This is a genomic window from Pseudoalteromonas sp. SWXJZ94C, assembly GCF_015864385.1.
Classification (GTDB): domain Bacteria; phylum Pseudomonadota; class Gammaproteobacteria; order Enterobacterales; family Alteromonadaceae; genus Pseudoalteromonas.
Genome location: NZ_JADYXF010000005.1, coordinates 1 through 57,671, shown reverse-complemented (window position 1 = coordinate 57,671; position 57,671 = coordinate 1). Strand labels below are relative to the sequence as shown.

Sequence of the window (57,671 nt, the reverse complement as noted above, 5' to 3'; positions counted from 1 at the left end):
ACCCGCAGCCCAAATGCGAGGACCCACAATGTCACCTGCATTTATACCATCACGTACTGCAATCACACTATAACCTTCAGCACCCACATTGCGTACTGTTGTAAATCCGGCTTCCAAGGTTTTTTTAGCAAAATGAGCCGCTTTAATTGCCATTCTAGGTACCGATTGTCCTAAGCGTTCACTGCGCGGCACCGTTGGATCACTTGTTAAATGTACGTGCATATCCATTAAACCAGGCATTAATGTTAACTGTGGTAAGTCAATCAATTCATCTTCTTTGGTGAGTGTCGGTTTTTTATTTTGTTCAATAGAAGTGATTATGCCGTTATCTATAGTAATTAATGGTGACTGGATCAACTTTCCATTTTCTACATCAAGCATTGCTTTGGCAGAAATATACGTTAATGCCTGCGCATTTAAACTGTTTAAGCACAACAATGCGATAGAAGCTGAGAGCAATTGTTTTTTCATTTTGTTTTTCTTATAGAAGTAGTTAAGACTTAATTAACTCTATCAAGCTAAAAATAAAGTGCAAATAAATAGCGATGAACGTAATTTCTTTCTTTAATGGGCGCTAATGCTCATAATAAGGGCGTAAATTTTAAAAGGATTACCATGAAATTAATTAAATTAGCCGTTGTTACCAGCGGTGTTATGTTTGCTTTAAGTGGTTGCGTTAATACAGACTCTAAAACTAATACACATTCGCAATCAAACATAGATAGTACTTCAGCAAATGTTGTATCAGAACTTTCCGCTGAGCAGCAGCTCGATGTACTAGTATCACAATATTACGATGAATCTCTTACCTTTAGCCCAATCAGTGCAACTTACAATGGTCGAAGCGAGTTTAACAGTCAATTCACGCCTGAAATTTCACAAGCTAACCGTGCAAAAAAAGCTGCTTTTTATAAAAAATATCAACAACGTTTATCATTTATTGATAAAGCGCAGTTAGTAGGGCAGGCTCTTTTAAGTTATGAAATATTAGACCGCGATTTAGCTTTAAAGCTCGAAGGGATGCAATTTCCTAGTTATTTGTTACCCATAAATCAAATGTCGGGTGCGCATAATACATTTGCAGGTTTTGGTACGGGGCAAAGTGCGCAACCGTTTAAATCAGTTGACGACTACAGTAATTTTTTAAAGCGAAGTGAAGGCTTTATTAAATGGCTAGCCAGCGTACAAAATTCGATGGCTGAAGGTATTAAATTAGGTGTGGTTTTACCTAAACCATTAGCACAAAAGCTTGCACCACAGTTTAAAGCACATGTTGTAACCAAAGCTGAAGATTCATTATTTTGGGGACCGATAAAAAACCTTCCTGATTCATTTACTGCTCAACAAAAACAAACAATTACAGCGCAATACCGTGAATTAATTATGCAGCATTTAGTACCTGCTTATAATAGTATGAGCGAGTTTTTAGTTAAGCAATATATACCTAATAGCCGAGAAACAGTCGGGTACAGCGACTTACCAAACGGTAAAGCATGGTACGAATACCAAATTAAAAAAAATACCACTCTTAGCTTATCGGCTGACGAAATTCACGACATTGGTTTAAGTGAAGTATCGCGTATTTTAAGCGAAATGAAAAAAGTAAAAGAAACGGTTGGCTTTAAAGGTGAGTTACCTGAATTTTTTGACCACTTACGTGATTCAGACGAGTTTTATTACGACACTCCAGAAGAGTTAATTGCGGCATATGAAAACGTTAAGAAAAAAATTGATGCTCGCGTGCCTTTATTGTTTGATGTAGCACCAAAAGCGCCATACATAGTAAAACCTGTTGAAGCTTATCGTGCACAATCTGCTGCTGGGGCTTCTTATGCATCTCCGGCACCTGATGGTTCGCGCCCTGGTATTTTTTATATCAATACTTATAACTTGAAAGCGCAACCTAAGTTTTTACTCGAAACCTTATCGATACACGAAGCCGCCCCTGGTCATCACTTTCAAATTGCATTACAGCAAGAAATTGATGGCTTACCGGATTTTCGCAAATTTGGTGGTTACACCGTATTTGCTGAAGGCTGGGCACTGTATGCAGAAAGCTTAGGTAAAGAATTGGGCTTATTTACCGACCCATATATGTGGTACGGGCGTTTATCAGACGAGCAATTACGTGCAATGCGTTTGGTACTTGATACCGGTTTTCATGCCAAAGGGTGGACGCGTCAACAAGGTATAGACTATATGCTTGCAAATTCGTCTATGGCCAAAAGTGACGTAATTGCTGAAGTAGAGCGCTATATAGCATGGCCTGGTCAAGCGCTGTCTTATAAGTTAGGGCAATTTAAAATTCAAGAGTTACGTGATTATTCTAAAAAAGAATTGGGTAATAAATTTGATATTAAAGCGTTTCATACGCAAATATTAATTGATGGCGCATTACCAATGCCAATCCTAGAGGAAAAAATTAAGCGTTGGGTTAAATCTCAAAGCTAATTTGTAGCGTAAAGTCAGTACTTTTAAAGGGTATTGGCTTTGCGCCATTTGCAGCAATACGGTAGAATGCGCGCTCTTTAGGGGGCACGAGTAAATTATGTTTGATCAACAATTAGCAAATACACAATTTTGGCTTAAGAAAAGCTTAAGCGACATGAGTCAAAACGAATGGGAAGCTATTTGTGATGGATGCGGAAAATGTTGTTTAAATACGTTTATTGATAGCGAAGATGAAGACGAATTTACTGCAACCGATCAGTTACGAGAAGGCGAGCAGTTAATTTTTACTAATATTGTGTGTCAGTATCTCGATAACAACACCTGTGGTTGTAGCGAATACGAAAACCGCCAAACACTTGTTCCTTCTTGCGTAAAACTTACAAAAGAAAACCTTAAAGACATCTTTTTTATGCCACAAAGCTGCAGTTACCGTCGTTTACACGAAGGTCGTGGTTTGGCTTCTTGGCATCCGCTATTAAATAATGGCGATAAAACTAATATGCATGAGCTAGGTATTTCTGTAAAAGATAAAACAGTAAAAGACTGTGATGTGAAGCTAGATGATTTTGATTTATACATTGCAGAGTGGCCAACAAAGGACGCTGATTAATGAATAAGTTAAAAGCGAGTATTGGTTTAATTAACCCTAAAAGCCCGACAAATGTTGGCGGCGTATTACGTGCCGCTGGATGTTACGACGCTAAGCAGGTTTTTTTTACAGGTAATCGTTACTTAAACGCTAAAAAATTTCATACCGATACTAAAAATGTTGTTGAACGTATACCGTTAACTGAAACAAATAGTTTAGAGTTGGTAAAGCCTGAAGGTTCAACTGTTGTGGTTATTGAACTAATTGAAGGCGCAACTCCGCTTCCTGAATTTAACCATCCTGAAAATGCATTTTATGTATTTGGTCCAGAAGATGGGTCAATCCCTAAAGATGTTTTGAAATGGTGCGATGAAGTTGTATACATCCCGACTATAGGCTGTATGAATTTAGCAGCCACTTGTAACGTTGTTTTATACGATCGCTTATCTAAGTTAGGTGGAGTTGAAAGCAGTGATTCAACTATCATAAGCTCCCGAGATACAAATAATAAAATGAAATGGGTTAAAAGCTAACCCTTTTCTGTTTTTTAACGCTCTCTTTTTACTCCTATTATCATAATCTGCGGTTATAACCTCTCCAAATCATTAATTTTCTATTCAAGTTAAAAATTCGTTCTACACTCAATATACTTAATTTATTTTGTAAACGAGGAACTCAATGCGCACACTGATAATTTTCTTTTTATTTGCATCTTCGATGAGCTTAGCTGATATGTCAGTGAGTTATTATAGTGAAGGTGAACAAACAACAGTTAAGGGGCAACGTTATAAATCGGGTATGTTATTTAAATCTGATACGAATATGCCCACGCTGAATATAGCCACTGTTGAATGGCCTCCTTACATTGGTGATGAGCTATGTAATAAAGGTTGGGTATATCATTTTGCAGTTTCATTATTAAACAGTAAGGGCTATAGCGTGTATATTGAATTTTTACCATGGGCACGCGCTGTACGAAATGTAGAACTCGGTAAAGCTGATATTTTAATGCCCGAATATTTTATTGAAGATACGGCACCATCAGATTATGTTGCTAAAAAAACACGCAGAGAATTACTTGGCTTATCAAATTCTTTTAAAGGTGGTGAAATTGCTTTTTTAAAAAGAAAAGGTGACGAAGACCGTTTTTCAGGAAATTTAAAATCACTTAAAGGGCAAAAAATTGGTGTTGTACGAGGTTATCAAAACACCCCAGAGTTTGATGCGATGATGGATAATAATGAGTTTAAAATTATAAGCTCAGTAGATGACCTACAATTAGTGCAGTTACTTGTAGCTAAGCGAGTTGATTTAATTATTGGTGATCCACAAGTATTAAAGCTTTCCGTAAAACTATCTTTGTTAAGTAGCTCAGAAAAAAAATCATTATTAGACTCTCTCGCTCATGAAACAATTCCTTTGCAGTATAACCCTCTGTATTTTGCAATAAGCAAACTTACGCCTAATTGGCTAAATACGTTAGAAGATATTAACGAAGGATTGTATAAATTTCATAACAGTGGTGAGACTCAAAGGTTGATTGATACTCTAGGCTCAGAGTGTACTTTCTGAGGGGCTGTTTTGAATGATTTAGAGTGCTTTTATTTTAATGCTTATTTATGGTTTGATATTTAAGAGGATTACAATTAATGAATTAATTGTTTTCGATCACTTTTTCTAGCTCTTTCATCTTATTTTTAATTAAACATTAATGTATAAGTATGGTTAGTAAAGACATTCAGTTAAATTTTTGATAAAACTACACAATAAGTAATATAGATAGAAAGTATGTTTATGATTTATTGTTTAAACAAAGTAATCATTGTAATTATTTCTATTTTTAGCATTCATTAGTACAGAACAAATTGAGTATTAATTAAAAATGTAATTCATTTATTGCTCAAATAAAGCGTAAAATTAATTGTTATCATGGCTTTTATTTATAAAAGTAAAGCTGATTATAGGTTGAATTCAAACTTCAATTTAATAACTAAATTATCTGGTTCAAAAGTACCTACCTAAATGCATAATAAAAAGTTAAACAAGCAAAATTGGCTTAATTTAATAAATATCGACAGTGTGTATAGCTCTGATAAACGCCGTAAAGCGTTTTCTTTATTTACCATGATAGGTATATCTATTGTGGTGATAACGCTATTAGTGTTTTTTAATTATGAGCTTTATTCCCCAATACTGACTATTTCGTTAATCATTGTTAACATTACAATTATTGGTTGCTCTGTCTACTTTATAAAAACGGGTAAGCTTGAAATAGTCGCATTAATTAGTATGAGTATTGTGTGCATGATGTTTGTAGCACTTGTTTACACAGGTGGTAAAGAAAACACCGCATTGTATTGGTTAATGTTTTATCCCGTCGTTACATTTGCATCTTTAGGTGTAAGGTTTGGTGCTTGGTTAGGTTTTGCTTTATTATTTTGCTGCATTATTATTTTATATGGTCCTGATTTTGGTCAAGTAAGTTATGGGGATATTGAAAAAACACGGTTTATCGCGTCTTTTTCAATGGTGTTTTTATTCTCATTTATTGGTGAGTATTTTCGAAATAAAAGTCATATGGCAATTGCCGATATTACCCTTGAGCAAAAACAAGATGCTTACACCGACCCCCTTACAGGCATTGCAAATAGGCGTTTTATTACTTCACACTTTTTACATATTGCGCAAACTAGACCCGACCAATACTTACCTTTTTCGTTACTATTAATTGATTTAGATAACTTTAAATCTTTAAACGATACTCATGGTCACGATTTTGGTGATACGGTGTTGATTGAGTTTACCAAACTCCTTGAATCTCAATTTATTGCTACTGCTTTAAAAGCACGTTACGGAGGGGAAGAGTTTGTTGTTATTTTACCTCAAATCACTGTATCTGCAGCTACTGTAATGGCAAATAAATTTAGAGAGGCTGTAGCTGGTCATGTTATGTTTACTGATGATAATAAGCATGTATCAATAACTTGTAGTATTGGTATTGCCCAAGTAAATAAAGTATCTGATTATGATGATTCATTAAAACAAGCTGATGAAGCTCTTTATAGTGCTAAGGCTGCTGGTCGTAATAGAGTCATTTTGAACCCAGTCTATAATTGAAGGATTAATATGTCTCAAAGTAAATTAATATATGTTCATGACCCAATGTGCAGCTGGTGCTGGGGTTACTCGCCAACGTGGCTTAAGTTAAAGGCACAGCTTGAGGCTAAAGTGAATATTGAATATAAGGTAGGTGGTTTGGCACCCGATAGCCAAGACCCAATGCCACAAAATATGAAAGAGATGCTTGAGGGGACTTGGCATAAAATTTCAGCTCAATTAGGTACGCAATTTAATTATAACTTTTGGCGCGATTGCCAGCCAAGGCGCTCAACGTATCCCGCATGTAGAGCTGCACTTATTGCACGTAAATCAAATAAAGAAACTGAAATGGTTGCCGCAATTCAAAATGCTTATTACCTAAATGCGCAAAACCCGTCAGATGAAAGTACGCTAATTACTTTAGCTGAACAAATTGGTTTAGATAAAGCCCAGTTTACTGCGCAGCTAACATCAAGCGAGCTTAATAATGAATTTAATGATGAGCTGTCTTTTGTTCGCACATTACCTATTCAGGGGTTTCCTTCTTTAGTGCTTATTAAAGATAATAAAGCGTACCCAATAGAAATTAATTACACTGATTGGCAGCATTCTTTTGATCAAATTAATTCAATTTTAGACTAACCACCTCTCAATAAAGGGTATTTGATTAACAAGTACCCTCATTATCGTTAAAACTCCCTTGTAAGTCTTAAATGTTACCACTGTAATAAAAGCGACTTTTTTGCGCAACATCCTTGTCATGATCTACCTATAAACTTCTGCTCATTGAAATTCTAAAGTCATAAATTATTTATATTACAAAGTTTATGACCTTAAAAAACAAACTAGCAAATCTGCTAATTAACGAGTAAAGGTGTATGCGATGAAAGGCGTTAAACCATTAATCTTAGCTGGTATTGTAGCCGCAAGTGCAGCAGTACACGCAAACGATTTAGATAAGGTTATTGATAAAAGCAGTGAAATTAATAAATCAGCTGCGCAATCACAAACAAAAATAGACAAGATTGCAGGCTCAATGCAAGGACGTTTACAGCAATTTAAAACCCTTAATAAAGAAATTGACGGTTTAGCTGTTTACAACGCTCAGCTAAGTAAACAGTTAAATAATCAAATAGAAGAAATGGAATCGTTGAATCTGTCAATGGATCAGGTTTCTATAATCGAACGTCAAATAACCCCACTAATGATGCGCATGATTACAGGTCTTGAGCAATTTGTATCACTCGATGTGCCATTTTTACAAGACGAGCGTGCAAAACGTTTAGCCTCTTTAAAAACGATGATGGATCGCGCTGATATTACTTCCAGTGAAAAATTTCGTCGTGTGTTAGAAGCCTATCAAGTAGAGGTTGATTACGGACGCACAATTGAAGCGTACACCGCTTTATTAGAAGTAAGTGGTAAAGAGCGTGAAGTAGACTTTTTACGCATTGGTCGTTTAGAGCTTATTTATTTAACACGAGATGGTAAGCAAGCAGGCAGCTGGGATACAAACACTAAAACGTTTGCGGCACTTCCTGATTCAACTATAAGCCAAATTAATAAAGGGCTACGCATTGCGCGTAAGCAACTTGCCCCAGATATGTTAACTCTGCCAGTACACGCAGCAGAATAAGAGGTTAAAAATGAAATTGTTTACTCAAATTACTAAAACGGCTTTATTTGCTGCAAGCCTGACAATAGCTCTTAGTTTTACAGGTATGAGTGTTGCTGCAGCACCAATGGATCTTGATTCATTACTTAAAACAATTGAGGACGGTAAATCTGTTCAAAGTGCGCAAAATAAGCAACGAGAGCAAGAATTTGCTTCGCGTCAAAACGAGCAGGTACAAATGCTAAAAGATACACAAGCAAAGCGTAATCAAATGCTTAGTGAGTCTGAGCGCTTAGAAACACAGTTTGAAGAAAATGAAGTTAGGCTTGCTAATTTAACCGACACTTTATCTAAGCGTATGGGATCACTTAAAGAATTATTTGGTGTACTTCAGCAGGTTGCTGGTGATTCGAGTAATAAATTTGCGACTTCTGTTGTATCGGCGCAAATTCCAGGGCGAAGCGTGTTTATGGATGACCTTGCTCAAAAAATGGGTTCAACATCAAAACTTGCCTCAATCGAAGATATCGAAAAAGTATGGTACGAGTTGCAACGCGAAATGACTGAGCAGGGTAAAGTTAGCCGCTTTAATACAACGGTAATAGTGGAAGGTGGTAATAAAGCCGAGCAAGAAGTATTACGTGTAGGTGCGTTTAACTTAATATCAGAGGGTAAATACTTAGAGTATAACCCTGGTACAAACACGCTAAGCGAGCTTACTCGTCAACCTGTTTCTCGCTATACAGCTACAGCCGAAGATTTACAAAGCGCTAAAAATGGCGTTATTCAGTTTGCACTAGACCCAACAGGCGGCTCAATTTTAGGCTTATTAGTTCAAGCCCCAGATACTGCTGAGCAAGTTCATCAAGGGGGTGCCGTTGGTTACGTTATTTTGGGTGTTGGTTTATTGGCACTACTAATTGCTATTGAGCGTTTTGTATCGTTATTACTTGTTGGTGGCAAAATTCGCCGCCAGTTAAAAGATAGCGTAGCGCGAGATGACAACCCACTGGGTCGTGTTATGAAAGTAAAAGACGACTACCCAAATGTAGCTTACGACACACTCGAACTTAAATTAAGCGAAGCAATTTTACGCGAAATGCCAAAAATTACGCGTAACTTAACACTTATCAAAATTATATCGGTAGTCGCGCCGTTATTAGGTTTACTCGGTACGGTAACCGGTATGATCAACACATTCCAAGCTATTACACTGTTTGGTACCGGAGATCCTAAGTTAATGGCTGGTGGTATTTCTCAAGCACTAGTGACTACGGTGCTGGGTTTAGTTGTGGCGATTCCTACCGTATTTATATACACGTTACTCAATACTCGCTCAAAAAGATTACTGCTTATATTACAAGAACAAAGCGCGGGAATTATTGCACAGCGAAGTGAGAAAGGAGCATAAACCATGGTGCTATTGATTGACTCAATCAATGCTATCCGTGATTTTCTCGACACTGGTGGCCAAGTTCTCTTGGTCATTGGGGTGTTAATCTTCGCGATGTGGTTATTGATACTTGAGCGATTTATTTATTTTTTTAATGGTTATCGTGGTTATAAAAAAAATGTTAAGGGCACATGGACTGCGCGAAGTGAACGTAATAGTTGGAATGCTGAGCAAATACGCCAAGCAATGATTTCGCGAGCAAGTATGCGCCTCAACGCTAACTTACCGCTAATTAATGTGATGGTGGCGTTATGTCCGTTGCTTGGTTTATTAGGCACAGTAACGGGCATGATAGAAGTATTTGATGTAATGGCAATTACAGGTACAGGGAGTGCTCGCTCAATGGCATCGGGTGTATCTAAAGCCACTATTCCAACTATGGCAGGTATGGTAGGCGCGTTATCCGGGGTGTTTGCCTCAACGTACTTACAACGCAAAGCCAAGCGCGAAGTCGAATTACTACAAGATAGCATGGTATTAGATCACTAAATAATTTTTATAAGCGGTAACTATATAAAACCGCTTATTTTAGGAGAATAAAAATGAGAGCCCCTTTAGGTAATTTAATGCAAGAAGATGAAGCAGAAGAAATAAACATGACACCTATGTTAGATGTTGTTTTTATTATGCTTATTTTCTTTATTGTTACAGCGTCGTTTGTAAAAGAAGCGGGTATTGATGTAAATCGCCCAGAAGCAGCAACCGCTGTTAAAAAAGAACGTGCAAACATTTTAGTAGCGATTTCAGATAAAGGTGAAATTTGGATTAATAAACGTCAAATAGACATACGTGCAGTGCAAGCCAATATTGAGCGTTTAAAAGCAGAAAACCCGCAAGGTAGTGTTGTTATTCAAGCTGATAAAAAATCAACAACCGATACTTTAATAAAAGTAATGGATGCAGCACGCGCAGCAGGTGTGTTTGACGTGTCGATTGCAGCTCAAGAAGCATAAGGGTAGGCAATGCGTTATTTAGTAGCATTAGTTATAGCCGGTGTAGTGACCTTTATGCTGTTTTTAGGCATGCAGGCACTCATAACTGGTGGCGATGGAGCGATGAGTGAGCCCGCTAAGGGAAATGTACTTGATTTTGTAAGGCTTAAAAAAGAAGAAAGCGTGCAAAAAAAAGAACGTAAACCACAAAAACCACCAACGCCTAAAGAGCCGCCACCGCCAATGGAATCGCCACAAATGCAAAGTAGTGATGCAAACGCAAACGCTAATAACTTTGACTTTGGCGCAAACGTTGACGCAGATGTAAATTTGTCGGCTGGATTGGCGCTTGAAACAAGTGATGGGGAATATTTGCCTATTGTTAAAGTGGCACCTGTTTATCCGCGCCGTGCATTATCGCGAGGTATAGAAGGCTACGTTATTGTTGAATTTATAGTAACTAAGCAAGGTACAGTACGCGATCCGCAAGTGGTTAAAGCAGAGCCTGAGTCTTTGTTTGATAGAGCCGCTATGGATGCAGCGCTTAAATTTAAATATAAACCACGCGTAGTTAACGGTGAAGCCGTTGAAGTAGCGGGTGTTCAGAACAAAATATCGTTCCAAATAAGTGGTTAACTTGAGCGATTAATTAATCCGATGATTAAATGGACACAAAAGTGAGACTATTATGAAACTAGTTATCAAACCAATTATAAAACGACTGCCAGCAACATTTTTAAAAGTGACTTTATTTTGTACGGCTTCTATTAGTGCAAGCATAGTTGCGCCCAGTGCGCTGAGTGCTTTATCTGGTGTTGCTATTGCAGACGTACATGCAGCGCAAGTGCAAAAAACTAAACGAGTACCAGCGCTGCGTGAAAAAGTATACAGCCAGTTAGCACGGGCACAAAAACTGGCTGATGATGGCGATGTTAAAGCCGGACTTGAGGCGCTTGATAGTATTAATGAACGTTCATCGAGCATGAACTCGTACGAAATTGCGATGATGCACAATTTTTACGGTTTTATTTACTACAACGAAAACGACTTACCAAAAGCCATAGCCTCGTTTGAAAAGGTCGTTGCTGAAGAAGCCATTCCTGAGTCACTTCGTTTAAGTACTACGTTTAGTTTGGCGCAGCTTGCAATGGCTAATAGTGATTACAAAAAGGTAATTGCATTTTTAGATGACTGGGACAGTATTAACACTAAGCCTAAAACAGAAGGCTATTACTTGTTAAGGGCTCAAACATACTATCAGTTAAAGGATTATAAAAAAGGGCTTGAGTACATATCTCAAGTTATTACTTTAAGCGACAGCGAAGGCAAAATACCTAAAGAAAACTGGTTAGTGCTGCAGCGTGCAATGTATTACTCGCTTAATCAAACTGACAAAGTAGTTGATGTACTTGAGCGCATGGTAAAGCTTTATAACAAACCTGAGTACTGGGTACAGTTATCGGGTATGTATGGCGAAACTGGGCAAGAAAAAAAGCAGCTAGCTGTTATTGAAGCGGCTTACCAGCAAGGTTTTTTAACCACTAAATCTGATTTACGCCAATTAGCTCAAGTGTATTTATATAACGGTTTGGCATTTAAAGCCGCACAGGTTATGAGCGATACGGTTAAAAAAGGCATCGCAGAGCAAAACGCTAAAAACTATGCCTTTATAGCTGAGGCGATGATCCAGGCAAAAGAAGACGAAAAATCAATAGAATACTTTGTAAAAGCAGCCGATTTATCACCCAGTGGTAAGTATGACCAACGCTTAGCCGAGGTGTATGTTAATACTGAGCAGTATGAAGAAGCGGCCGATGCAGCACGTAAAGCACTTAATAAAGGCTCACTTGATTTTGAATCAAATGCATTTGTTGCTTTGGGTATGGCGCAGTACAACTTACAAAATTTTGATGCCTCAATTTTAGCGTTTGAACAAGCTGAAAAACATAAAAAATCACAGCGTTTAGCGCAGCAATGGATCAAATATGTAAAGCGTGAAAAAGTACATGCAGAAACATTAAAAACGGCACTGCTTTAATCGTTAATTAGCACGGTTACTTTTAATAAAAACGATACGTGTAAACCTATTTTATAATTGCACTACACAAACCGCCTTAAATTTATTTTTGGCGGTTTTTTTGTTGCTATAAAAAGTAACCAATTGATTTAATGAAAGTTAACATTGTCATCTTAAGGTTATTAAACTGTAACTACTTTGTCATATCACTACAGTATCTTACCTGCATTCGATAACTTAAGTCACCTTAATGCATGAGTATCGTGCTTTAAAGTGACTTAAGTTTTTACTTAATACGCTAACAAAATAATTAAATACTTTAACGGAGTGAACAATGAAATTATCTGATTTATTCAAGATCAGCCTTGTAGCAACTGCAATGACTCTAGCTGGCTGTGGCGGCGATATCGAAATTACACCAACTGTAAACGATAACAGCTCTACAACAGATAACAGTGTTAATAATTCAAATAATACAGCGGGTTCAACAACTGATGAAGACGCTGAATGTGCAAGCTATGAATCAGATGCGGGTACGGTAACGGGTATCGTTAGCGGAATTGACTGTTTATATAACGACTCATTTGCTAGCAAAACAATTTCTATTACAAATAACATTACGTTTAAAGAATTGCCAGGTGGCGGTGTTCACGTTTTTGATGACGCCCTGCAAATTGGCGAAGACGGCAGCACGGTTGATGGTTTTGAAATTCCAGCAAATGGTCCAACGATGACCGTTGAGCCCGGTGCGGTGTTAGCTTTTGGCTCAGGTGAAGCTATCTTACGCGTTGCACGCGGTGCAAAAATTCAAGCAGTGGGTACGCAAGACAAGCCCGTTGTATTTACATCAGCGAATGCATTTGACCGCTTTGATACCGCTGGTGAAGGTGCACGTTACGCTGACTGGGGCGGTATTATTATTAATGGTAACGGCATTACTGACCAATGTACCGATGCCGAACGTGAAGGCGCTACATGTAACGTCGCTTCAGAAGGTATTACAAGTTACTTTGGTGGTAACGATAATGCAGATTCTAGTGGCAATATTAAATGGGCTAAAATTTGGTATGCGGGTTCGGGTCCACGTGTTGGTGGTGAAGGCGATGATTTAAACTCTTTAACACTCAATGCTGTAGGTTCTGGTTCTGAGTTTGATTATTTACATATTCACCAAGGTTTTGATGATGGTATCGAAATTTTTGGTGGTGCTACAACGCTTAAACATGTTGCAGTAACAGATACGCAAGATGATTCATTTGACTTTGATGCAGGTTGGCAGGGTAAAGCTCAATACTTATTTATCCAGCACGGTACTGTAACGTTAAACGACGGCACAGTTGTAAACATGGGTAACAATGGCTTTGAATCTGATGGCGTTAAAGGTGCATCTTCTGAGCAAGTTTCTCCCTCTAACCCAACTGTTGCAAACGTCACTGTAATTACGACTGATGGCAACTCTGTACGCGATGATGACCCTTCACAAGCATACAAGTTTGATGATCAGTTCAATTCAAGTATTTACAACGCCGTTATTATTAAGAAAAACGCGACAAATACACAGTGTATTCAATTCTCTGGTGACGGCGAAAAGCAAGCAGACAAAATTTCATTTACAAGCTCTATCATGGCGTGCTCTGCAAATTTTACTGATACAGATACTTTTGCAAGTGGACCATTAGAAGGTCAAACTAAAACAGCATGGTTTGAAAATGGCGGTGCTAATCAAATTCTAACTGATGACGTGGTGCTTCTTGCTGATAATGGTTTTGCAACTAACACTTCAGCTAGCGAAGTAACGGTTACAGCCACTGATTTAAGTGCAACAGATTCATTCTTTGAAAACGTTAACTACATTGGTGCAGTATCGGATCAGGATACAGATTCTAGCTGGTATAAATGGGTTCAAGCGGCTGTTACAGCAGCCAATGCTGACTAACTAAGTACTGCATTTATAACCTCTAATTAAAGGCGCCTTGTGGCTTGTATATTAAGCGTCAGGCGCCTCTTTTGTATAACCTGATTAGGATTATCTCATGTCTAAAAAACATAGACTCAATCAAATTACTTGGGCAATTGGCTTAGGTTTAGTTGCACAGTCTACAAGCCTTATTGCCGCCCAATCGGATGAACAGTTTACTAATTCACAAGAAATAGAAGAAGTTGTTGCTGTAGGTACGCGCTTACAAGGCAGCGCAGCCGCTGTTGTTGAAGAGCGTAAAAACCAAGCGTTTGTTACCGATATTTTAGGTTCTGAACAATTAGCACGTACAGGCGATAGCGATGCTGCATCTGCACTACGACGAGTAACAGGCTTGACGTTAGTAGATGGCAAGTTTATTTACGTACGTGGCTTAGGTGAGCGTTATTCAAGTGCTCGATTAAATGGTGCTTATATTCCAAGCCCTGATTTAACACGTAATGTAATCCCACTAGATATATTTCCTGCCAGTATTATTGAGAGTATGGCTGTTCAAAAAGCGTATTCGCCAGATATGCCCGCTGCGTTTGGTGGCGGTAATATTGATATAAGAACTAAAACAGCGCCCAGTGAATTTACTGCAGGATTTGAAGTAGGCGTAGGATACGATACGGCATCAGGCGATGGATTTACGTATAATCGTAATGAAGAGGGCATTCCAGAGGCTTTAAACAATGCGATTTCTCAATACCGAGGTAACTTTGGTATTGGTAATATAGTAAGTCGTGAAGGCTTTGTTGATGGTGAGCAAACCCGCGCTGAGCAAGCGACAGCGATTAACAATGCATTGTTAAAGACACTACCACGTGGGTATGAGCTAAAAGATGAGTCGTTAGACCCTCGTTATAATGTTAAAGCGCATTATGGCGATAGCTTTGAAGAGTCTTACTTTGGCGGAAAATTTGGCTTTTTACTGGCTGGCGCATATAAAAATGAGTGGGATTTTGAAGAGCGTTTTAGCTCTGTAATTACTCAAGATCTTGAAAACCAGGATGGTTCAATTGATTGTACAACTTCGCTTGCCACAGCAGATGATGTATCTAACTCGTGCTACAACACAGTCAAAAATTCACAGGTAACTACTGAAACGCAAAGTTATAACGGATCGCTTAGCCTTTCTTATTCGCTTGGTACACATAGTATTTCAGCTCAACAGCTTTATATTATCGATAATGAAGACGAATCAGAAATTGCTATTTCGCAAAGCCCTGCAGGTAGCTCTACGTTTAGTATTGCAGGCGATGGCGTTGCAAATCGTAACCATGCGTTTAATTACGAAGAGCGCCAATTAAACATTACACAATTTATTGGTCAACACACCTTTTTAGATTACATGGGAATAGGTGCCGACTGGCAATACACTGAAGCTAAAGCAACGACAGATATCCCTACTAGTGCAGATTTTGAATTTCGTGATAGTTATAATAACGATGGCAGCTATGCGGGTTCTACTATTACCGGCGATGATAACCGCGTAATTATGTCGTACACAAATATGCAAGAGCGCGTTAAGTCCTACGGCGGTAATCTTACCTTGCCACTGTCTTTTCACGCGATGGAAATTGAGTTTAAGGTTGGTTACGATTTTTCTGATAGGGCGCGACTATTTAATACCTCAAGCTTTGCTATTAACAATAGTGCAGGCTCTGGTATTTCAATTAATGATGGAAGCACTGATCCACTTAATAACAGTGGTTTTTTAACAGACGAATTTATTAATAATAACGCTATTTTAGTTGATTTTAATGAGCCAACAGCGCCTGATGCCGACGATTATATTGCCGCTCAAAAGGTTGATGCCGGTTATGTGTCATTTGATGTTTTTTACGATCAATGGATAAGAGTTAGTGGTGGTATTCGTTATGAAGAGTTTAAGCAAACATCAATTGGTACATCGAGTCTTATTTTTGATCAGCAAGACTTAAATACTTTTTACGATCCTGAAAAAATTGAAGCAGGTTCTATCGTCACAGATGATTGGTATCCTGCATTGTCAGTTACTTACGTAGGCAGTGACAATTATCAAATTCGTTTAGGTTATGGCGAGACGGTTGTTCGACCTGACTTTCGTGAAGTTGTACCGGTAACTTATTACGATCCGTTAACTGATATCAGAACATTTGGTCGTACAGGCATAAAAAGTAGCCCAATTAAAAACTATGACCTGCGTTATGAATATTACGGGCAAGCGGGTAATTCATTTAGTGTAGCTGCCTTTTATAAAGATATAACTGCGCCTATCGAAACTGTGCTAAATATTGGTGATGAGGATTACTCTGCGTCATTTATTAATGGTGAAACTGCTGAGGTTTATGGTATTGAGGCTGAATGGCTTCAGGACCTAACGTTTGCTGCAGAAGGCTTATTTACCAGTGGTAACATTACGATAAGTGATTCTGAGGCGTCTATCGATCCTGCACTTGCTGGTACGTTAACTAATCCTAAAAAGCGTATGACAGGTCACTCTCAATACGTAGTTAACTTACAACTTAATTACGATTCACTTGATGGTATGCACAGTAGCTCACTAGTTTATAACGTATTTGGTGAGCGCATATTAGCCGCTGGAGTGGCTAATCGTGATGATGCCTATGAGCAGCCATTTCATTCACTTGATTTAGTTTATACTTTTTATCCTGACTTTAATTCTAAGGTTAAATTTAAAGTTAAAAACTTATTAGATGAAGATCAAAAAGTCACGCAATCAGATATTATTGTTCGCTCTAAAGAGCAGGGTATTACCTTTGACTTAAGTTACAGTTATGAGTTTTAAGCGTTTACTTTAATGTAATACCCCTCGTAAGGGATGAATAAACCCACCGTTAACCCTGTATTTAATACAGGGTTTTTTATGACTATGAAAAAAATTTGAGTTCTACTTTATTCACTAGTTTTAGCGCGCTGGTGGTGTTATTTTGACGTTAATGAAAATTAAATCTCACGCAATGAATTTAATTTTTAATGTATTAAGGCATCTTTTATGAATCAAACAGTGGAAAAAACAATGAAAAAAGTAGGATTAGTCGGTTGGCGTGGCATGGTTGGCTCTGTGTTATTAGAACGTATGCAGCAACAAAATGATTTTGCCCATATCGACACCACCTTTTTCACCACCTCACAAGCGGGTCAATTAGGTCCAGATATAGCAGGCGATGCAAAACCATTACTTGATGCAAGCGACATTAGCGAACTTGCTAAAATGGATATTATTGTTACTTGCCAAGGCGGTGACTACACCAATGCGGTATACCCAAAACTTAGAGAGTCGGGTTGGGATGGTTACTGGATTGATGCAGCTTCTGCACTGCGTATGGTTCAGGACAGCATTATAGTACTGGATCCCGTAAACAAAGATGTTATTGAACAAGGTTTAGCGCAAGGCGTTAAAACATTTGTGGGCGGTAACTGTACTGTATCGCTAATGTTACTTGCATTAGGCGGCTTGTTTGAGCAAGACCTAATTGAGTGGGTAAGCCCAATGACTTACCAAGCGGCATCGGGCGCAGGTGCGCGTAATATGAAAGAGCTTATTGCACAAATGGGCGCTATTCATGCAAGTGTTGCCGACAAAATTGATAATCCAAGTTCAGCTATTTTAGAAATTGATAAAATAGTGAGCGAAACAATGGCGTCAAGCGATTTACCACAAGATCAGTTTGGTGTGCCACTTGCCGGTAGTTTAATTCCGTGGATTGACGTGCCTATGCCAAGTGGTCAGTCTAAAGAAGAATGGAAAGCGCAAGTAGAAGCTAATAAAATTTTAGGCTCTTCAAAGCAACCCGTGCCTATTGACGGTTTATGTGTACGTATTGGAGCAATGCGTTGTCATTCACAAGCGATGACCATTAAATTACGTGAAGATATTAGCGTAGAAAAAATTGAAGAAATTTTAGCGTCTCATAATGAATGGGTAAAAGTAATTCCAAATGAGCGCGAAATTAGCGCAACAGATTTAACGCCAGTTAAAGTAACAGGTACTTTAAGCATTCCTGTTGGTCGTATCCGTAAACTTGCGATGGGACCAAAATACATTAGCGCATTTACAGTAGGCGATCAGCTTTTATGGGGAGCGGCAGAGCCACTTCGTCGTATGCTCCGCATAATTGTTGATGATAAATAAACAAGTTTAGTTATTATTTAAAAAAGGGTTGGCAATTTGTCAGCCCTTTTTTGTTTTACTTGTTTATGTTATTCATTTTATAAAAGGGTTATTTTACTTTTAAATAAAGTACGTTAGTTCCATTATTAGAATTGCATATAAGGATTTCTTCATTATCGTTCTCGCCCTTTTATTGATTTGTTTTTTAGCTTTATGGGTATTTATTTCTATAATAGTTATAGGTTTATTTCAAAGTCGTAATTTTTAAATAAACTTGCTTTAAAAGCATACAGTTTAATATGTTAATTGATACATACGAAGAAATACTAGATGAATATTTAGTGTTAAACCTTCGTAGAGCTATTTTTAATAATTTAATTTAAGTAAACTATCGTCCTTAAAATCGCTATTTAAGTAAAACTAATGACAATAAACACAAATAACTTTATTAACAAGCGTTTAGCTTTTGTTGGCTCATATTTTAATTCTGCAATTATTATAAATACTATCGTGTCTTGTTTTGTTGTTTTTAGTGGTATAAACCACAGTTTTTCTCAAGGAAAGCTTAATTGGTTTTTTACGTTAACGTTCATATCGTTACTGCGTATCGCAAACCATGTTTATGTTAGTAATAACAATAATATAAAATATAACCTCTACTTTTTTGGCGTATTGCTCACCGGTATTACGTGGGCTGCTTTTCCTATTTTATTTTTTGAACAAATGCCGATGCAAGAAAAGTTTGTATCTCTTGTTGTATTTAGCTCTCTTGCTGGTGGCGGCGTTAATGTATTAGCATCAGATATTCGTTCTTCTATATCCTACATAACGTGTTTGCTTGTCCCTTTTAGTATTTTATTGTTGTTACAGCCTATTAGCGATGAAAATATTTTAGGCGTTTTGGGTCTCGTGCTATGGTTTATTTTGTGTTTTGTTACTGCAACGCGTACCGCAAAAGACGTAACGTCATCAATTAATAACGAACTTAAGTTAGATGAATTTATTGAAAATCTAGAAAAAGAAGTGCAACTTCGTACAGAGCAAGTCATTCTTTTAGAACAAAAAGATAACCTCACTAAGTTATTTAACCGTGGTAGCTTTGTTTCTAATGTTGAACTCGATTTAGCCAATAAAAATAACGATCTTAAAGCCGTTTTGTTTTTAGACATGGATGATTTTAAAGTCATTAATGATAAATTTGGTCATGAGTTTGGTGATTTTGTACTTGCAGAAACCGGTCGTCGATTAGTTAATTCAGAGAAAAAGAATGATTTTATTGTCTGTCGATGGGGCGGAGATGAATTTATCTTTTATTCACGTAATCATACACAAAAAGAGTTATTTGAATGTGTTTCCAGGCTAGTCGATATGCTGACGCAGCCTGTTATTATGGATAATTACCAAGTAAAACCCTCTTTTAAAGTTGGGTTGTATTTTACTCGAGAGGACTTTGATTTATCGCAAGCAATTAAATACGCTGATGTTGCTATGTATGAAGGTAAAAAAAGTCGTAATGAAATATCTGTATTTGACGAGCGAATGCATGAATCCCTTAAACGAGAAGAAGTGCTTCGTAGCTCAATTAAAGAATGCGTAGAAAAAGGTGATTTTCATCTTTGTTATCAACCCATTGTTGATATAACCAAAAATGAAATTACCACGTTTGAAGTGCTGCTTCGATGGCAGTTTAATGATGAATTTATTCCACCGTCAGAATTTATTGATATTGCAGAGCGATATGGAAAAATTAATTTATTGGGTGAGTTTGTACTCGAACAAGCTATTGCGAGTTTAAGTAAGTTAAATGCAGTAAATAGTAATATTGGATTATCAATAAATGTGTCGGTATTGCAGCTTGAAAACCATAACTTTTTAGAGCTCCTAGTCGGTTTACTAAATACGTACGCTGTTCAACCAAACAATGTGCATTTAGAAATAACTGAAACAGTAATGATCAAAAACTTACCGTATTTATCAAAAGTGATTACCGAGATAAAAAATACCGGTGTGCGTATTTCTATCGATGATTTTGGTACTGGGTTTTCTTCTATATCGGTTTTAAAAGAGCTATCTGTTGATTACATTAAAATAGATAAATCTTACATTGATAATATTTGTGAGTGCTCGAAGGATAAAAGCATTGTATCTGCGGTAACTAAAATGTCGCATATGATAGGTTGCCAAGTTATAGCTGAAGGCGTAGAAAACACAGCTCAGTTAACAGTGTTAGAAAGTCTACATATTGATAAGTACCAAGGCTTTTTATTTAGTAAACCGGTTAAGTTTGATCAAGCACTCGAACTCATAAATTAAAGTTACGTAAATTAAAGGCAGTAACAACTTTATACTCAATTAAGCCTTGCTACATAGATTTGCTCTTGTAGTAAGGCTTTGTCGTTTAAGTCACTGTGCTTGTTAGAGTTGAATTGCCCGCCAGTGCTCATTATAAAAACGGTGCATTGTTTCGATTCGTATTATCCCACCAGCATAATCACACTGATATCAACTTTATCGTTTATTTATATTTACGTATTTATAAACTGGTACAGCCTTTGCTTTATTAGCTAAATTAGCCACTTTAATTACAACAGACTCAAATAACTGAGTATTTTAAACTCATGTACGCAGTTTAATTACAATTTTGCGTAGTTTTTACATGTTTAAAATACTCATTTGTAACGTCTCAGGTAAAGGAAATTACAATGAGCTCTTTTTCTAATGTATCACACAGTAAATGGTTTAATTCTATAGTGGTAATTATATTATTGCTTGTTATTGCCAGAATAGCGGCTCCTTACGGGGTACAACAGTATGTAAATTATCAGCTAAAACATACTCAAGGGATTACTGGGCATGTAGGTGACGTAGATTTATTTCTATATCGAGGGGCTTATGCCATTGATGATGTAGAAATTTATGCTGTTAATGCAACCTCATCCCCAAAACCATTACTTGCAGTACAAACACTCGATTTTTCACTTGCATGGTCGGCGCTTTTTAAAGGTAATTTAGTAACAAACATGGCGTTTACGCGTCCTGAAATAGTTATTTACGATAAAGACCCAAGTACAGTAGAGCAAAATAAACAAGTTAAAGACGAAACAACATGGGTAGGGCTTGCTAATAATTTAGTGTTGTTTTCTATCGATACACTAACTATAAAGCAAGGAAAGCTAACCTTAGTTAATTCAACTAACAGCGGTGAAAAACCAACTTTTATATCAAATATTAATGCCGAAATTAAAAATATTACCAATGCTCAAAACTTATCAAAAACACTTGTGACTACTTTAAATGTTGAGGGAGCATTAATGGGCGAGGCAGCCTTAAAACTTAATGGCAAACTTGATCCCTTTAGTAAACAGGCTAATTTTGACTTAAATGCAGAGGTGCAGCGTTTTTCAGTTAAAAACCTCGATACTGTATTTAAAGTGTATACACCGTTTGATATTGAAGCGGGTGGCATTGATGGCGCTATGGAATTGGTGGCTAAAAATAATAATTTAAATGGCTATGTAAAAGCGGGTGTTCAAAACTTGAGTGTTTTTTCTTGGCGAGAAGATATAGAAAAAGATGATGATGGGGTGTTTACAGCAATATTTGAAGGCAGCGTTGATTTGCTAAGTACCATACTAGAAAACGATGAATCTAAGCTTGTAGCTGCGCGCATCCCTATAAATGGGCAACTCGACAACGCAGATGTGTCGACTATTGAGGCTGTTACTTCAGTATTAAAAAATGCATTTTTTGATGCCTTTAAAATGAAAGTCGATAACGTCATATCTTTTGAAGATATGAATAACGAATCTACAAATGATGAGTGAAATGAAGGTGCTTTGTAATAGTTATAAGTTAACGCTTAGCCCTAATTACACCCACTTTTAAATATAAGTGGGTGCTTTAATATTGGTTATGCACATTATTCTTTGCGGTTACTCAATAACTCTTTTAACTCTGAAATTTGAGCTTGTAGTTCGCTTACTTGGCCTTGTGTTGCAGGGAGTGACTCGTTATCTGCAAGTTCTTCTCGGGCATTACGATGCTCTTCGCTCATTACTTCAAGTATTGCGCCTACCATCATATTTAAAAATACAAATGCGGTTAAAAATATAAAGGTTAAATAGTAAATCCAACTTAAATCGTATACCGCCATAGTTTCGTACATTATGTCGGTCCAATCTTCAAATGTAGCTATTCTAAATAATGTAAGCATTGATATAGATACATCTTGCCAAAGCACAGGGTTTATTTCAGCAAACATCATGCTACCCATTGCGGCGTAAATGTAAAAAATAACAAACATTAAAAGCGCTATATAACCCATTTTCGGAATTGCTTTAAACAATGAATTAACTAATAATCGCAGCTCTGGGATCATAGACACCAATCGCAATACTCTAAATATGCGAAGTAATCGCGCAATTAACATGGTAGAGCCTGCCGCAGGGTATAAACTACCTAACACTATAATGGTGTCGAATATATTCCACCCTTTAGAAAAGAAATCTTTTATACCTTTACTTGCAACAAAGCGAATAGCTAATTCAATCAAAAAGAATGCCGTTATGCCTATATCCATCCAATTTAGAGCAAGTTCTACCGTTGGATGTAGTGAGTAGGTATGTGCGCCTACAGTCAAAGCAGAAACAATTATTACAGCTATAACAAATGATTGAAATATCTTGCTTTTGTCTATACGCTGAAACAACCTTTGCAACTGCGACATCATAATAGTGGGTCCTGTGAGGAATAAGATTTTATGGCGCTAATATACAATAACATTGTAATAATTTAACGTTTTTTCGATATAGAAAGTGTAAGGAAGTTAATGTTTATCAATAAACTAAAAAATAGTGCATTACTTATTGTTGGGTTGTGTGTTTTAGCCGCTTGTAGCTCTGAAACCCGCTTTCATGAAGTTCAATCGGCGCGCCTTGATGAGTGCAATTACAAAGCAGACAAAGAATATTATGAATGTTTAGATAATCAAGATTCTAATTATGAAGAATTTAAAAAACAGCAACAAGCAGATACCAAATAAGTAGCATTATTATTTATGACTAAAACTCAAAAACTACGAGATAAACAAATTCGCCTAGCGCTAACTGTTGCGTGCGAAACAATAAAAGAAACGGTATTTGGCTTTGATTACCTAACGCATACGGTCGATTTAAATAATGAAGCCAGCACATTAAAAGTTATGTGCTACTTTAACGACGAAATTGCGCTTGAAAATGCAAAACCACAACTTGGCGACTTAGCGGATATAATACTTAAGCAACTCGCAAGTATTAAATTGAATGTAAAACCAGCACACATCTCATTTTTAGCCAATTAACAGCGGTTTAGTTGGTATGACATCACATGGACGTTATAATTAGATAAATTATTTTTAGGGTTCAAATTATGGCTGTTCCTACGCGTTCGCAAATTTCACCAGGCACAACAGTAAATATTGTATTAAAAGAAGATCAACGCAGCGGTACATTGACCGAAGGTGTTGTTGAACGTCTTTTAACTAAATCGCCTAATCACCCACACGGTATTAAAGTTCGTTTAGAAGATGGTCAAGTTGGCCGAGTGAAAGAGATTTTATAATGGCAGCATTAACAGAGCATGCTTTTTGGGATTTAGTAACCGCTCCTGATTTAGGGCTTGATCCGCAAAGTGTAAGCGACAATTTAAAAAGTAAATTAACAGATTTAACCGACCAACAACTTATAGAGTTTGATAAGTATTTTGGTATAAGCATGCGTAAATGTTTTACGTGGGACTTATTTGGCGCAGCCTTTGTTATGGCTGGCTGTAACGATGATTATGGCTTTAGTGAATTTAGATGTTGGTTGATTTCGCGCGGTAAAACAGTGTTCGAAAACGCCTTACTCAATGCCGACTCAATTGCACAGTGTTCACCTGTTTATTTTTTAAATGAACAACCTTATCCGTATATTGATGAATACGATTTAATCGCAGGCTTGTTATACGAAGAGCGTAACGATGACGAACTGCCGTTTATTCCATCAGGAAGCGACGAACCTCAAGGTAAGCGATTTAAAGACAAACCTAAGTTTTTAAAGTTAAGTTACCCTCTATTATTTGCAAAATATTGGCAGTAATTTGTATTTAATCGTTTTGTTGTTTAGGTACGTATTTAATAGCGTACTTAACAACAAAATGATTAGTTGTAGTATCTAATCGCTGTAGCACGACTTCTCTCCTTTTATAGTAAATCTCTGTTATAGTTGTAAAAAGTTAAGTAGATAAGCATTTTTCGCTTATCTAACACATTAACTCTCGAGGATACACACACGCAATGAAATATATAACATTTGCTTTGCTAGCAATTACATTTACAAGTGCCTACGCTTTTAGTGAGCCAAGTAATAAAACGCGTTTTATTCCTCTTTTAAAAACTAAATTAGGTGCTTATGAGGTTGTGTCGGCTAACTCGGCTTTGTGCGTTAATAGCCGTTTAAGCTTACAAGATGAAAAAAATGCTTCAGCGGGATTTAAATTAGGTAACGAAATTATTTTTGGACCTTTACATAACGGAACACAAACCACTAAAAAACCTAACTTTTGTTTTATTACGAGTTCATTAAAATATAAAAGTGATGGTCTTGAGAATAGTTTAAGAATGAGTCGTTGTGAAAATCTTGCCAACGAAAAAATAATAAACCAAAGTATTAAATTCTTACCTAATAATGTCATTACATACACGTTAAGTGAACCAAGTGTAGAGTGTACATTTAAGCAAACAGATATCGGTAAATAAACATTAGCCATTTAAGTTGCTCTATTAGCTAATTAAGCTAATAGACGTTACTAAGCTGGCTAATGGCTACTCACGTTACTCGCAGTGTATTTTGGGTATGTCGCGCCAGCGAGTTGTGTACTGAGGTGATAAAAAAGCTCTGTTCATATGCCAACGATCATTTAACTTACTGCTTGCTAAGCTAAGCATTCCTTTTCCATAACGTTTATTAACCGCATCTAGGCAGTTCATTAGTTGTGGATTGTCATTGCATTTATTAAACAAATCATCTTGTTGAAATTGCTGCGAAGTAAGCTCTAAAGCACCTACACCGCATTTGTAAAAGCGCACTGCCGGTTGGTATATTTGCCCAAACACTTCTGAAATTGCATTTGCCATAACGCAGGTATCGTTAGTAGGATTAGTAAATTTATACACAAACGATTTTTTATAAAAAATGTTCTCGTGAGAGGAGCTTGCAGCAAATATATAAAGCTGATTTGTTAAAGACTTTTGTGCCCTCAGTTTACTGCCTACAATTGTTACGTGATTAATAAGCGCTGTTTTGAGTGCCGTGGGCTCGCATATCCGTTCTCCAAAACTACGAGTCGAAAATATTTCACGTTTATCTTGTCTTACATCATCCCAGTTTAAGCATGTTTCGCCGTTAAGCTCTCTTACTGTACGCTCTACTACTACACTAAAAGTGCGGCGCATAGCACTAGGGTTTTGCTGTGCTAATTGCCATGCCGTATGTATGTTCATTATTTTAAGTTTTTTAGCTAAGCGTTTACCTATGCCCCATACATCTTGGCAACTCATTCTTTGTAAAATAGCTTGTCTAGATCCCTCTGTGTCTATAACAGCAACTCCATTAAAGCCAGACAACTTTTTAGCGGCATGATTAGCTGCTTTTGCAAGCGTTGGGGTAACCCCAAAACCCACGCCTACAGGTAGCTTGGTTTCTCGCCATACAGTACGCCTTATTGTATGACCGTAGTCGTACCAACTACTTATAAGTGGTGTATAACCATTAAAATGTAAAAACGATTCGTCAATACTATACACGTGTTGAGTATCGCAAAAGCGAGCAATTACGTTCATCATTCTATCGCTTAAATTGGCATATAGTTCGTAGTTACTAGAGCGAACAATTACGTTATTTTGCTCAAGCAAATGCTTCACTTTAAAGTAAGGACCAAATTTAGGAATATTTAAACGTTTTGCAATAGGGCATACCGCACATACACACCCATCGTTATTTGTAAGTACAACAACAGGTTTAGAACGAATAGCAGGATCAAAAACCTTTTCGGCGCTGGCATAAAAAGACACCGCATCAACTAAGGCATACATGAAAGTAACTCGGGGTTTTGTCTGTGTAATCTAATAGATAAACTAACCACGCCTTCAAGCTGAAACTCATCACTGGGTGTAAGTTGCACTGGTTTATATAAAGGGGATGCCGATAAAAGCCGTGCATTGGTTTTATCAAGTAACTTACATACAAATAAGCCATTTAAATTAGCAACAATTACATCACCATCTTTAGCTTGCTCTGCACGGTCTACTAATAATAAGTCACCCTGAAAAATCCCCACTTCTTGCATAGAGCTGCCAGAAGCAACCCCAATAAAGGTCGCATCAGGGTGCTTAATTAATAATTCATCAAGCGATACACCAAGCTCGCTATATTGTGCAGCGGGAGATTCAAATCCACATACACCGGCTTCTATATAAATAGGAATAACAAACATAAAGGTCAACCAAAACGCATATACTGTATAAGTGTACAGTATATGCGTTTTGTTTAACTTATGCCAAGTAATGCATTAAAGATCATTGCATGTTTTTGATCATTTTTTTTGCAGTGTCTAAAAAGTCATTGATTTGTTGAGGGTTTAAATTTTTACACATTTGCTCGTTAACACATTGCTCTGCATTTAGTAATTTATCAAAAAGTGCTGTGCCTTGAGAGGTGAACGATAAAATAAAACAGCGTTTGTCTTGCTCACTCGCGCATTTATTTATTAGATTTAAAGCTATTAACTCCTTAACCAAACGTGCTATTTGTGCTTTATCACGTTGAGTTTTGGTCACAATGTCGTTTGCTGTGCAGTTACTAGTAGCAGCAATAATATGCAAGCAACGTACATGCATTGCGTTTAGCTCAAGCTCACTGGCATTAATGGCTTCACGTATTGTTACACGGTAGTTTTGCATTAATACAAAAAGTGTATTGGCAAGAGAAGAGTTCATATTAAATCCATAATGGTTGACAATGTCAATTAAATTGCTATAGTTGATTTTATCAACCAATGGGGCGTTGTGCAATGTCTGCTTTTAGCAGCTTATTATTTAAATCCAAGTTTTGTAAAACGAGGTAATACATGAGCAAACAAATTCGCAAAGCTAACGTGTTAAGTACAAAGCAAATTACACCGCATTTACAGCGTATAGTGCTAGGCTCTGATGAGTTTAAAGGTTTATCAACAAGCTATATTGGAAACTACGTAAAAGTGTTGATCCCCAACGATCATAAAATAGATTTAGACATAAAAACGGCATGTATGCGTTCTTATACTATTAGAGACATAAACCTAAACAACGGCGCTATAACACTCGATTTTGTTATAAATATGCACCAAGGTCCTGCAACACAATGGGCGCAATCAGTAAAAGTAGGTGACGGGGTGGCTATAGCTGGTCCTGGACCTAAAAAACTTGATAACTATGACCACGGTCATTATGTACTATTGGGCGATTTAACCTCAGTAAATGCAATTAAAGCGTATTTACAACTACTGCCAAAAGCCGCCAACATTGATGCGTTTATACATGTACCCACAGCGAAAGATATTATAAGTTTAAACACAACGCGTAACGTAAATTGGTTAGTTACCAGCACTCCCGACAAAAGCATGCTAAATGCATTAAGTAACTTAGAAATAAGCGAACAACCTCCTATTGTATTTATGGCATTAGAAGCAGGGCTTGTACGTAAAGTTAAAACACAATTAGATGAACGCTTTTCTATACCGCGATGTAACATAGTTTCATCGGGATATTGGAAAAAAGGGCTTAACTCAGAACGCTACAAGCAACTACGCCAGCGCGATGCTGAACTGGCTCGAATATCTTAGAGCTAAATAACATATGCATATTTACTTTTATACACTCAAGTAACTTGAATTGATCTCATAGCAGTCCCATTTAAGTGTTTTATACTAATAACATATTATTAGTATGCATTTTTAGGAGCTGCTATTTTGTTAACTAATATTCCCTTTTCTTTATTAGAGCTTGCACCAATGCCTCAAGGGGCAACGGTATCCGAAACCTTACATAAAACTACCAAGTATGCACAAAGAGCCGATGAATTAGGCTTTAATCGTTTTTGGCTCGCTGAGCATCATAATATGCCCGGTATTATATGCGCAGCCACGTCTATTTTAGTTGGGCATATTGCAGGCAACACTAACAATATACGTGTGGGATCGGGCGGTATTATGCTACCAAACCATTCACCTTTAGTTGTTGCTGAACAATTTGGCACATTAGAAAGTTTATACCCAGGAAGAATTGATTTAGGACTAGGGCGAGCACCAGGCAGCGACCAAGTAACAAGCCGCGCATTAAATAGCGATATGAGCCGTGCTGAACGCTTTCCCCAAGAAGTAAGCGAGTTACAAACCTTGTTGGGTCCTTATAACGGCACGCATCCTATACGTGCTATTCCTGGCGAGAACACCAATGTTCCTATTTGGTTATTAGGTTCAAGTTTATTTAGTGCGCAACTTGCAGCGCAAAAAGGGTTACCGTATGTATTTGCAGGGCATTTTGCACCGCGCTTTGTACACGACGCAATAGCGCTGTATAAACGCGAGTTTAAAGCATCAAGCGTACTTGATAAGCCATACGTCATGCTTGCACTGCCTTTAGTGGCAGCAGACACTGACGATGAAGCGCAGCACTTATCTACAACGTCAAAGCAACGTGTTTTAGCTTTAATTAGAGGCAAAGAGCTGTGGTTAAAACCACCTGTAGATACAATGGATGGTTTATGGAGCGAGCAAGAACGCGCTCATGTAGAAAACTTTTTAAGCTTAAGTGTAACCGGCGGTCATGTAAGTATTAAACACAAGTTAGAAATGATCGTAAAACAACTCGAAGTTGATGAGTTTATATTTACTAACGACTTATTTGATGAAGAAAAACGCCATCGTGCCCTCGAAATATTAATGGAAATAAAGCATTAGCATATAGTTAGTTAAGCAAGCGTACACCTTGTCTTTGTTAAGGTTGCAGGCATCAATAAAGAACATTCATTTTATACATTGAATTGATTTATGTGATGTCTGTAAAATTGAAAAACCAGTCTTTTGAAAGAGTAATTAACTTATATTAAGTCAATTTATCGACCATATAGCGTTCTATTTTATCAATCGAACTGATTTAAACAATCAATTTTAAGATATTACTTTTATTTATTACACTGTATGTATTAAACCAAACATCATTAAATAAAGGTAGGTTCACCGTGAAGTCTCTAAATAGCGCAACAGCTAATTCAGTTAACAAAACAGCGCAGCCAAAAGTTGCACTGATTGCTGAAGGCGGTGGGCAGCGAGGGATATTCACAGCCGGCGTACTTGATGCTTGGTTAGAGCAAGAGTATGACCCATTCGACTTATTTATTGGCACCTCTGCAGGTTCGCAAAATTTAACTAGCTATTTAGCGCGTCAAAAAGGCTATGCAAAGCGTTTAATTAGAGGGTTGTCTCGTAATAAACGGTTTTTTCAATTAGGTCGAGGATTAGTGGGTAAACACATAGTCGACTTAGATTGGTACTTTGACAAAACCACCGAAGTAAACAGAGCTATTGATTTCAAAACGGCTAAAACCAGTTTAGGTGATCGCGAGTTACTTATTACGGCTACTAATGCACGAGACAGAAAAGCGTACTTTTTATCGCCAACAGGCGAAAGCCAGCAATGGCGTGAGCTGTTAAAAGCGTCAAGTGCACTGCCATTTTTGTATAAACAAGGCGTAAAATTAACACCTTGGTTAGATGCAAAAGCAGCTAACGAAACACACTTAGTTGAAGAACAAACTCAAAGCGATTTTTATCTCGATGGTGGTTTAGCAGCACCTTTACCCGTTCGTGAAGCGTACAACCGTGGCGCACGAAAAATTGTTGTAATAAGAACGGTAGATGCTAATTTTCAGGCGCAGTCTGCATGGGTTCAAAAGCTAAGAACCTTTGCTATTGCATCAGGTTATTGCCCAAAAACATTAGACTACTTAATACAACACGAACAAGCTTATTTAGACGAGCTTAACTTTATTGCTAATCCTCCTGATGATGTAGAAATAATACAAATATTTGCAGACGAAAAGCTGCACAGTAAATTATTAGGCAGCTCGAATGACGACTTACGTTTTGATCATAAACTAGGGTTAGATGCAGGGCGTTCATACTTAGCAATACAAAATTTACAAGTTAACAGTAATAACCACTACGGTGCTGCTACACAATACAGCTATAACTAAGCCGTAACTAAGCTGTAAATCAACAGCCAAATTTTAAATATAATTAATAAATAGCGCATACCCTTATGCGCTATTTTTTTGTTATTAATTACTCTTATTACGCCTAACCGCATTAAAATAAAAAGCGGTTACACCCCTCATACACAAAACAAAATACTGAATCTTAAAAAGATATTATTGATTTTTTAACTAATCAATATAAAGTGTAGTTGTGATTTATTATTCACATTTATAGAAATAAAATTCAATGTAAAATGTGCTTGCTTACAGATTATTAAACACCAATACATGCTTCACTATGAGGTAAATTAAAACTTAAAAGCTATTATGTTTTAATGTTTAACAAACGTTTTAACGACGCTGCATGCAGAGTTTAAAGTCGGTGCTAACATAAAGTAAAAGTATAAAAATAAAAGGGATTAGTAATGTTCGATACCGTAGTAAAAAGTGTAAATGACCTATTGTGGGGGAAGGGTCAGGTACTTATTTATATTTTACTCTTTACCGGTATTTGGTTTTCTGTGCATTTAAAAGGCATCCAAATATTTAAATTTAAGCATATGTTTAGCTTACTTAAAGGCAGTAGCAAATGTAAAAAAGACGACATTTCATCATTCCAAGCCCTTTGCACAGGGTTATGCGCCCGTGTAGGTACCGGTAATTTAGCCGGTGTAGCGGTTGCAATTTCTCTTGGTGGTAGCGGCGCAATATTTTGGATGTGGGTTATTGCTATACTGGGAATGGCAACAGGCTTTGCCGAAAGCGTACTTGGGCAAGTATACAAAGTGCGCGATAGCAGCGGCGATTTTAGAGGCGGCCCCGCGTATTATATTCAACAAGGTTTAGGTAGTCGCGCCTTTGCTATTGTATTTGCCGCGTGTTTGTTTTTAGGTTACGGCTTTACCTTTAGCGCTATGCAAACTAACACAATTACTGACGCGCTAAACTATGCGTTTAAAGTCCCTACACTTTACTCAGGGCTGGTTATTACCGTACTAGCGGGCTCAATTATACTCGGTGGCTTTAAAGCAATTGCCCGATTTGCAGAGCGCGTAGTGCCTATAATGGGCATTGTATTTGTACTCGCTGCTGTCATTATTACCCTTATAAATTTCACGCAAGTACCTGCTATGCTTAAAGATATATTTTTATCAGCATTTGGCTTACAAGAAGCAGGTGCCGGTGCAATGGGCGCGGCTATTAAAAACGGTATTCAACGTGGTTTATATTCTAATGAGGCGGGTGCGGGCAGTGTGCCGCATGCATCAGCAAGTGCCAGTCCTATTCCTAACCACCCTGTAACGCAAGGTTACATACAAATGCTAGGCGTATTTTTCGATACAATCGTACTGTGTAGCTGCACCGCAGTTATTATTTTATTAGCCGATGTAGATATAAGCGGCGAAATGGAAGGTATTCGTTTAACGCAAAGCGCCATGACCGCTCACTTAGCACAAGGTGGTGTTTACTTTGTAGCAGCTGCAATTACCTTATTTGCGTTTACCTCGGTAGTGGCAAATTACGCCTATGCAGAGAGTAACTTGCACCTCTTTAAGCTCGACAACAAAGTAGGGCGCGGCATTTACACTTTGCTTTATTTATCAATGATGTTATGGGGCGCATCAGCCACGTTAAAAGAAGTGTGGGATTTAGCCGATATTGCCTTAGGGTTAATGACAGTGGTTAACGTTATCGCTATTATACTGTTAACGCCGACTATTTTGTCTGTTACCAGCGATTACCACGCACAAAGAGACAAAGGTTTAGAGCCCGAATTTAAAGTAAAAGATGTAAAAGTACAGGGTAAATGCGAAGACGGCATTTGGGACTAATTAATTTTAAGCAACTTTAACGATAAAAAGCGGTTTTATGGCAATATAAAATCGCTTTTTATTTTGAATAATTATTCACTTTAAGTTTTAAATAAATAACTAAAATAACCAATACTAAAGGCACTATTTTTTAGATGATCGAGATCCACGCAGGTAAAACCGCAGCAAAAATAATAAACGAACAAGGCTTTAAACCAGAACTTTTCACCTCTTTTTTAGGCGCAAGTGGTGGCCCAAAATGGTTTACGTTATTTGGTTTGGATAAATACATTTTTGGTGAGTTTTTTAAAAACCGCACTCAACCACTTAATTTAATTGGATCATCAGCTGGCGCTTTTCGCTCTGCATGTTTTGCACAAAACGATCCCGTTGCAGCCATTGAGCGCTTAGCAAAATCGTATTCGCAAACTCGATACTCAAGCAACAAACCAACGCCCGCTGAAATTACAATAAAAGCGCGCGTATTACTTGAAGATGTTTTTGGCGATAGTGGCGTAACCGAAATTATAAATAACTCCGTATTTAAAGCGCACTTTATAGTGGCTAAATCGAATGGGTTCATAGCCAGCGAAAATAAATTAATACAGCTGCTGGGTTTATCAAAAAGTTATATGCTCAACCGCGTTAACCGAAAATTATTAGGCTCACAGTATGAGCGCTTTATATTTGGTCCAGCAACAAGTGACTTATCAATTACCGACAGCTACAATTTTAAAACACAAAACATAGCACTCACACAAACAAATTTAAAAGATGCATTACTTGCATCCGGCTCTATACCGCTTGTTATGCAAGGCATAAAAAATATTGCAGGCTCACCACCTGGCATATACCGCGACGGCGGAATTATTGACTATCACTTTGATTTAAAAATTAATAACCCAGGCTTAATTTTATATCCACATTTTAATAGCGAGCCAAAAGCAGGGTGGTTCGATAAAAATTTAAAACGCAAAGTGTCACCACTTAATTACGACAACGTAGTGATGATAACCCCATCAAAAGAATTTATAGCCGGCTTGCCTTACGGAAAAATCCCAGATAGAAATGATTTTACCGATCTTGATGTAGATACACGTATCAAATATTGGAATACCGTTTTTAGTGAAACCGAAAAGTTAGCAGAGGCATTTGATACTAAATTGAAGTTAAATATAACTTTATAAAAAGCATGTAAAATGAGTTTAAGAATAAACTTAGAAAATGGAACTCAAGGTGAAATAGATAAAGAACCTGATATATGTTCAATTTTTGATAAAGCATAAATGCCTGTCAGAGTATTTGTCACCATAACCAGTGAATTAGAAAAATATGATAAAAATTAGAAATAGTAATGAAATGCATGGATCATAATTAGATCAGTATTAGTGGAGTCTATAAAATGTAAATTAAAAACCAAACGGTATGGTTCTTATATTCAAGATATTTGAAAGTCCATAAATTACGGTACGTAAAGTAAAATAAAATAAAATAAAATAAAATAAAGGGCATAAAGCCCTTTTAAATTAATGGTTTAATTAATATGTCAACTTTGATAGGTAGACACACTTCCTTTCGTTAAGTTTTAAATATTTAATACTATTCATAAGTTAAATAAATTGTAAAAGTTATAAACCATAGATGGTAGTTGTTGAGTTGAAAAACTTATTATGACATTGGTAAATAACATCACGATTATATTTACTTAATGTACCTAAATCATCTATTTCATAATCATAAGAAATTTGTTTAGACATATTTTTATACAATTCAATAATGTTGGAAGGAGTGCCAACTGGCGCAAAGTCATCAACATCAAGAAATAGATAGCGTAAAAAAAGATTGGAACTTATATTAAAGTCAAAAGATAAAACTCTATCATCATTAACAGGTGTACAAAAACCGCGGTCAGATAAAAGACATGAATTATTTGTATAGTAAAACGCAGTCACTTTAATGAAACGTTCTTCACTTTCATAAAGGTTTTTTATAATTTCTTCGAAAATGACTTCATTCTTATTTCCATGTGGTGTTAATAAGTTAAATATTAGAGCAAGCCACTCCCTATATTGTTTATTAGGTATGCCAAACTTTTTACAGTTGTAATCTTGGGATGGATTATTACCATCAAGAATTTTTTATAGTTTTTTAAATGTGTAGGGTCAACTGGTTGAAGGGTTTTTAAATCGGAAAAGGTATGAAATAGTTTATCAATGCAATAAGGATTTCTGATAAAGTTTAGGAATTTAATAACAAACAAATTACAAATTTCTACTTTCACATTTCTATCATTGTTTTGTATTTTAGAAATTAGAGAGGTAGTACTTACTTCTAAAATAGATTCATACTTTGTATAAAAGCGCTCAAAGTTCAGCCTTATATCTTTATCAATTACATCAAAGCTAAATAAATCAAAAGCACTTAGATTGTTCTCAATACTAGTCCCTTTTCGATTGTCTAAGTTATATGTTAGTGCCTCTCTATTTTTTAAAGTAAATGAGTAAATCTTCTTGCTACTCCTTTTCAATGCATTTGGATTTATAGAATTAACGCTTTGCTCATAAGCTGAGAGGAAGTGCTGGTTTTTTGTACTACTTGATAGATTCATTAATCTTCCTTAATTTGTAGTTCTTATTGATATTTCACCGATTATTTCTAGCAATTGTGTCTGTAAATCGATTAGATATAAATCTTGTGATTTGCTTTGAATGTCTTATACATTGCTTCAGATTTTCTGGCAGACCACTTATAGCGCTGAACTAGCTGAACATCAGAAGGTTTTACCTTTCCCTACGGCGTTTCCATTGTATGATCTTCCATCGAAATTTTACAGTCTGCCCAAGCGTCTTTTTCAGGTAAATAATCACGATAAATTATAGCTACTAATTTTTCAACGGTAAGACTCGCTTTACTCGCTATTACATAACGCTTTATTTGTCTTTCATTTTAGCTGTTTTAGCATAGTCATAACCAAATAGTGAAAGTAACTGTTTTTGAATTTTCGATTCAAACGTTGTAATTTTAAGATAAGTTATGATTGATTAGATAACGTTAATAATAAATAATTGCTGTAACTAAAAATAGTTGAATTAATAAAGTTACTAATCACTTTGTTAATTTAGGAGATAAAGATTAGTAGGGACTTATATAACGTGAATACATAATCATGAAACACCTCTTGGTATAACCGCTCATAAATTACGTTATGTTAAATAGGCTTGGTTTTAATAAAGCGAGCGTGATTATACAAACCAGCTCGCTTTTAGGAGAGTAATTTAGGGGCTAATTAAGCTCTGAATCGACCCAAAACTTAGTTCCTTTTAAAACGGCTTGCAATGCAAGTCCATTTTCGGTTAAAGAATATACAGTAACTTGATCTGCAATAGCTTCGGCAACTACAGCGCCACCTTTATCACCATATTTAGCAGCAGCATCTGCATTGCCACCAAATGTCCAACCGTTTTCAATAAATCTATTTAGTGCTGCTTGGTTATGAAAAACCATTACAACATTAAAATCTTTTACGCCTAAACCAAGCCCTAAACCGGCTTCGCCCATATTCATGTATGTCGATTTACCCGTAAGGTTATTTCTAATAACACCATAGCCACCACCAAAACTAGCAAGCACTACATTTACATTCGCGTTATCGAATACAGCATAACCAGCCGAGTTAGCAATTTGTTTTTTAACATCAGGTTTTTCAGCGTATAATTTATCTAATGTGTTTGCTTTCATACTTTGTACAAGTGAACGTTTTTCGCTTGGTGAAGCACTGCCAGTTGTAGCGCAGCCCGACAATGTAACACTTAAAGCTAATACGCTTAAAATAATAAATTTTTTCATAATTTTTTCCTTAATAAAACATAGCAACTAATAGGCATAAATTTAAAATAATAAAGCTATACTATGTCCAATACTAGACAGTATCGGACTTTACAAGTAAACTGTAAGTCTATTATTTAATTGAATATTTATATATTATGCTTGTCGCTTTAGTTGATACGTTAAAACAATTAAGATATCAAATTGCTCATCTTGATGATGATACTCTAAATTCAGAATACCCAGAACTTGCGTCCTTTATACAGGAAATCGGCTTGACTGTAACTGAATCAAAAGCCGATCTGGTATTCTTGTATCAGTTTTTATATGTTTATGGTCGAAAATCTGAAGCAACGTATAGTCGTTTTCGAAACGAGCTCGAACGCTTTCATTTATGGTCTTGGTTAGTGGCAGAAAAATCAGTTTTTAATTTAAAACGCGAAGATATCGAAGCTTACGTAGATTTTATGGTTGAACCAGATAAAGCATGGACAGCAACTTCAGTGCAATGGCGCTATAAAGATGAGCAAGGAATTCGTCGACTTAATAAAAGTTGGCGCCCTTTTATGCTTAAAGAATCCATTGCTAGCCAACAAACATTATCGTCTATGTTCACAGCATTAAATGTTTTTTATAAGTTTGCCTTACTAGAAGAAAAAACGTTTGCTAACTTTGTCCCTGTTGTTAAAAAAAATAGTCCTTACTTAGTCGTACAATCACAAATTCAAATTCCAGACACATTAAGCGATATACAATGGGAATATGTTTTTGGTGTTACGCGTGATATGTGCGAACAAAAACCAGAGTTAGAGCGAAATTTATTTACGCTCGCATGTTTAAAAGGATTATATTTACGAATATCAGAATTATCTGAACGACCACAATGGTCTCCGGTTATGTCTCATTTTTGGCAAGATAATGATGGATTTTGGTTTTTACGTATTATGGGTAAAGGAAATAAATTACGTGATGTGACGTTAAGCGATGATTTTGTTGAATATTTAAAACGTTATAGATTATACCGTGGTTTACCCGCCCTTCCTCGCGTTGATGAATCAGATCCATTGGTTCATAAAATTCGAGGCCAAGGTGGTATGACCGTAAGACAAATTAGGCGTTTGGTTCAACAAAGTTTTGATTTTGCACAGCAATCATTACTCGATGACGGTTTTAAAGATGATGCTGAACAACTTGGTGCGGCAACTGCGCACTGGCTTCGTCATACGGGTGCTACACATGACGCACAAACCAGACCGCTTAAACATTTATCAGAAGATTTAGGTCATTCTAAAATTGCGACTACTGATCAAATTTATATTCAAACAAATATTAAAGAGCGAGCAAAGTCAGGGCTAAAAAGGAAAATTTAATGGAGTACTTAGTAATAGCATTTATTGGCGGACTATTTTTAATTTATTCTCTAACACTTCGCCAGCTAGAAAAAACAGAAGTAACAGGTCCAATGTTTTTTGTTGTTGGCGGAATATGTTTAGCAATGTTACTACCCAATGAAGAGCAAAAAATAAAAGAAGGTGTAGATCTTCTATTGCCGTTTATAGAACTAACGCTAAGTATATTTTTATTTTCTGATGCTGCTAAATCAAAATTAAGTGTATTAAGACATAGTTTTCAGTATCCAAGTTTATTATTGTTTGTAGCCCTGCCCTTAACTTTGTTACTTGGTATTGCTGTTGCGTTATTTTTATTTGCTGAACTTTCACTTATTCAAGCGGCGTTACTTGCTATTATATTAACACCTACCGATGCAGCATTGAGTAAAGGATTATTAGCTAGTACGCAAGTGCCCGAAAAAATACGCGAAGGAATAAATACTGAAAGTGGATTAAACGACGGTTTATGCGTACCCGTATTTTTGATATTTATATTACTCGCAAAAAATCCTGAATCAGCTATTACTGCAACGCAAACATTAAGTGTATTTGGTCGAGAGCTTGGACTTGCTTTATTAGTAGCAATTACAAGTATTGTTATTTTTATACCGTGTTTAAATTTTGCAATGAAACGACATTACTTTGCACAAAATACAAGCCCATTTTTATTACTTGGTTTTGCTATGGCTGTGTTTTCTGTTACGCAATATTTTCATGGTAGTGGGTTTATTGCGGTATTTGTTGCAGGTTTATTATTTGATAAATTTTCGACTGAAGAAGTAAGAACAGAATTAATTGAAGACTCAGAGCATATTGCAGATTTTACATCTCTTATGATTTGGTGCTTGTTCGGGTTTGTTTGCGCTTACTTAGTCATTCCTAAATTAAATACTGAGATTATAATTTACGCTTTATTAAGTACAACATTAATTAGAATAATTCCAGTTATGTTGTCACTGCAGTTTACGGCACTGAGTGTTAAAGAGCGTTTTACATTTGCGTGGTTTGGACCAAGAGGATTAGCATCAATTGTTTTTACTTTGATGGTAATAGACACACAAATAGAAAATAAATATCAAATTGCGACGATAGCTATGACAACTATTTTATTTAGTGTATTTATACATGGTATTAGCACTAAGCCTATTGCAGATAGCTTTGCTAAAAAATAATTTTTAAAACAGTTATTTAAATTAGATAATTAAAAATAATTAATTTAAAAAAGGCGTAACGATTAACTTCATCAATGATGAAAATAACCGTTACGCCTTTTGTATTTTATAAATAATTTATTAAATTGTGATTTAGGTAAAGTAATTTAAGCACTTTTATTTAAGTTCACATATTTATTTAAGTGCACTTATCTAAGTACTCTTATTTTATAAAGTTATTTAAGAACCAGTGCTAGTAATTCAATTGGGTGTTTTGGTTTAAATTGTTCAAAACGTTTCACTTGGCTACGACAAGAAAATCCAGTCGATAAAAGTTGCTCTGGTTTATTTTTATCAACAATTGGTTTCCAACTCATTTCGTAAAGTGCACGTGAGTTATCTTGATTTTGTGCTTCGTGTCCATAAGTCCCCGCCATTCCACAGCAACCTGTATTTGTTGTTTTTAATGATAAACCAATATCATTAAAAATTGTTTGCCATACATTTGCCGCTTTTGGTAATGCAGTTGTTTCAGTACAGTGACTCAGTAATGTAAATTCGGTATCAGTATTTTTATTTGCACTTAACTTTTTAAACGATTGTGTTTCTAACCATTCATGCGCAAGTTGCACGTTAAATTCACCACGGTTACTTTCTAAAATTGTATTATATTCATCGCGATAACACATAACGAGTGAAGCATCTAAACCGACTAACGGCGCATTTATATCATTTAATTTATTTAAAAACTCAGCAGCATTTTTAGCTGTAACTTTAAATTCATGCAAAAAACCTTTTACGTGTTGCGGTTTACCATTTGGTTTAAAAGGTAACAGCATTGGTCTTTTACCAAGTTGTGTTATTAAAGTAATAAAGCTTTCTACTAATTCGGCTTCGTAAAAACTCGTAAATGGGTCTTGTACTATTAATACATAGTCACTTTGTTGTTCTGCGTTTAATTTATTTAGTAAATCAAAATCGAATTTTTGTGCTTTAGTAATACGTTTTGAAAGTGCAGGAATACTTAACTGTGGTGTATCAACATAACCAACTGTTTTTTTAATAACATTGCTTACTAATGATGTTTTAACAATTGGATTTATAACTTTAGCGAACTTTGCCATTAATGGCGCGCTGTTTTCTATATTGCCAACAAGGTAATCTTTTAGCGGGCGTGCATAGTAACTATGATAATAATTTAAAAAGCGCGAACGAAAAGTGGGTACATCAACTTTAATTGGGCATGCAGTTGTACATGCTTTACACGCTAAACATTCATCCATTGACGCTTTTACTTCGTGAGAAAAATCGTAAATACCTTTTCGTTTTTCGCGGCTATGAACAAAACGTTCCCACCAGGTAATTACTTCACCTTTGTTTAGTTGCTTTTCTACTTCGAGTAAATCTATATCTTTTGACTCTTGTAGTCGCAGCCATTCACGCATTAAACTTGCGCGACCTTTTGGTGAGTTTCGTCGGTCGCCGGTCACTTTATACGATGGGCACATTGGCGAGTTTTCATCGTAATTAAAGCATATGCCATTACCATTACAGGTCATTGCGTTGTTAAAACTGGTTTTAACTTCTATTGATATTTGCTTGTCGAAGTGCGCTCTCTTTTGTCCATCCACACTAACTAGTGAGTCTTCACTATCAATAGGAGTGCATATTTTACCGGGGTTAATACGATTATTAGGATCGAAAGCTGTTTTTATTTTTCGAAGTTGCGTATATAAATGCTCACCAAAAAACTCAGGGCTATATTCACTACGGTAACCTTTACCGTGTTCGCCCCACATTAAACCACCGTACTTAGCGGTTAGTTTTACGACCTGATCTGAAATAGTTCGCAGTAGTTTTTCTTGTTCTGGGTCGCACATATCAAGTGCCGGTCGCACATGTAAAACGCCCGCATCAACATGACCAAACATACCATACTGTAAATTATGGCTGTCGAGTAATGCTCTAAATTCGACAATATAATCTGCTAAGTTTTCAGGCGGTACAGCGGTGTCTTCTGCAAAGGCGAGTGGTTTTTGACTGCCTTTTACATTACCTAATAAACCCACTGACTTTTTACGCATTGCGTAAATTTTTAGTATATCGCTTTTATCACTGGTTAACTGATAACCAATAACGCCATTAGTTTGATTTGCTACGCATTCGTCTAGAAGCTTACAAAGCGTGTCTACTTTGTCTTTTATTTCATCGTTTGATACTGCATTAAACTCGACCATGTTAAGGCCTTGCATATCTTTATTTGGCACGTCGGTTATTAAGTCCGATACTAAATTCCAAATGATATCTTCACGCGCTAAGTTTAAAACTTTGCTATCAACGGTTTCTACCGATGTTGCGCGTGCATCGACTAAAAATGGTGAATGACGAAGTGCGGAATCAAAACTATCATACTTAATATTAATAAGTGTTTTAAATTCGGCAATAGGCGTTAGGTTTAATTTAGCTTCAGTTACTATACCTAATGACCCTTCTGAGCCAGTTATTAAGCGGCTCATATCAAAAGTAAGTAAGTCATCACTTAGCACGTGCTCTAGGTCGTAGCCGGTTAAAAAACGATTTAACCGAGGAAACTTAGCTAAAATAGCATCACGTTCATTAACTGAAATATCTAAAACTGTTTTATATAAACTACCAATTAATGAGTCTTGATTAGCTATAATTTGCGCTTTGTCGATGTCTATTGGGGAGGTACACATAGGTGTGCCATCAACTAAATAAGTTGTTAGCCCTAAAACATGATTGCTTGTTTTACCATAAACTAACGAGCCTTGCCCCGATGCGTCAGTACTTATCATGCCACCAATAGTTGCCCTGTTACTGGTAGATAAATCGGGTGAGAAGAAAAACCCATAAGGCTTTAAAAAATCATTAAGCTGATCTTTTATTACGCCGGTTTGAACACGTACCCAGCCTTCTTCTACATTTATTTCGAGGATTTCGCGCATATAGCGAGACAAATCTACAACAATACCAGGCGTTAACGATTGACCGTTAGTGCCTGTTCCACCGCCACGAGGACCAAAAGTTAATGATAAAAACGGGTCGCGAGATGCAGTTTGCAGTGCGAGCTGAATATCTTTTTCATTTTTTGGAAAAATAACACCTTGCGGTATTTGTTGGTACACACTGTTATCGGTTGAAGCAGTAATACGCGTCGCATAACTTGCGTCGGTATCTCCGGTAAAACCTTGGTTTGCAATGGTATTTAGGTAGTTAGCGACAAGTTCTGTCGCGGCATCTTGCTGTGTAATTGTTGCTATCATGACGGCGATATTTTAGGGCATTTGCCTAATTATATCATGGTGATGGCGAATAGAAATTGAAGATTTTACAGTTTGTAACACTCTTTTAGTCGATTTTAATGCAGCTTAAATTATACTCATACTAACGAGTAATGAGGTGTGTTATATGAAAAAATTACTATTACAGATCAGTGGCGTGTTATTTATTTTGCTAGGATTATTTTTTGCGATTGTACCTGGCCCTTCACTTATATTTTTTATGGCGGGTTTATTGTGTTTTTCGTTTTACTACCCTAAAGCGCGACTTTATTTATCACTTTGTCAAAAGGCGTTAACTAAATCATGTGCTTATTTAGATAAAAAATTAGCTCGTTAATTTACTTTTAATTGAGCATAAAAAAATGCCAGCAATAAATTGCTGGCATTTTTTATAGCTTACCTATTTATTACTTTGCTAATTTTTTAGCTAGGTATAACCATGTTTCTATTACAGTATCTGGGTTTAATGAAACAGAGTCAATGCCCTGCTCTACTAACCATGCTGCAAAGTCTTCGTGATCTGAAGGACCTTGACCACAAATGCCTACGTACTTTCCTTTTGCTTTAGCTGTTTTAATTGCCATAGAAAGTAGCTTTTTAATTGCAGGGTCACGCTCATCAAATAAATGTGCGATTAAACCAGAATCACGATCAAGACCAAGCGTTAACTGTGTTAAATCGTTAGAGCCGATAGAAAAACCATCAAACATTTCTAAAAATTCATCAGCAAGTAATGCATTTGAAGGTAGCTCACACATCATGATTACTTTAAGACCATTATCGCCGCGTTTAAGGCCATGCTCTTCTAGTAATTCAATTACGCGCTTACCTTCTTCAAGGGTACGTACGAATGGGATCATGATTTCGATATTAGCCATATCCATGTCGTTTCTTACGCGTTTTATAGCTTCACATTCTAGTGCAAAACAATCGCGGAAGTCTTCAGAGATATAACGGGCTGCACCACGAAAACCAATCATTGGGTTTTCTTCTTCTGGCTCGTATTGCTGACCGCCAACTAGGTTTGCGTATTCGTTTGATTTAAAATCAGACATACGAACAATTACACGCTCTGGTGCAAATGCACACCCTAGAGTAGAAATACCTTCAACCAGTTTTGTTATGTAAAACTCTACTGGTGATTCGTAACCGGCAATCATGTCAGTAATTTCTGCTTTTAATGCATCTGTTTGAGCATCAAAATTTAATAACGCTTTAGGATGAACGCCAATCATACGGTTGATTATAAATTCAACTCGCGCAAGGCCAACACCTGCATGCGGTAAGCGTGCAAAGTCAAAAGCACGATCGGGGTTACCCACGTTCATCATAACTTTCATTGGTAGTTCTGGCATTTTATCAACGCGTGACGTTAGTATTTCAAAATCTAAAATACCTTCGTAAATAAAGCCGGTATCGCCTTCGGCGCACGATACAGTTACTTCTTGTCCCGCTTTAATTAAATCAGTTGCGTTACCACAACCTACAACTGCCGGAATACCAAGTTCACGTGCAATGATTGCCGCGTGACACGTACGTCCACCACGATTTGTAACAATCGCTGCAGCACGTTTCATGATTGGTTCCCAATCAGGGTCGGTCATATCGGTTACTAAAATGTCGCCTACTTGTACCTGATCCATTTCTTTGATTGAATCAAGAACACGAACAACACCGCTACCAATTTTATGACCAATTGCACGGCCTTCAACAACAACGTTGCTTGTACCGTTTAATTGAAAGCGTTCCATTACGTTAGAGTCTTCGTTTGAGCGAACAGTTTCTGGACGTGCTTGAACTATATATAGTTTGCCGTCGTTACCGTCTTTTGCCCATTCGATGTCCATAGGACGACCGTAATGTTTTTCGATGATTACAGCTTGCTTGGCAAGTTCTTGCACTTCTTCATCTGTAATCGAAAACTTATTTGAAAGCTCAGGGGCAACATCAACGATGTCAACTTGCTTACCGTGCGCTTTATCTTCTGAGTAAATCATTTGAATGGCTTTAGAGCCAATGTTACGACGTACTACTGAAGGTTTATTTTTAAGGAGTGTTGGTTTATGAACATAAAACTCATCAGGGTTAACTGCGCCCTGTACAACCATTTCACCTAAGCCGTAGCTTGATGTAATAAATACAACGTCTTCAAAACCAGACTCTGTATCAATGCTAAACATTACGCCAGATGCTGATTTATCTGAACGTACCATGCGCTGAATACCAGCCGATAACGCCACACCACGGTGATCGTAACCTTGGTGAACACGATAAGAAATTGCACGGTCATTAAATAATGAAGCAAATACGTGTTTAATAGCGACCATTACTGAGTCAATACCAACTACGTTAAGGAAAGTTTCTTGCTGACCTGCAAATGATGCATCAGGCATGTCTTCAGCGGTAGCTGATGAACGCACTGCAAATGAAACATCTGCTGTTGTATCGCCGTGGAGTTGGCTATATGCGTCGCGAATGGCTTGGTCTAAGTTTGGTTGGAATGGTGTGTCGATTATCCATTGGCGGATATCGGCACCGACTTTAGCGAGTGTATTTACATCATCAACATCGAGTGTATCTAAAATGTTGTGAATTTTTGCTGTGAGTCCTGATTGATCTAAAAACTCATTAAAAGCATCTGCGGTAGTTGCGAAACCACCCGGTACTTGCACACCAGCGTTTGCTAGGTTTGAAATCATTTCGCCAAGTGAAGCGTTTTTGCCGCCAACTCGAGGAACATCTTGCATACCAAGCTCTTGATACCAGAGAACGTATTCTTGCACGGATCTTTCTCCAAAAAAAACAAATTGTAGGTCTAACTGTGAGAGTTAAGAAAGAAAACCTTTTATAAAGGTCACCATCATTCTACACTGGCAACAGTCCTCACGTAAACCGTGAGAAACCCATTTTAGGGATTTAAATAAAATAAAAAGGTTAATTATGAGAACTGCTTTTTATATATCAGATGGAACGGCTATTACTTCAGAGGTATTTGGTCATGCAACATTGTCGTTGTTCCCTATTGATTTTAATCATAAAACGATTCCTTTTGTAGAAACCGAAGAAAAAGCACAAGAAGTTAAAGCATTAATTAATGCTACTGCTGCGAGAACAGGAGAAAAGCCTTTTGTATTTTTTACTTTTGTTAATCACAATTTGAGTGAAATTATTAATTCGGCTGATGCGGTTACATATGATTTTTTAACAACATACAGCGAAAAAATTCAAAAAGAGTTAGATGTAGCACCTGTTCCAAAAATGCACCGTACGCATTCTATTCACGAAAAAAGCTATGACTTTAGAATTGATGCAGTTAACTATGCACTTATGAACGATGATGGCGGAAATATTAAAAACTTTTCCGAAGCTGATATTATTTTAATAGGTGTTAGCCGAAGTGGTAAAACACCAACAAGCTTATATTTAGCACTGCAGTACGGGATTAAAGCTGCTAACTACCCTATTACTGAAGACGATTTGGATAATGAAGGATTGCCAAAATGTTTAGTGCCTTATAAGCATAAATTATTTGGTTTAACAATTGACCCTGAAAGGTTAGCTGCCATTAGACACAGGCGTATGGCTAACTCTAAATATGCTTCTATAAAGCAATGTCGTATTGAGGTGCGTGAAGTTGAAATGCTTTATAAACGCCATAAAATTGCATGTTTTAACTCTACTCACCATTCGGTTGAAGAAATATCTGCAAAAATAATGATTGAGGCCGATTTAGAGCGCCGTAAGTATTGATAAAAGCTTTATTGGAACATGATTATTGAATTAAATAACTCATTAAGCGTGTTAAAAATTATTTATATACAACTCGATGTATGCAGAAGATAGAGCAATGCAGGGAGTAATTGCCGAAAACAGTCTTGTTAAAGTGATATTTTATTGTTGTTTTAATAACTCATTAATTTAATGCAATTTGTATAAATTGATCATTTAATCTAAAACAAAAAAGCCGTAATTAAACGGCTTTTTTAATGTTTTAAATACTATTTACGTGCGTTTTTTAGTAAATCAGCAACTAAAAATCCTAGTTCTAATACTTGGTCTGCATTAAGACGTGGGTCACACTGCGTTTTGTAACGCTGTGCTAAGTCATCGTCAGATAATCCATAAGCACCACCAGTACATTCAGTTACGTGTTGACCTGTCATTTCAAGGTGAACACCACCGGCGTAAGAGCCTTCTGCTTTGTGTACTGCGAAAAACTGACTGATTTCGCGCATAATGTTATCGAAGTTACGCGTTTTGTAACCTGATGTCGCTTTTTCAGTATTGCCGTGCATTGGATCCGAGCTCCAAATTACCTTACGACCTTCTTGTTGAACTTTACGAACGAGTGCTGGAAGCTTTTCTGGCAGTACATCTGCACCCATACGTGTAATTAACGTTAAACGACCAGGAATGTTATCTGGGTTTAGTGCGTCAATTAAACGAATTAAATCGTCAGGTTCCATACCTGGACCCACTTTTACACCAATGGGGTTTTTAATACCTTTGAAAAACTCAATATGTGCATGGTCTAGCTGGCGTGTACGCTCACCAATCCATACAAAATGGGCAGAACAATCGTACCAATCACCAGATAAGTGATCACGACGAGTTAGTGCTTCTTCGTAGCCAAGTAATAAGGCTTCGTGAGAGGTATATAAATCGGTTTCTTTTAAGCTTGGTGCAATTGTAGAATTTATTCCACACACTTCCATAAATTCTAAGGCGTCTTGAATTTTATCAGCAAGTTGTTGGTATTTTTCTTTAAGTGGATTGGCTGCAACAAAGCCCATGTTCCAACGATTAACTTGGTGAAGATCGGCAAGACCACCTTGTGCAAATGCACGTAGTAAATTTAGCGTAGCTGCACTTTGATGATATGCGGTCATTAAACGTTGTGGATCTGGTATACGCGCTTCTTCAGTAAACTCAATGTTATTGATGATGTCGCCACGGTATGATGGTAAAGAAACACCATTAATTGTTTCTAAGTCTGCCGAGCGAGGTTTAGCATACTGACCTGCCATACGTGCAATTTTAACTACTGGGCATTTGCCACCGTAGGTTAGTACAACTGCCATTTGCAAAATTGTTTTAAATGTATCGCGAATATTAGCGGCATTAAAATCACTAAATGATTCGGCACAGTCACCACCTTGAAGTAAGAATGCGCGACCCTCACATACATCTTCAAGTTGTTTAAATAAGCTTCTTGTTTCTTCAGCAAAAACTAAAGGCGGAGCTGTCTTTAATTGGCTTTCTACTGATTTTAGTATGTCTTGATCTGGGTATTGTGGTTGCTGCAGTATTGGCAGCTCTCTCCAGCTATTTGGGTTCCACGGTTTCATGTTCTTTCCTCATTCCTACTTTACCTGATATAAAGAAATTAACGTATGGAGCCCCCTTTGTTCAAGGACTAAATTCACTATTTACTAATTATTTAGTTATGAGATAAGTATAAGTGTAAAACTATGAAAGTAAGATGTTCGTTTTACATACGATTAACTGCAACTTATAAAATTACAAAACATTTAAATACAGTGAGTTAGGGGTACTTACTTATAGTTTTGAAGCGTTAAAGACTATCTATCTACAAGGCTAGATTATACATGCTTTACTTAAGAACACATCATACATTAATTAAGACCAATGTAACCTTAACTTTACAGTGGTTTGTAAGTAAAAGTAAGCAAGGGCTATGTGCTATTAAAAATTTGTGCTATGGCGCATATAAATAGAAATATTGTGGACTACTGTCAGCGCCGATAAATTGTTTATAAACAGGGTTACCTCCTATTTCAGTTTCAATATGCAAAATTGAATTTGGTAAATACTGTTAAAAATGATGGCATTATTTTAACAGTATTAACAGTATTAACAGTATTAACAGTAGAACTTTTTGGAGTAAGTTAACTTAATTAGCTGCGGCGTTTGTACAAGAGGTATTTACACTTTATCTGGCGGTTCCTCAAAGTGCTGATCTCGCTCTATAAATAGTACTGTATACATCACTCACAGTTTACCAGTTCCCTGCAGTAAAAGAGGCTATGGGCATCAGTTGAATGCATTGGCTTGCTTTACATTAGCCAATTAAAGTTAGTATGACTGATGTAAAATAAGCTTTAGTTGTTAGTTACTTTAATCAATTTACTTTGTGTATATTTAATCACATAACTCTAAAAATATTCATACTTTGATTGGGTAGGCATAAATATACGACATGATAACGAAGTTGCTTCCTCTCTACTTAAAACGTAACACCTATATATTATATTAGTATTCCCTACTCTATTTTAATCGTAAATACTCTGCGATATGGTTATTCGTATATTCAATGGTGGTTTAGTAAAGGTAAAAAATCTCCTTTAGCTACTAATTAATTATCGGACTTTTCTAGATCAGTATATTGATATTTCAGATTTTAGTTCATTTTACGCATACAAAGAACACATCATACTTAAATTGGTTATAATACTAACTTAGCCCTGAGTAAATATTCATATTATAGTAGCCAAAGCAAAGCGCGTGGATTATAATTGAATCTGTAAGATGTGTTCTTTAGGATTGTAATGGTAACCAAAGTACAAATTAGAAGTCAGTTTGATTTAATGAACGAATTAACCATAAGGTTAATTGAAGAACTAAAAGAATGTGAATTCTCCAAAGCCGAATATTATCAGTTACCTGATGTAAGTAGCTTGGATGAAAAAAAAGTTCCCGAAACTATATCAGTTTCAAAAATATCTGGTGAGCTAGCTCAAAAATCTATACTTAATTCTTTCTCAGATATCTATACTAAATCAGGACTAAGTAGCCGTGTTTTAAAAAGACACCCTGGTATATTAGTTATTAAAAATGCAGATAAACAAGCTCTAAATAACCGCATAGCCCAAGTAAATAAAGCTAAATCAGCATTTAAAGAGTGTATTTTAGCCATAGATAACAACGATGCCAGATTTGAAGCTGTTCATAATGCAATACCAAATTTAATAACCATTGCCGCATATCGGAAAATCCATAGCGAGAGTGAATCCCCATTTTCAGTTAGATTCACATGGATGCATAAACATGCAACTAAAACACTGACAAAAAAAATGGCATTGGAAATGTTAGAAAAATCGGCAGGTTATCGAAATCCTAGAATGATAGATCAACAAAAGTGGCAAACACTTGTAGCACAAGAACAATTACGGGTATCGAGTTTAGCCGAAAAAGAAAAATTAAGAATTAGGCGCCCTACTCGCGTAAGTCCGCAAGTAAACGTCAGATACACAGCTCAAAATAGGTATCATGTTAGTGCAGCTTTACCATTTATTTTGATTAACCCAGAACCCGATGTAAAACTAGGTATATTGCCTAACTACGAAAAACCGTTAAGTCATCCACGAAAACGAGATTATGATTTTTTAGTTGATAGGCTTTACTTAGAACAAGTTGATAAGTAATTATGTTAAAAAGACCACAATATGTGGTCTTTTTGGTTTAGTGCTTAATTAATTTAAAATAGAGTGTGTATTACTTCTTTACAATCTCATCTAATTTATCTTCATCAATTAATACTGCATTTTCTACAATGCGTTTACCACCTTGAATTTCAATACGCTTGTTATGCTTATTCAATGTGAGTATTTCATCGCAAAACTGATCAGATGGATGCATCTCATAGGTGTAATCAATAATATTACCGGTTTTATCATCTTTTACGTTTGTTATGCTGTATTCTGAGATAGCACCTTTCTCAATTAGATCTTTCATTGTCGTTGTCATATCACGACGTAAAGCTTTTAGCTTATTTTCTGTAATATTGTCGGTTGAATATATCGAACCATATTTTTCCATTATAGAAAGTAATCTAAAGTGATATGTTTTACCTGGTGCCGCATAACGCCAAAGATGATACAAACGTAGCATCATCCAACGCGACAATCCGCGTTTTAATTCTTGCGCACTATTAAAGTAATATCCTTTGTATTCAAGGTTGTCGATCATATTATGCACAAAAGCATTTAAACATGCTACGCACTTAACATTGCCACCTTGACCTTTTTTACCACTAAAATGTAATGATGATAGAAAATTCATATTTGACTCATAAAACGAGTCATCAATATCAGAATTTTTAGTGTCCGTTGCAGAATACTTGAAAGAAAGCTTAGAACCTTGAAGAGCTTCAAGCGATTCTTTAATTGCTGGGTAAGGCATTGACTGCCCTACTGCTTTTAGTTCTTGAGCTAATTCGTTCATCGAAAAAACCACGGCATATTGAATACCGGACTTAAAATTAATTTTTACTATTTTGCCTTTAGAGGCTAAACGAATAAGCGCGCGCTCTACTTTTTCTTCTCTATCTGATGGCCAAACTAAGTATTCAACGTCTTCACCATCTTTTCGGGTACTTACTACTGCAGGTGTTATTTTTATTTCACCATCATATAAAATACCATCTACTTTTTCTGATATTCTTCGCGTTATGATTGTTTTTTTAGGAGCTTCTTCCAAAGGCAATTTTTTATGACCTGAACGAACAAAGCGTCCCCATAAATCATAATGGTTAAACGTGTTTGAATAAGCACGTAGACCATGAGCTGCATTTTCGATTGAAATTCGCACATCTTTATTGTCTGTAAATAGCGCTAAACTTTCATTATCGATTGCACTTTCCACCCCGTGGATTTGGCCCCTAAGTGTATCGGGCAAGTTATCTACCGAGATGTTGACCTTTCGGCTCATTGTTCTTATTTCCATTTTTATTGCGACAGCTAATAACAACACATTAAACAACAAAAGTTAAATGTTTAAGTTAGTATAAAATTGATCTGACTTTAAATAAAATGCTTAGATCAATATTTTACTAAGTGTTGTCTGTTTATCGTTATTTCAGATCAATATTTTACTAACAAGCAGTGTATAAATCTAATTTTTACTAACTCATCAATTATTTTGTCCATTGTAATCGTTATTTTATAAAATAAAACACGACAATTATTAAATAAAAGCATATGCCCTGTGGATAAACACATATTGAGTTGGAATAGATCTGATCTGTACTTACTACAGATCAGATCTATACTAATTAAACGCGCTATCTTAGACAAACAACAGTGCATAACTTTATAATTTACTTAGTAAAAAACTGATCTACACGTGTAATTTTGTTTATAACTAACTGCGTAAGTTGTGCATAACTCTACATTTAAAATAGAGGTTAGTAAAAAGGTGATCTGAGTGTTAATAAAGATCTGATCTTAACCAAGTATAAAGGTGATCTGCTTTTTTATATATTATTCATACTTATCATAATGTTATGAGCTAATTATACACCCTTAACCTTTATTACCTTATATATTTAACCAACTTTAAACTTCTTTATTTATACTAAGCAATCTTAAAGGTGTAAAAATATTATTAGATGTCTTCTTTTTAAAAAGCATGTCGTCTTAAATAGTTGTTTACAGCTAATTGAATGGACATTATACTAACTGCCTAACTTTGAGGAAGGAAAGTATGTCTATCAACAATAATGCGCTAAATACCTATCGGCTTTTAAAAGCTACTGCCGAGGTCGCTGAAAAATCATTAGAAGGACGTATTCAACACTATCGCGCTCATCTTAAATCAGAAGAGAAAGAATTACGAACTTACACCCAAAAAGCAGCAGCTGATTTATTAGGTTGTAATAATCGTACATTAAAAAGACGCCATGATAATGGTGATTTTGATGGTTTAAACATAAAACGTGGTGCAAATGGTCATTATGCTTACACATTGGTAAATATTTTTGCCATGGCTGATATCATGGATATCAAAGCAGATCACCGCTCTGATGACGATAAACTACAAGTTATTGTTATCAACTCCCTCAAAGGTGGTTGTGGCAAAACGACCAGTATGGTTAACATTGCTGCAGCCCTTGCTACAACAAATATTAAACGTTACCGCATTGGTATTATTGACTTAGATCCTCAAGGTTCTTCTTCAAGCTTTTTCCCTTCAAGTGAACACGATCCAATTACGGTCGGTGACTTAATGCGTGACTGTATAGATTTAGATGAAGGTGAAACCTGGTCTGAATTTGTATCTAATTCTTTTTTACCAACTCATATTCCTAATATTCGTGTTTTACCATCAGGCATGGATGATTTTTACTTTGAGCACGAAACAGCTACTTTACTCAAAGACACTTCAAATTATGAGCAAACTCGCCATTATCATAAGTTACTTGAAAAAGTTATAGAACCAGTAAAAGATCAATTTGATATTTTACTGATAGACACAGCTCCAACTCTTAACTTTATGTTTTACAATGCTTTAATGGCTTCAACAGCCATGTTAATTCCTGTTCATCCAGAAGCTGTTGATTTTGATGCAAACAATAAATACTTAAAACGTTTAGGTGAAATTTATCATACCGTTGCGGCTCTTGGTCATGAAGGCTGGGACTTTATGCAATTTTTAGTTACCAATTATGTAAAAGGTAATCATTCACAACGCGATATTGTTAAAGATGTTCGTAGTGCCTTTGGTCGTCAAGTAATGAGCTATCCAATCAATCACAGCTCAGCAATTACGGCTAGTTCTTCATCTTTTAATACCATATTTGATCAAAAAGCATCTGATAGCTTAGCAAGTCGAGAATCGCTTATGCGAGCACAAGAAAACATAAAAGATGTGGTCGATGAACTCGAAATGCTAATTAGATCAAACTGGAAATCTACACAATCAAAAATAAACACGCCTAAGTAAGGATGTTAAATAAAAATGGCTAAAAAACGTAAAAACGACACCCGCTTAGATCCTTTTGCTACAGCCGTAGGCAGTAGCAGCCTAGATGCCCTCTTAGAACAAGCCAATGCTGGCGATGTAATAAGAATGCCAGCACCAAGCGATCAATCTCGCGAAATAACACTTGTGTGTAAAGTTATATCGCATAAAGACATAGAATCAACTACCGGTGTTTATGGTAAAAACCGTCGTGTACAGGCACTTTTAAATGAGAAGTCTGTATCTGATATATTGCCCGCAATCGCCCATGATGGTCGTAATCAGCATCCCGCTCTACTTTGGGACCAAGGTGATACAAGCCTAGTTTTAGCTGGTTCTCGTCGTCGTATGGCATGTATTTTAGGTAACGCTGATTATTTGGTACTTAGCTCTAGTGATTTTACAGATCAAGACGCTAAAATTTTAGCAGTCTCGTCAGATCAATACATTGCTCCAAGCTTATGGGAGCTAGGACAAGCTTATCAGCAAACTAAAAATGATCTGATTGAACAAGGAAAAAAAGGTTCATACAGAGAAATTGCTTCAATAGAAGGGGTTTCACATACCGCAGTTGCCGACGCGATAAAAGCGTATGAGCAAATTCCTGCCAATGTAATAGCACTTTACCCAACCGCTAATCACGTAGGCAGAGAAGTCGCTAAAAAGCTTGTGAGTGCAAAGGAGCGCGATCCTAAGAGCTTTAATCAACTCGTAGCTGACCTAGCCAGTAATGTTGAGATAAATGCTATTGAAGCTGACGACAAGCGCGCAATGGCTATTACTAAATGTTTAACGGCTGAACCTCAAACAGCCTCAAAACGAGAAGCTGTACTAGAAAATAACTTTGTTTCAGTTCAACGTAACCTTAAAAGCGGTGATGTTTCGGTTAAAATAGACAATAAAGTTATGACAGACAAGCGCTTAGAGCAACTTACTAAGTTATTAAGTGCATTTAATTAGTTAGTATAATAATGATCTATTTAACTCCCTGTGTTAGTTAAATACTGATCTTATTAAGTTTTAAGTTAGTAAAAACTTGATCTTTAACGCCGTATATTTCGCTAAATTGGCCAAATTAATACCAAAGGATCATGTTTTTACTAACTGACCTCTCTTTTTTAATCATATATCTTCATTTTTAATATTTGTTAGTAAAAATCTGATCTGTAAAGTTTTTAGTAATGCTAATAACCCTTCTGTTAATTTACCTTTATTATTTTAGTCGAACTTAACTTAGTAAAATTTTGGTTTACATTGCCATAAACCGCTTTTTTACTAACCTATCAGCTCCAACCAGTTTATATAGTGTTAATATTGCTTTAGCTCAGAGCACATAAGGCATATACTGGCAGAATTATTTTTAAAAACTAATCCTTAGAGTGACATGTCTGCTAACTTATCAAAAAATGATTTACTCGCTATTTTTGAAGAAATTAAAAATGAGCAGGCTACCCAGTTTCCTCTTTCTGAACGTTTTATTAAAAAGCTATTTAGGCCCAATGTTCTTGCTAAAGCCAAAGAGTATTATAAAAACGGTAAAATCACTTGGTTAGAACATACTCCCAATTTTTCGGTGGTCGACTCAACGGTTTTAGGTGATAACGGCACCCCGTTTAACCAACGTATTGAGATCATAAAATTACCAACTGGTTATTCGGTTGATACACACTGTACGTGTAATATAAAAACTAAATGTCGCCACTTAGCTGCTATTTTATTAAAATTAAAAATAGAACACTCAGGTGAATACGGTGAAGACTACTTTATTAATGACTGGTTTAGTGAATTAAGCGCTCTTAAAAACGCAGAAGAAAACGTACCATCTCAAGTATTATTGTTTGTATTAGATATTGAAAATAATAAAGTATTTTTATCTCCTAAATTAGCCAACCACGACAAAAATCAAAATTACACGTTAGGTCGTAACCTTACAGATCAGCAACTCAACAGCTTTATAACGCCGAGTGATTTACTCGAAAGCGACTTTAGGCTGTACAGTTGGATCCGCTCTCAAAATGCTGTGGGTAGCCTCGAACTTAAAGGTCAGTGGGGCTTTAATGCTTTACAGCAATTAATAGCCACAGAGCGACTATTTTTGCAACGTTCTCGTGTCGCAATAAAACCACAAAGTGGTCAGGCTCTGAGTTTTAACTGGAAGCAAGAAAAAGACGTGACCCAGTTAGGTATTAATCTAGATCAAAGTAAAAACTGGGCGTTAATAAAAACAACCCCACCTACTTACCTAGACCTAGATCACTTAAAAATTGGTCGTATACGTACACCATTAAGTGCAGACGAAATATCGCATTTACAAACCATGCCTGCTTTACACGATACTAATTTTGATCGAATTTATAAACAGCTTGCTGATAACTTTGGTGCGGGAGTTATTCCTCACCCTACCAACTCTAAAACAACGTTACCAAAAGCAGCAAGTAATGCAGTTTTAAAGGTAACGATGGAAGAACGTGGTTTAACACTGTCGTTATTATTTAAGTATAAAAATAAAAATTATTTAGCTGGTTCTGCACCTGAAAATCTAATTAATAATGCGTTCGAGAATACCGTTACTAATGAGTTAGTAAATTTAGGTTTTGAGTTTTGTAAAGGGGGTTTACAAAGTGAGTTTATATTTACTAAGCAATCGCCTATTCATTTACATTGGTTAATTTACGAGTTATTCCCAAGCTTTAAAGAACGTGGCTGGAAAGTCAGTGTAACCAAAGTAAATGTTGCTAACCCACAAAGTGAAGTAACACTAAATGTTAACAGAGCTATTGGGCACCAAATGCACTGTAAAGTGCTACTGCATGATGCCAAAGCTGCGTTACTGTTTAACAATGACGACTTAGCATATCAATCGTTAAACCGTCAAAGTGAGTTGTTTCACTATTACCCAGTTGGTCGTCAATTTGGTGTTATTAATAAATCGGCTATAAATTTACTTAACGAATTTAAGCAACGTTTTGAATTTGTAAAAACCCGAGATGAATTTAATATTCCACTCTCGTATTTACCTCAATTAGTTAAACATACTGAAATTAATGTAGAGTTGCATGACGACACACTAGAGAGTTATTTAGAAGAATTAAATAATTCAGATAGTACAATGCCCACTGTATCGCTACATGGCTTGAATGACTCAGTTGTACTGCGTGAATACCAACAACAAGGCGTAGATTGGTTAAGCTTTTTAAAGCGCCATAAATTAGGTGGTATTTTAGCGGACGACATGGGGTTAGGTAAAACACTGCAAGTTATTGCATTTTTAACTAGCACGTATAATCGCCCTCAAGCGGGTCCTACACTTATTGTATGCCCTACAAGTTTGGTTAGTAATTGGGAAAACGAAATTACTAAATTTGCGAAAGGTTTAAAAGTAACGACTATTTTTGGATCGAATCGTAACGAACCGCTGCAGCATTTAGCACAATCGCAATGTATATTAACAACCTATCCATTACTAAAACGTGATATTGCTTATTATTCGCCGCTGTATTTCGAAAATATAATTTTGGATGAAGCGCAATATATTAAAAACGATACAGCACAAGTATCGCGTTTAGTTAAACGCCTTAATGCCGACTTTAAATTATGCTTAAGTGGTACGCCAATCGAGAATAATTTATTTGAGCTTAAGTCGTTACTTGATTTTGCAATGCCATCGTTACTTGGTTCTCAGGCGCATTTTAAACAGCATTTTCAAACTCCTATTGAACGTGATGCAGACATGGAACGCGCTGAGCAACTAAAAGCGCTAATAATGCCGTTTATATTACGCCGTACTAAAGCACAAGTAGCGCAAGAACTGCCTGAAAAAACCGAGCTAACTAAAGAGTTTGAGTTTGAGCCTAAACAAAAAGAGATGTACGAAGGGATCACGCGCTCACTAGAAGAAAAATTGACTGATTTGTTTGCTGAACAAGGTGTGCAAAAAAGTAAGCTTGCTTTTCTTGAGGCGTTATTAAAGTTAAGGCAGATTTGTTGTCATCCAAAATTAATTGAACCAGATACGCATGCTGGATCTGCAAAGCTTGAATGGCTCGCAACTCATTTACCACTTATGTTAAGTCTGGGTCGTAAAGTTATTATATTCAGTCAGTTTACATCGGCGCTTGATTTAATAGCCCAACGCCTTGCTGAAATAAATATAGACTTTAGTTTGCTTACAGGGCAAACACGTCATCGCGATAAAGTAATTGACGAATTTACTAGCGGTAAAACATCGGTATTTTTAATTAGCTTAAAGGCGGGCGGCACTGGTCTTAACCTTACGCAAGCCGACACTGTTATACATTTTGATCCGTGGTGGAACCCTGCTGTAGAAAAACAAGCTACTGATAGAGCTTATCGTATCGGGCAAACAAACCCCGTATTTGTATATAAGCTAATAATGAGTAATTCAATAGAGCAAAAAGTGTTTAAAATGCAAGAGGACAAACAAGCACTCGTAGATGCATTATTTACCGATAAATCAATGAGCTTTACTAAATTTGACGAACAACAAATGCTTTCGCTCATTAAAAATTAAATTAGTTTAAAAAAGTTTTTATTTTTTTGAACTTAATTAAAAATAGGTCGTCTACTATTATGCTTGTTGATTAATTGCAGTTAATTCAAGCATCATGTTGATTTCCCCATTTAGTTACTAATTTTAGTAATGATTAAGCCAGTTTATTTTAAACTGGCTTTTTTTATGCTTAAAATTTAGCACTAAAATATTATTTAAATAATTTTGAATTTATTATGAACTTAATTAGAAAGAGACCGTCCAGGGCAAGAGCATGAAAAAATACTATAAATTCAATACCTTTTCAAGATAAGCTGTACTGCGCATCGCTTTCTTCTGCTTTGCTGGCATACCTTTACTAAAACTGGTTTCAGCCTTT

At 36.4% G+C, this 57,671-nt stretch carries 47 protein-coding genes (1 of these 47 running past the window's edge); 35 read left to right on the top strand and 12 right to left on the bottom strand.

Annotated features, from left to right (window positions below):
• A protein-coding gene (locus tag I6F65_RS03190; protein WP_197111523.1) for an amidohydrolase family protein crosses the window boundary here: on the bottom strand, window positions 1-471 show its 5' portion. The gene continues 804 nt to the left of window position 1, outside the view; the window shows 471 of its 1,275 coding nt (coding positions 1-471); it begins with the start codon at window positions 469-471; its stop codon lies beyond the left edge, outside the window.
• A 144-nt stretch (window positions 472-615) separates the two neighbouring features.
• Here I6F65_RS03190 and I6F65_RS03185 point away from each other — a divergent pair, with 144 nt between their 5' ends.
• From I6F65_RS03185 to I6F65_RS03105, 17 genes are all read left to right on the top strand, one after another.
• A complete protein-coding gene (locus tag I6F65_RS03185) occupies window positions 616-2,451 on the top strand; it encodes a DUF885 family protein (RefSeq protein WP_166110189.1) in 1,836 nt (611 codons plus the stop codon).
• A 97-nt stretch (window positions 2,452-2,548) separates the two neighbouring features.
• Complete coding sequence (locus I6F65_RS03180; RefSeq protein ID WP_024611112.1) at window positions 2,549-3,061, top strand: YcgN family cysteine cluster protein; 513 nt, start codon at window positions 2,549-2,551, stop codon at window positions 3,059-3,061.
• The gene (locus I6F65_RS03175) at window positions 3,061-3,573 is read left to right on the top strand and encodes an RNA methyltransferase (protein WP_166110186.1); all 513 of its coding nucleotides are present in this window, start codon (window positions 3,061-3,063) and stop codon (window positions 3,571-3,573) included. The genes I6F65_RS03180 and I6F65_RS03175 overlap by 1 nt, the downstream gene beginning before the upstream one ends.
• 199 nt (window positions 3,574-3,772) lie before the next feature.
• On the top strand, window positions 3,773-4,612 hold the full coding sequence (locus I6F65_RS03170) for an ABC transporter substrate-binding protein (RefSeq protein WP_231613097.1): 840 nt from the start codon (window positions 3,773-3,775) through the stop codon (window positions 4,610-4,612).
• Window positions 4,613-5,062: 450 nt separating this feature from the next.
• Entirely contained in the window at window positions 5,063-6,157 is a 1,095-nt protein-coding gene (locus tag I6F65_RS03165; protein WP_166110180.1) for a GGDEF domain-containing protein, read from the top strand.
• Between the two features lie 9 nt (window positions 6,158-6,166).
• The gene (locus I6F65_RS03160; RefSeq protein ID WP_024611116.1) at window positions 6,167-6,781 is read left to right on the top strand and encodes a DsbA family protein; all 615 of its coding nucleotides are present in this window, start codon (window positions 6,167-6,169) and stop codon (window positions 6,779-6,781) included.
• 241 nt (window positions 6,782-7,022) lie between these two features.
• Window positions 7,023-7,775: a DUF3450 domain-containing protein gene (locus tag I6F65_RS03155; RefSeq protein ID WP_166110177.1), complete on the top strand. Its 753-nt coding sequence runs from the start codon at window positions 7,023-7,025 to the stop codon at window positions 7,773-7,775.
• A gap of 10 nt (window positions 7,776-7,785) precedes the next feature.
• Window positions 7,786-9,165 carry a MotA/TolQ/ExbB proton channel family protein gene (locus I6F65_RS03150; protein ID WP_166110174.1) on the top strand — a complete coding sequence of 460 codons (1,380 nt, stop codon included), beginning with the start codon at window positions 7,786-7,788 and terminating at the stop codon, window positions 9,163-9,165.
• Between the two features lie 3 nt (window positions 9,166-9,168).
• Window positions 9,169-9,696: a MotA/TolQ/ExbB proton channel family protein gene (locus I6F65_RS03145; protein ID WP_197111519.1), complete on the top strand. Its 528-nt coding sequence runs from the start codon at window positions 9,169-9,171 to the stop codon at window positions 9,694-9,696.
• 53 nt (window positions 9,697-9,749) lie between these two features.
• Window positions 9,750-10,160, top strand: coding sequence for a biopolymer transporter ExbD (locus tag I6F65_RS03140; protein WP_007377599.1), 411 nt, complete (start codon window positions 9,750-9,752; stop codon window positions 10,158-10,160).
• A 9-nt stretch (window positions 10,161-10,169) separates the two neighbouring features.
• Entirely contained in the window at window positions 10,170-10,775 is a 606-nt protein-coding gene (locus tag I6F65_RS03135) for an energy transducer TonB (protein WP_197111517.1), read from the top strand.
• Window positions 10,776-10,827: 52 nt separating this feature from the next.
• Window positions 10,828-12,177: a lipopolysaccharide assembly protein LapB gene (locus tag I6F65_RS03130; protein ID WP_197111516.1), complete on the top strand. Its 1,350-nt coding sequence runs from the start codon at window positions 10,828-10,830 to the stop codon at window positions 12,175-12,177.
• 313 nt (window positions 12,178-12,490) lie between these two features.
• On the top strand, window positions 12,491-14,092 hold the full coding sequence (locus tag I6F65_RS03125) for a hypothetical protein (RefSeq protein WP_197111514.1): 1,602 nt from the start codon (window positions 12,491-12,493) through the stop codon (window positions 14,090-14,092).
• A 97-nt stretch (window positions 14,093-14,189) separates the two neighbouring features.
• The gene (locus I6F65_RS03120) at window positions 14,190-16,907 is read left to right on the top strand and encodes a TonB-dependent receptor plug domain-containing protein (RefSeq protein ID WP_197111511.1); all 2,718 of its coding nucleotides are present in this window, start codon (window positions 14,190-14,192) and stop codon (window positions 16,905-16,907) included.
• Between the two features lie 207 nt (window positions 16,908-17,114).
• Complete coding sequence (asd, locus tag I6F65_RS03115) at window positions 17,115-18,254, top strand: aspartate-semialdehyde dehydrogenase (RefSeq protein WP_024609922.1); 1,140 nt, start codon at window positions 17,115-17,117, stop codon at window positions 18,252-18,254.
• 402 nt (window positions 18,255-18,656) lie between these two features.
• Entirely contained in the window at window positions 18,657-20,546 is a 1,890-nt protein-coding gene (locus I6F65_RS03110; protein WP_166110159.1) for a bifunctional diguanylate cyclase/phosphodiesterase, read from the top strand.
• 389 nt (window positions 20,547-20,935) lie between these two features.
• Window positions 20,936-22,057, top strand: coding sequence for a DUF748 domain-containing protein (locus I6F65_RS03105; protein ID WP_197111509.1), 1,122 nt, complete (start codon window positions 20,936-20,938; stop codon window positions 22,055-22,057).
• A 95-nt stretch (window positions 22,058-22,152) separates the two neighbouring features.
• Here the strand turns inward: I6F65_RS03105 and I6F65_RS03100 are convergent, their stop codons facing one another.
• Window positions 22,153-22,962 carry an ion transporter gene (locus I6F65_RS03100; protein ID WP_197111508.1) on the bottom strand — a complete coding sequence of 270 codons (810 nt, stop codon included), beginning with the start codon at window positions 22,960-22,962 and terminating at the stop codon, window positions 22,153-22,155.
• Window positions 22,963-23,061: 99 nt separating this feature from the next.
• Between I6F65_RS03100 and I6F65_RS03095 the strand changes: the two genes are divergently transcribed.
• The 5 genes from I6F65_RS03095 (at window position 23,062) to I6F65_RS03075 (ending at window position 25,008) form a co-directional block, all read left to right on the top strand.
• A complete protein-coding gene (locus I6F65_RS03095; protein WP_024609918.1) occupies window positions 23,062-23,274 on the top strand; it encodes a hypothetical protein in 213 nt (70 codons plus the stop codon).
• Window positions 23,275-23,289: 15 nt separating this feature from the next.
• Entirely contained in the window at window positions 23,290-23,571 is a 282-nt protein-coding gene (locus I6F65_RS03090) for a hypothetical protein (RefSeq protein ID WP_024609917.1), read from the top strand.
• A 68-nt stretch (window positions 23,572-23,639) separates the two neighbouring features.
• Window positions 23,640-23,831, top strand: a complete 192-nt coding sequence (locus I6F65_RS03085) for a YwbE family protein (protein ID WP_007583223.1) — start codon at window positions 23,640-23,642, stop codon at window positions 23,829-23,831.
• Window positions 23,831-24,349, top strand: coding sequence for a DUF4240 domain-containing protein (locus I6F65_RS03080; protein ID WP_024609916.1), 519 nt, complete (start codon window positions 23,831-23,833; stop codon window positions 24,347-24,349). Before I6F65_RS03085 ends, I6F65_RS03080 begins: the two co-directional genes overlap by 1 nt.
• Before the next feature lie 197 nt (window positions 24,350-24,546).
• Window positions 24,547-25,008, top strand: coding sequence for a hypothetical protein (locus tag I6F65_RS03075; RefSeq protein ID WP_166113752.1), 462 nt, complete (start codon window positions 24,547-24,549; stop codon window positions 25,006-25,008).
• A 75-nt stretch (window positions 25,009-25,083) separates the two neighbouring features.
• Here the strand turns inward: I6F65_RS03075 and I6F65_RS03070 are convergent, their stop codons facing one another.
• From I6F65_RS03070 to I6F65_RS03060, 3 genes are all read right to left on the bottom strand, one after another.
• Complete coding sequence (locus tag I6F65_RS03070; RefSeq protein WP_197111506.1) at window positions 25,084-26,343, bottom strand: Y-family DNA polymerase; 1,260 nt, start codon at window positions 26,341-26,343, stop codon at window positions 25,084-25,086.
• Window positions 26,331-26,744 (bottom strand): S24 family peptidase, encoded by a 414-nt coding sequence (locus tag I6F65_RS03065; RefSeq protein WP_024609913.1) that lies wholly within the window; start codon window positions 26,742-26,744, stop codon window positions 26,331-26,333. The genes I6F65_RS03070 and I6F65_RS03065 overlap by 13 nt, the downstream gene beginning before the upstream one ends.
• 82 nt (window positions 26,745-26,826) lie before the next feature.
• Window positions 26,827-27,246 (bottom strand): MarR family winged helix-turn-helix transcriptional regulator, encoded by a 420-nt coding sequence (locus I6F65_RS03060; RefSeq protein WP_166113746.1) that lies wholly within the window; start codon window positions 27,244-27,246, stop codon window positions 26,827-26,829.
• Between the two features lie 131 nt (window positions 27,247-27,377).
• On the opposite strand from I6F65_RS03060, the gene I6F65_RS03055 reads away from it, so the two are divergent.
• The 5 genes from I6F65_RS03055 (at window position 27,378) to I6F65_RS03035 (ending at window position 33,539) form a co-directional block, all read left to right on the top strand.
• Window positions 27,378-28,130: a siderophore-interacting protein gene (locus I6F65_RS03055; protein WP_166113743.1), complete on the top strand. Its 753-nt coding sequence runs from the start codon at window positions 27,378-27,380 to the stop codon at window positions 28,128-28,130.
• 126 nt (window positions 28,131-28,256) lie between these two features.
• On the top strand, window positions 28,257-29,246 hold the full coding sequence (locus I6F65_RS03050) for an LLM class flavin-dependent oxidoreductase (protein WP_024609910.1): 990 nt from the start codon (window positions 28,257-28,259) through the stop codon (window positions 29,244-29,246).
• Between the two features lie 281 nt (window positions 29,247-29,527).
• On the top strand, window positions 29,528-30,541 hold the full coding sequence (locus I6F65_RS03045; protein WP_197111504.1) for a patatin family protein: 1,014 nt from the start codon (window positions 29,528-29,530) through the stop codon (window positions 30,539-30,541).
• A gap of 425 nt (window positions 30,542-30,966) precedes the next feature.
• Complete coding sequence (locus I6F65_RS03040; RefSeq protein ID WP_197111502.1) at window positions 30,967-32,373, top strand: sodium:alanine symporter family protein; 1,407 nt, start codon at window positions 30,967-30,969, stop codon at window positions 32,371-32,373.
• 134 nt (window positions 32,374-32,507) lie between these two features.
• Complete coding sequence (locus I6F65_RS03035; RefSeq protein ID WP_197111500.1) at window positions 32,508-33,539, top strand: patatin-like phospholipase family protein; 1,032 nt, start codon at window positions 32,508-32,510, stop codon at window positions 33,537-33,539.
• Window positions 33,540-33,980: 441 nt separating this feature from the next.
• On the opposite strand, the gene I6F65_RS03030 is transcribed toward I6F65_RS03035, so the two are convergent.
• The 3 genes from I6F65_RS03030 to I6F65_RS03020 form a co-directional block, all read right to left on the bottom strand.
• Window positions 33,981-34,304 carry a hypothetical protein gene (locus I6F65_RS03030; RefSeq protein ID WP_197111499.1) on the bottom strand — a complete coding sequence of 108 codons (324 nt, stop codon included), beginning with the start codon at window positions 34,302-34,304 and terminating at the stop codon, window positions 33,981-33,983.
• Between the two features lie 95 nt (window positions 34,305-34,399).
• On the bottom strand, window positions 34,400-34,960 hold the full coding sequence (locus I6F65_RS03025; protein ID WP_197111498.1) for a hypothetical protein: 561 nt from the start codon (window positions 34,958-34,960) through the stop codon (window positions 34,400-34,402).
• Between the two features lie 674 nt (window positions 34,961-35,634).
• Entirely contained in the window at window positions 35,635-36,198 is a 564-nt protein-coding gene (locus I6F65_RS03020; protein WP_024612141.1) for a YSC84-related protein, read from the bottom strand.
• 137 nt (window positions 36,199-36,335) lie between these two features.
• Here I6F65_RS03020 and I6F65_RS03015 point away from each other — a divergent pair, with 137 nt between their 5' ends.
• Window positions 36,336-37,547 carry a tyrosine-type recombinase/integrase gene (locus I6F65_RS03015; RefSeq protein WP_166113731.1) on the top strand — a complete coding sequence of 404 codons (1,212 nt, stop codon included), beginning with the start codon at window positions 36,336-36,338 and terminating at the stop codon, window positions 37,545-37,547.
• Complete coding sequence (locus I6F65_RS03010; RefSeq protein ID WP_166113728.1) at window positions 37,547-38,740, top strand: sodium:proton antiporter; 1,194 nt, start codon at window positions 37,547-37,549, stop codon at window positions 38,738-38,740. The genes I6F65_RS03015 and I6F65_RS03010 overlap by 1 nt, the downstream gene beginning before the upstream one ends.
• Before the next feature lie 215 nt (window positions 38,741-38,955).
• On the opposite strand, the gene I6F65_RS03005 is transcribed toward I6F65_RS03010, so the two are convergent.
• Window positions 38,956-42,003 carry an FAD-binding and (Fe-S)-binding domain-containing protein gene (locus I6F65_RS03005; protein WP_166113725.1) on the bottom strand — a complete coding sequence of 1,016 codons (3,048 nt, stop codon included), beginning with the start codon at window positions 42,001-42,003 and terminating at the stop codon, window positions 38,956-38,958.
• A gap of 145 nt (window positions 42,004-42,148) precedes the next feature.
• Between I6F65_RS03005 and I6F65_RS03000 the strand changes: the two genes are divergently transcribed.
• A complete protein-coding gene (locus I6F65_RS03000; protein ID WP_024612145.1) occupies window positions 42,149-42,358 on the top strand; it encodes a hypothetical protein in 210 nt (69 codons plus the stop codon).
• A gap of 70 nt (window positions 42,359-42,428) precedes the next feature.
• Here I6F65_RS03000 and ppsA read toward each other — a convergent pair whose 3' ends face one another.
• Window positions 42,429-44,804: a phosphoenolpyruvate synthase gene (gene ppsA / locus I6F65_RS02995; RefSeq protein WP_166113722.1), complete on the bottom strand. Its 2,376-nt coding sequence runs from the start codon at window positions 44,802-44,804 to the stop codon at window positions 42,429-42,431.
• Between the two features lie 157 nt (window positions 44,805-44,961).
• Between ppsA and I6F65_RS02990 the strand changes: the two genes are divergently transcribed.
• The gene (locus I6F65_RS02990; protein ID WP_024612147.1) at window positions 44,962-45,771 is read left to right on the top strand and encodes a pyruvate, water dikinase regulatory protein; all 810 of its coding nucleotides are present in this window, start codon (window positions 44,962-44,964) and stop codon (window positions 45,769-45,771) included.
• 248 nt (window positions 45,772-46,019) lie between these two features.
• On the opposite strand, the gene I6F65_RS02985 is transcribed toward I6F65_RS02990, so the two are convergent.
• Complete coding sequence (locus tag I6F65_RS02985; protein ID WP_197111497.1) at window positions 46,020-47,369, bottom strand: class II 3-deoxy-7-phosphoheptulonate synthase; 1,350 nt, start codon at window positions 47,367-47,369, stop codon at window positions 46,020-46,022.
• Window positions 47,370-48,590: 1,221 nt separating this feature from the next.
• Here I6F65_RS02985 and I6F65_RS02980 point away from each other — a divergent pair.
• Complete coding sequence (locus I6F65_RS02980) at window positions 48,591-49,466, top strand: DNA replication terminus site-binding protein (protein ID WP_197111496.1); 876 nt, start codon at window positions 48,591-48,593, stop codon at window positions 49,464-49,466.
• Between the two features lie 70 nt (window positions 49,467-49,536).
• Here the strand turns inward: I6F65_RS02980 and I6F65_RS02975 are convergent, their stop codons facing one another.
• On the bottom strand, window positions 49,537-50,751 hold the full coding sequence (locus I6F65_RS02975) for a hypothetical protein (protein WP_024612150.1): 1,215 nt from the start codon (window positions 50,749-50,751) through the stop codon (window positions 49,537-49,539).
• Window positions 50,752-51,525: 774 nt separating this feature from the next.
• On the opposite strand from I6F65_RS02975, the gene I6F65_RS02970 reads away from it, so the two are divergent.
• From I6F65_RS02970 to I6F65_RS02960, 3 genes are all read left to right on the top strand, one after another.
• Complete coding sequence (locus I6F65_RS02970) at window positions 51,526-52,764, top strand: AAA family ATPase (RefSeq protein ID WP_024612151.1); 1,239 nt, start codon at window positions 51,526-51,528, stop codon at window positions 52,762-52,764.
• Window positions 52,765-52,779: 15 nt separating this feature from the next.
• Window positions 52,780-53,742 carry a transcriptional regulator gene (locus I6F65_RS02965; RefSeq protein WP_024612152.1) on the top strand — a complete coding sequence of 321 codons (963 nt, stop codon included), beginning with the start codon at window positions 52,780-52,782 and terminating at the stop codon, window positions 53,740-53,742.
• 424 nt (window positions 53,743-54,166) lie between these two features.
• The gene (locus I6F65_RS02960) at window positions 54,167-57,313 is read left to right on the top strand and encodes a DEAD/DEAH box helicase (RefSeq protein WP_197111495.1); all 3,147 of its coding nucleotides are present in this window, start codon (window positions 54,167-54,169) and stop codon (window positions 57,311-57,313) included.
• The last annotated feature ends 358 nt before the right edge of the window (window positions 57,314-57,671 follow it).

What these genes read in the sequence shown, in the direction of transcription:
- asd (WP_024609922.1), top strand. Translation starts at nt 17,115, where the DNA reads ATGAATCAAACAGTGGAAAAAACAATGAAAAAAGTAGGATTAGTCGGT.
- I6F65_RS03155 (WP_166110177.1), top strand. Translation starts at nt 7,023, where the DNA reads ATGAAAGGCGTTAAACCATTAATCTTAGCTGGTATTGTAGCCGCAAGT.
- I6F65_RS03005 (WP_166113725.1), bottom strand. Translation starts at nt 42,003, where the DNA reads ATGATAGCAACAATTACACAGCAAGATGCCGCGACAGAACTTGTCGCT.
- I6F65_RS03040 (WP_197111502.1), top strand. Translation starts at nt 30,967, where the DNA reads ATGTTCGATACCGTAGTAAAAAGTGTAAATGACCTATTGTGGGGGAAG.
- I6F65_RS03120 (WP_197111511.1), top strand. Translation starts at nt 14,190, where the DNA reads ATGTCTAAAAAACATAGACTCAATCAAATTACTTGGGCAATTGGCTTA.
- I6F65_RS03055 (WP_166113743.1), top strand. Translation starts at nt 27,378, where the DNA reads ATGAGCAAACAAATTCGCAAAGCTAACGTGTTAAGTACAAAGCAAATT.
- I6F65_RS03135 (WP_197111517.1), top strand. Translation starts at nt 10,170, where the DNA reads ATGCGTTATTTAGTAGCATTAGTTATAGCCGGTGTAGTGACCTTTATG.
- I6F65_RS03105 (WP_197111509.1), top strand. Translation starts at nt 20,936, where the DNA reads ATGAGCTCTTTTTCTAATGTATCACACAGTAAATGGTTTAATTCTATA.
- I6F65_RS03000 (WP_024612145.1), top strand. Translation starts at nt 42,149, where the DNA reads ATGAAAAAATTACTATTACAGATCAGTGGCGTGTTATTTATTTTGCTA.
- I6F65_RS03035 (WP_197111500.1), top strand. Translation starts at nt 32,508, where the DNA reads ATGATCGAGATCCACGCAGGTAAAACCGCAGCAAAAATAATAAACGAA.
- I6F65_RS03015 (WP_166113731.1), top strand. Translation starts at nt 36,336, where the DNA reads ATGCTTGTCGCTTTAGTTGATACGTTAAAACAATTAAGATATCAAATT.
- I6F65_RS03065 (WP_024609913.1), bottom strand. Translation starts at nt 26,744, where the DNA reads ATGTTTGTTATTCCTATTTATATAGAAGCCGGTGTATGTGGATTTGAA.
- I6F65_RS02970 (WP_024612151.1), top strand. Translation starts at nt 51,526, where the DNA reads ATGTCTATCAACAATAATGCGCTAAATACCTATCGGCTTTTAAAAGCT.
- I6F65_RS02980 (WP_197111496.1), top strand. Translation starts at nt 48,591, where the DNA reads ATGGTAACCAAAGTACAAATTAGAAGTCAGTTTGATTTAATGAACGAA.
- I6F65_RS02960 (WP_197111495.1), top strand. Translation starts at nt 54,167, where the DNA reads ATGTCTGCTAACTTATCAAAAAATGATTTACTCGCTATTTTTGAAGAA.
- I6F65_RS03170 (WP_231613097.1), top strand. Translation starts at nt 3,773, where the DNA reads ATGTCAGTGAGTTATTATAGTGAAGGTGAACAAACAACAGTTAAGGGG.
- I6F65_RS03110 (WP_166110159.1), top strand. Translation starts at nt 18,657, where the DNA reads ATGACAATAAACACAAATAACTTTATTAACAAGCGTTTAGCTTTTGTT.
- I6F65_RS03080 (WP_024609916.1), top strand. Translation starts at nt 23,831, where the DNA reads ATGGCAGCATTAACAGAGCATGCTTTTTGGGATTTAGTAACCGCTCCT.
- I6F65_RS03130 (WP_197111516.1), top strand. Translation starts at nt 10,828, where the DNA reads ATGAAACTAGTTATCAAACCAATTATAAAACGACTGCCAGCAACATTT.
- I6F65_RS03140 (WP_007377599.1), top strand. Translation starts at nt 9,750, where the DNA reads ATGAGAGCCCCTTTAGGTAATTTAATGCAAGAAGATGAAGCAGAAGAA.
- I6F65_RS03090 (WP_024609917.1), top strand. Translation starts at nt 23,290, where the DNA reads ATGACTAAAACTCAAAAACTACGAGATAAACAAATTCGCCTAGCGCTA.
- I6F65_RS03175 (WP_166110186.1), top strand. Translation starts at nt 3,061, where the DNA reads ATGAATAAGTTAAAAGCGAGTATTGGTTTAATTAACCCTAAAAGCCCG.
- I6F65_RS03075 (WP_166113752.1), top strand. Translation starts at nt 24,547, where the DNA reads ATGAAATATATAACATTTGCTTTGCTAGCAATTACATTTACAAGTGCC.
- I6F65_RS03025 (WP_197111498.1), bottom strand. Translation starts at nt 34,960, where the DNA reads ATGAATCTATCAAGTAGTACAAAAAACCAGCACTTCCTCTCAGCTTAT.
- I6F65_RS03095 (WP_024609918.1), top strand. Translation starts at nt 23,062, where the DNA reads ATGTTTATCAATAAACTAAAAAATAGTGCATTACTTATTGTTGGGTTG.
- I6F65_RS03150 (WP_166110174.1), top strand. Translation starts at nt 7,786, where the DNA reads ATGAAATTGTTTACTCAAATTACTAAAACGGCTTTATTTGCTGCAAGC.
- I6F65_RS03010 (WP_166113728.1), top strand. Translation starts at nt 37,547, where the DNA reads ATGGAGTACTTAGTAATAGCATTTATTGGCGGACTATTTTTAATTTAT.
- I6F65_RS02965 (WP_024612152.1), top strand. Translation starts at nt 52,780, where the DNA reads ATGGCTAAAAAACGTAAAAACGACACCCGCTTAGATCCTTTTGCTACA.
- I6F65_RS03100 (WP_197111508.1), bottom strand. Translation starts at nt 22,962, where the DNA reads ATGATGTCGCAGTTGCAAAGGTTGTTTCAGCGTATAGACAAAAGCAAG.
- I6F65_RS03145 (WP_197111519.1), top strand. Translation starts at nt 9,169, where the DNA reads ATGGTGCTATTGATTGACTCAATCAATGCTATCCGTGATTTTCTCGAC.
- I6F65_RS02990 (WP_024612147.1), top strand. Translation starts at nt 44,962, where the DNA reads ATGAGAACTGCTTTTTATATATCAGATGGAACGGCTATTACTTCAGAG.
- I6F65_RS03185 (WP_166110189.1), top strand. Translation starts at nt 616, where the DNA reads ATGAAATTAATTAAATTAGCCGTTGTTACCAGCGGTGTTATGTTTGCT.
- I6F65_RS03160 (WP_024611116.1), top strand. Translation starts at nt 6,167, where the DNA reads ATGTCTCAAAGTAAATTAATATATGTTCATGACCCAATGTGCAGCTGG.
- I6F65_RS02985 (WP_197111497.1), bottom strand. Translation starts at nt 47,369, where the DNA reads ATGAAACCGTGGAACCCAAATAGCTGGAGAGAGCTGCCAATACTGCAG.
- I6F65_RS03020 (WP_024612141.1), bottom strand. Translation starts at nt 36,198, where the DNA reads ATGAAAAAATTTATTATTTTAAGCGTATTAGCTTTAAGTGTTACATTG.
- I6F65_RS03125 (WP_197111514.1), top strand. Translation starts at nt 12,491, where the DNA reads ATGAAATTATCTGATTTATTCAAGATCAGCCTTGTAGCAACTGCAATG.
- I6F65_RS03060 (WP_166113746.1), bottom strand. Translation starts at nt 27,246, where the DNA reads ATGAACTCTTCTCTTGCCAATACACTTTTTGTATTAATGCAAAACTAC.
- I6F65_RS03070 (WP_197111506.1), bottom strand. Translation starts at nt 26,343, where the DNA reads ATGTATGCCTTAGTTGATGCGGTGTCTTTTTATGCCAGCGCCGAAAAG.
- I6F65_RS03165 (WP_166110180.1), top strand. Translation starts at nt 5,063, where the DNA reads ATGCATAATAAAAAGTTAAACAAGCAAAATTGGCTTAATTTAATAAAT.
- I6F65_RS03085 (WP_007583223.1), top strand. Translation starts at nt 23,640, where the DNA reads ATGGCTGTTCCTACGCGTTCGCAAATTTCACCAGGCACAACAGTAAAT.
- I6F65_RS02975 (WP_024612150.1), bottom strand. Translation starts at nt 50,751, where the DNA reads ATGAGCCGAAAGGTCAACATCTCGGTAGATAACTTGCCCGATACACTT.
- I6F65_RS03180 (WP_024611112.1), top strand. Translation starts at nt 2,549, where the DNA reads ATGTTTGATCAACAATTAGCAAATACACAATTTTGGCTTAAGAAAAGC.